This window comes from Stenotrophomonas sp., from assembly GCF_032099025.1.
GTDB lineage: Bacteria > Pseudomonadota > Gammaproteobacteria > Xanthomonadales > Xanthomonadaceae > Stenotrophomonas.
Genome location: NZ_DAMCID010000023.1, coordinates 1 through 57,453, shown reverse-complemented (window position 1 = coordinate 57,453; position 57,453 = coordinate 1). Strand labels below are relative to the sequence as shown.

Sequence of the window (57,453 nt, the reverse complement as noted above, 5' to 3'; positions counted from 1 at the left end):
GGACGAAGTCCTGGTCGCGAGCGCGTTCGTCGAGCAGGCTGTTGCGCGGGTGACCGACAAGCCGGTGCTGCGGGTACCGATGCCCGTTACGGTGCCTGCGGACAGTGGATTGCAGCGTGCCGATTTTGGCCTGCCGGACGATGTCTTTGTATTCCTGACGACCTTCGACTTCAGCTCCAGGATGGAGCGCAAGAATCCGGAGGCGGCCATCCGTGCGTTTCTGGCGGCCTTCCCATCGACGCGCCGTGACGTGCGCCTGGTGGTCAAGAGCAGCAATGGGCATCGATTCCCGCATTGGCTCAAGCACCTGCTGGCCCTTGCTGCGGGCGACGATCGAATTCTGATTCGGGACGACGTCATCGAACGAGAGCATCTCGCCGCTTTGCAACGGTGTTCGAACGCCTATGTATCGCTGCATCGGGCAGAGGGTTTCGGGCTGGGAATGGCCGAATGCATGGCGATGGGAAAGCCGGTCATCGCCACGGCCTGGTCAGGCAACATGGAGTTCATGGACGCAGGGTGCGCGGCGCTGGTCGATTACACCCTTGTTCCGGTTCGCGCCGGCGAATACCCCGGGGGCGAAGGCCTGCGATGGGCTGATCCAGATATTGAACAGGCCTCCGCCTGGATGCGGCGGCTGGTTGATGAACCCGGGCTGGCACCTGGCCTGGGCGAGCGGGGCAGGCAGCATGTCGACGAGGTTTTGTCCGGCAGGCATGCCGCGCGACAGATCATCATCCGTACAGGTGAAATCGAGGCTGGGCGGATGTCCACGCAGCAATGCATGAAAGAACCACTGGAAGAGGGCGAAACAAGCCGTGATTGACATGCTGCGGTCCCTTTGGGCATACCGCTACTTCATTCTCTCCTCGATCAAGAACGATCTGAGGATGCGCTTCATTCGAAGCAAGCTGGGTGCGCTGTGGATGATCATTCACCCGCTGATGCAGGTGCTCATCTTCGCCACCATCCTCTCCGAGGTGTTGTCGGCAAAAATGCCCGGCGTCGAGAACAAGTATGGATACGCCCTGTATCTGATGGCGGGAACGCTCTGCTGGAGCATGTTCTCCGAGACGGTATCCAAGTGCGTCAATCTGTTCGTGGATAGCGGAAACCTGATGAAGAAGATGGCGTTCCCGCGGATCTGCCTTCCGTTCATTGCCGCCGGGACCATGCTGGCAAACAACCTGCTGCTGCTTGCGGCGATCTTTGCCGTGTTCGCGGTGATGGGGCACTATCCCGGTGTACAGGTGCTGTGGCTGCCTGCGCTGATCCTGCTGACGCTCGGTTTCGCGATGTCGATCGGTCTCCTGCTCGGCGTATTCAATGTATTCATGCGGGACATCAGCCAGGTGGTTCCGGTTGTCCTGCAGGCGTTGTTCTGGCTGACGCCGATCGTCTACAACGTGAGCATCCTGCCGGAAGCGGCTCGCGAGGCATTCAAGCTCAACCCGTTGTACCCGCTGGTGACCAGTTATCAGCAGGTGCTCCTGTACAACCAGCCGCCCGTGTGGATGGATCTGTTGCCGATGGCGGTGGTGACGTTGATCCTGCTGCTTGCGTCGCTGGTGGTGTTCCGCAAGGCCAGTCCGGAAATGGTGGACGCGCTATGAGTGGTCTGCTGAAGCTCACCGGTGTAGGCAAGGCCTACCGGCATTGGGGCAGCGAATGGCTGCGTGCAGCCAGCTGGTTCGGCCTGCCGGTGCGCCCCAAGGAAGAACACTGGATCCTCCGCGATGTGTCCCTGACCATCTCGCCGGGCGAGGCCGTGGGTGTGGTGGGCCGCAATGGTGCAGGCAAAAGCACCCTGCTGAAGCTCATCACCGGCACCACCCAGCCCACCGAAGGCAGCATCGTGCGCGGTGGACGCATCGCCGCCATCCTCGAGTTGGGCATGGGCTTCAATCCGGACCTCACCGGCCGCCAGAATGCCTTCCACGCCGCGGGTCTGATGGGGTACACGCAGCACCAGATCGAAGCAATGATCACCTTCATTGAAGCGTTCGCCGAGGTGGGCGAGTATTTTGATGAGCCTGTCCGCACCTACTCCAGCGGCATGCAGGTGCGCGTTGCGTTCGCTGTCGCGACGGCATTCCGCCCGGACATTCTCATCGTCGATGAGGCGCTCTCGGTCGGCGATGCCTATTTCCAGGCGAAGTGTTTCAAGCGCGTGCAGGAGTTCAAGGAGCTGGGCACCACGCTCATCCTGGTGAGCCACTCCGTCGCCGATATCGTCAAGCATTGCGATCGCGTGATCTTCATCAAGGACGGCGGTGTTCACGCCGATGGACCGTCCCGCGAAGTGTCCAACCTGTATCTCGACGAATTGTTTGGCCGCAAGCCTGCGAAAGCGACCGCGTTGGCTGGCAGCGTCGCACCGGCGAGCGTGGTGCTGGACGGCGGGAGCGAGGATCTGTTCCACACCCGGCGGGGCTACAACAAGGCCGAACATCGATGGGGCCAGGGCGGAGCGAGGATCATCGACTACGCCATCGTGAGCGGAGGCGAGGAACACCCGGCGCGCATCGACAGCGGCGCACGCACCGAGTTCGTGATGAAGGTGCTGTTCGAGCAGGATGTCGAGAATGCAGTGCCCGGGATTCTGATCAAAACCCTGGAAGGCCTGTTCCTGTACGGCACCAACTCGTTCCTGGCCAGCAACGGGGCTGCAGCGATCTCCGCGAAGGCGGGCGACATCGTGGTCTGCAGCTTCCAGGTGCCGATGAACGTCAATGAAGGGCACTACATGGTGTCGCTGGGCATCTCGTCGGGAGATCCCCTTTCCGAATTGGTACCGCTGGATCGCCGGTACGACTCCATCCTGCTCGATGTGAGCCGGCCGATGCAGTTCTGGGGAATTGTGGACCTCCACGCTGACTTCAGCGTGCAGGCGGCCTGACCAGGCGCAGAAACGTATGTGGTACCGAGAATTGGATGATTATGCTTATGAATGATGCCCCCACCCGTGCCGACGGCTCGATCGAAGCGCTGGTAGCCGCGTTGCCGGAGAAGTACCAGCCCATCTTCGGTCACCCGGAGCTTTCGGATGGAAGTTCCCGCGGGTGCGAAGATCGATTGGCGCTCATTCTTGCAGCGGCCCAGCGATTGCAGGGCGCGTTGGGGCGGCCGCTGCGCGTGCTCGACCTCGGCTGTGCCCAGGGCTTCTTCTCGCTGAACCTGGCAGCAGCGGGTCATTCCGTTCATGGTGCGGATTTCCTCGATCGAAACGTCGATGTCTGCGCTGCGCTGGCCGCGGAAGCCGGCCTGGGCAAGGCGACCTTCCAGTGCGCCCGCATCGAGGACGTCGCTGCCGCATTGCAGGCCGACACCTATGACCTGGTCCTTGGTCTCAGTGTGTTCCATCATCTGGTGCACGAGCACGGTCTTCCCCCCGTCGTGGAGATCCTCGCCGGGATCGCGGACAAGATCGGCTGCGGCATCTACGAGGTCGCGGTGCGCGAAGAGCCGCTGTATTGGGGGCCGTCCCAGCCGAAGCACGCCAGTGAGCTGCTCGCACCCTACGCCTTCCAGCGGGTCATGTCCTGGCAGCCGACGCACCTCTCCGGCGTTGAGCGCCCCCTGTATTTCGCCAGCCAGAAGTACTGGTATGTCGGGGATGATTTCCGTGCATTCGATTCGTGGCGCTTCCAGTCGCATTCGATGGACATGAGCAGTCACCAGCAATCGCGACGCTATTTCTTCAGCAAGCATGTGCTGCTCAAGCAGTACTCATTGGCGAATCCGGCCCGACGTGAGTTCAATCGGGAGGAGTACGAGAACGAAGCGGGCTTCCTCGGCGCACCGCCGCCGCAGATGCGTACCCCTGCATTGATTGAAGCGGTGGTGGATCGCCAGGACTGCTGGCTTGCCAGAGAGATGTTGCCGGGCCGGCTGCTGCTGAAGCTGATGGACGAGCATGTGCCCTATGCGGCCGAGCGCGTGGTGGATGGGCTGATCCGCCAGCTGGTGCTGCTGGAGGAGCGTGGCCTTTATCACAATGACGTGCGCTGCTGGAATCTGATGATCGATAGCGATTCGGAGCCACACCTCATCGATTTCGGCGCGATCTCGAAGACCCGCAGCGACTGCGTGTGGCCGGTCGATCTGCTGGTGTCGCTGCTGATCACCGTGCGCGAAATCTTCATGGGGCACGTGGGTCCGGTGCTGCCGGTGCGGCGTGGCCTGCTGGATGTCAGCATGCTGCCCATGCGCTACCAGACTGCGTTCGCCAACGCACTTGCCAAGCCGCGTGGCGCCTGGAGCTTCCGCGAACTGTCGGACGGCATCAAAGCATGGGCCGGTGAGTCGATGGAGTTCCCCGGATACGTCGCGGCGATCGCCGCCGCCGAACGAGGGATGTTGAGCCTTGAAGGCACGCTTGCGGCTGAGATGCATGAGGGCAGGGTTGCCCGCGAGAACCTTGCACGCTCGCTGGACGAGGCCCGCGCGGAGCTGACACGCTCCCGTGAGGATGCCCATCGTTGGCACCTGCTTGCTGCGCAACGGGACGACGAGATCGCCACCTTGAATGACCGCACGATGTCCACGACGGTCAGCCACGGTGCCCTGCAGCATCGAATGGAAGGCTTGCTGGCCCAGTTGGCGGTCCAGGAGGCGGAGGCGCGCAGGGTTGGTGAGGACAATGCCGCGCTCGGAAAGTCCGTGCAGGAGTGGCAGGCGCGTGCAGACGAACTGAATCACCTGTTGCATCTCGTTCGCGGCAGCTGGTCCTGGAAGTTGACCGCCCCGCTGCGGGGCCTCAAGCTCCTGGTTCGGCAGCCGACCGCCTTCACCCGGCGGATCGTCCTGGCCGGCATGCGACGCGTGGTGCGTTATCCGGTGCTGGCGCGGCGGCTCAATTCGCTGGCCCAGTTGTTCCCGCCGCTGCACGCCAAGCTGATCTCGGTGGCCGTGAACAATCGAATCATCGCCGACGTTCCCGCTCCAATCGAGCAGGAAGGGATCGTCGGTGGCGTAAGCTCATTTACCGGCCTGACCGAGCGCGACGGCCTGGACCGCCTGTCCATCCGTGGCAAGGCGTTTTACCAAGGTATTGCAAACGGCAATCGCAAGGAGACCCGTTGATGCGAATTCTTTTGGACCTGCAGGGTGCGCAAGGCGAAAGCCGGCGCCGCGGCATCGGGCGATACTCCTTGTCGCTCGCGATCGCTGCAGCGCGGGCGAAGCGGGGGCATGATCTGCATCTCCTGTTGAATGGCGCCTTCCCGGAGACCATCGATCAGATTCGGGAGGCATTCACGGGCCTCGTGCCGAGACACAAGATTCATGTGCTGCATGTTCCGCTTCCGGTATTCGAGCGCGACGCGGGCAACGACCGGCGCAGAAGCCAGGCAGAGATCATCCGGGAAGCTGCGATCGCTTCGGTGAACCCGGATGTCGTGCACGTCTCCAGTCTCTTCGAGGGATTTGCCGACAATGCCGTCTGCAGCGTCAGCCAACACTGCCGCGTGCCTACGATCGTGACGCTTTACGATCTGATCCCGCTGATGAATGCGAAGCTGTATCTCGATCCGGATCCGACCTACAAGAGCTTCTACCTCGGAAAGCTCGGCAACCTGGGACGTGCCGATGGCCTCGTGGCCATTTCCCAGAGTTCGGCGGCGGAAGGGCACGACGTAGCCGGCTTCCCTGCTGATCGGATATTCAACATCTCCGCAGCATGTGATCGTGCGTTCCGGCCGCTGAAGCAAGCCGACCCGCTGCGCGGCGCTACACGCGCGGCGTTGGGACTGCGCGGCGGATTCTTGCTGTATACCGGTGGTGCGGATCGGCGCAAGAACCTGGGCCGGCTGATCGAGGCGTATGCCGGCTTGGACGTCCACACCCGTGCACATGTGCAGCTGGTCCTGGCGGGACACATGCCGGGCCCGCAAGTTGCCGAGTTGCAGTCCCTGGCGCACGAGAAGGGGCTGGGTGAGCGCGATCTCGTCTTTACCGGATACATCTCTGACGAACAGTTGATTGCCTTGTACAACGAATGCAGCCTGTTCGTTTTCCCGTCCTGGCACGAAGGATTCGGTCTGCCCGTGCTTGAGGCCATGGCCTGCGGCGCAGCGGTCATCGCATCGGATGCGTCCAGTATTCGGGAAATCGCGACCGAGAAGACGGCCCTGTTCGACCCGAACGACGCGGAGTCCATTCGCGAACGCATGGCGCATTTCCTGGCAAACCCGGAAGAAGTCAGCCGCCTGCGGGCGTACTCGCTGGAGCGCGCGAAGGTGTTTTCGTGGGACAGGGTCGCCGGACACTTTCTGGACGCCTGCGAGCGCGTTGCAGCACTCGGCATCGAGCGCACCTCGGTCGCGGCGGCCATCGACGACGCGATCGCCAGGCTTGGCGCTCTCAGGGGCCAACAGTCCAGCGAGATGCTGGCGGCCGCCGACGCGCTGGACCGAAGCTGTGCTGCGACCCCGCAGTTGCTGGTGGATGTGACCGAGCTGGCCGACAAGGATCTACGATCCGGCATCCAGCGTGTGACGCGCGCGGTGCTGGCCGAGTGGGGGCGCGTGCCGCCCGCCGGGTACGCCCTGCAGCTCGTGCGGATGGACCGGAGTGTGGGGACGTATGTCTGCGCAAACCGGTATGCCGCCACATTGCTGGGCGTGGAATCCCATCCGGACGTTCCTGTTGTCGCCCATCCCGGTGACGTGTTCCTTGGTCTGGACCTGGTGGGGTCCGCCGTGCAGGCGGGGAGCGCGTGGTTCGCGGCATTGCGGCGCAACGGCGTCAAGGTCAGCTTCGTCGTGTATGACATTCTTCCCGTCAGGCACCCCGAGTGGTGGCCAGGTGGGGGCGGACAACACCATGAGGCCTGGCTGCGCAATATTCTTGCCTGCGCCGACCAGCTCATCTGCATTTCCCGGGCGGTGGCCGATGATGTCAGCGCCTGGATGGATGAGAACCGGATAGACAGTGCGGCCACGATCGACTGGTTCCACCTCGGTGCGGACTTGGACGGCAGCATGCCTTCCAGGGGCCTGCCCGAAGATGCCGAGCAGGTTTTGGCGCTTCTGTCGGCGGTGCCGAGTTTCCTGATGGTGGGGACCATCGAGCCGCGCAAGGGGCACGAGGCGGTACTGGCCGCTTTCGAGGCGCTGTGGGCCGACGGCTACCAGATCAACCTGGTGATCATCGGTCGCAAGGGGTGGCTGGTCGACGCGCTGTGCAGGAAGCTGGCCGGGCACGAGGAGCTTGGGAAGCACCTGTTCTGGTTCGAAGGCGCCAGCGACGAGTACCTCGACCTGGTGTATGAGAAATCAAGCTGCCTGATGGCGGCGTCCGAGGGTGAAGGCTTCGGTCTGCCGCTGATCGAGGCGGCCCAGCGCGGCCTGCCCATCATCGCGCGTGACATTCCCGTGTTCAGGGAAGTGGCGGGCACGGGGGCGCATTACTTCCACGGTGCGGGCGCGGTGCCTATTGTGAACGCAGTCAAGGACTGGCTGACCCTGCATGCACAGCAGGCTCACCCAAGGTCTGACGGGCTTGGCTGGCTGACATGGACCCAGAGCGCGGTCCAACTGCAGCAGGCGCTACTGCGCGGCGAGGGCGGGGGCGACCTGCCTGCCCGGACACCATCCTGAGCTATGATTCGTAGCTGATACGACGCGCCGGTCCCCCCGGACCCGCGCCATCTGGCGGAATCCGCCACACCAGACTTTTTGAGAGAGATCGGAATGAGCAAGAAGAAGGCGATTATCACCGGCATCACCGGCCAGGACGGCGCGTATCTTACCGAGCTGCTGCTGAGCAAGGGATATGAGGTCTACGGGACGTATCGCCGCACCAGCTCGGTCAATTTCTGGCGCCTGGACGAGCTTGGCGTGACCAAGCATCCGAACCTGCACCTGGTCGAATATGACCTGACCGATCTGGGGACCACCATCTCCATGGTCCAGAAGATCCAGCCGGAAGAAATCTACAACCTGGCCGCGCAGAGTTTCGTGGGTGTGAGTTTCGAGCAGCCCACTACCACTGCCCAGATCACCGGCGTAGGCGCGTTGCATCTGCTGGAGGCCATCCGCCTGATCAACCCGAAGATCCGCTTCTACCAGGCGTCTACCTCGGAGATGTTCGGCAAGGTGCAGGCCATTCCGCAGGTCGAGGACACGCCGTTCTATCCGCGCAGCCCGTACGGCGTCGCCAAGCTCTACGCACATTGGATCACGGTCAACTACCGCGAAAGCTACGACATCTTTGGTTCCAGCGGCATTCTGTTCAACCACGAAAGCCCGCTGCGCGGTCGCGAGTTCGTGACCCGCAAGATCACCGACTCGGTGGCCAAGATCAAGCTGGGTCAGCTGGACTGCCTGGAGCTTGGCAATCTCGATGCCAAGCGCGACTGGGGGTTTGCCAAGGAATATGTGGAAGGCATGTGGCGCATGCTGCAGGTGGACCAGCCGGATACCTTTGTGCTTGCCACCAACCGAACCGAAACCGTCCGCGACTTCGTGCAGATGGCGTTCAAGGGCGCCGGCATTGACGTGGAGTTCCGCGGCAAGGACCAGGACGAAACCGCCATCGATACGGCCACCGGCAAGGTGGTGATGCGCATCAATGCCAAGTTCCACCGTCCGGCCGAGGTCGATCTGTTGATCGGCAACCCTGAAAAGGCAGAGCGCGTATTGGGTTGGAAGCCGCAGACCACGCTGGAGCAGCTGTGCCAGATGATGGTCGAGGCCGATCTGAAGAGGAACGAAAGTGGGTTCTCCTTCTGAGATGGCGGGAAAGCGTGTTCTGGTGACGGGAGCGTCCGGTTTCACTGGGCGCTACATGGTGCGCGAGCTTGAGAGACGGGGTCATACGGTCGTCTCTCTAGTGAGCGCCGCCCAGTCGACTGCGGACACCGAAGATGATCCTCAGGTCAGGCGTGCGGACTTGAGGGACCTACGTACGTTGACGCAGGTCATGGATGAGGTTCGCCCCGACCACGTGATCCACCTTGCCGCTCTTGCGTTCGTCGCACACGGGAAGGTGGACGACTTCTATCAGATCAATCTGGTCGGTACCAGGAATCTGTTTCAAGCACTTCAGGACGCCGGCCACATTCCAGTAAGTGTCCTTTTGGCAAGCAGCGCCAACGTTTATGGGAACACGACCGAAGGCGCAATCTCAGAAGCTGTGCCGCCCAATCCCGCGAACGACTATGCGGTCAGTAAGCTGGCAATGGAGTACGTGGCGCGGCTGTGGAGCGACAGATACCCACTGGTGGTCGCGCGGCCATTCAATTACACCGGTGTTGGTCAGGATGAGAAGTATCTAATTCCGAAGGTGGTTTCTCATTTTGTGAAGGGCGCGAACGAGATTGAACTGGGCAACATCGATGTGTGGCGGGACTTCGGCGACGTCAGGGCCGTGGTCGATGCATATGCGCGCTTGATGGTGGAGCCGAAAGCGGCTTCCATGATCGTCAATGTGTGTTCGGGTGAAGCGCATTCGTTGCGTGGCATCATCGATACCTGCCAGCGCATCACCGGGCATGAGATCGCCATACGGGTGAATCCTGCGTTCGTCAGGGCGAATGAGGTTCGCGTCTTGCGCGGAAACAACGAATTGCTGAAAAGTGTGATCGGCGACTGGAATTGCCCGGATATCAGCCAAACGCTTGAATGGATGTTGACGTCGCATTTGGGGTAGCGCTACTCGCGAGAGCTTCTGTTTGGTCCGAGCGGCGCATTGGCGCCATTCGGCGCCGAATCAGTGTTGAGTGGGTAAGCGGATCTCTCCGCCTGCAGCGCTCGGTGCCCCGCCTGCTGTGATGAAGTTTATTTGGGCCGATTCGGCGTGCTGTCGGACGGCCTTTGATTACAGGTGCCTTTTACATATGTATCCATACCTGATGACGGTCTTCAGCGTCGCGGCGTGCTCCTTGGTGCTGCTTGGCTGCGGTTCGCTTTTCGTGCGATCAGATTCAGGCCACCTCCTGCCTGATGATGTCAGGGGGGCGGTGGGGGCGGCTGCAAGCCTGGCACTCGGCGTGGTCGCATTCGCGCTCTTGGTAATCAATTTCAACTTGTGGTTGCCAGGGAAGTGGGTCTATTACGGACTTGTCGCCGTGGCTGGATTCGGACTTCTCAGATTGTTGGTATTGCGCCGGACGGGCGGCATGGAACTAATAGTATGGTTGGTCGTGCTGTGTGTAGTCGTCGGGACAGTCGCATGGATTGTCGGGATACGCGTGGATGCGGCGAACTACTGGCTCATCGAGACTTCCAATCACGACACGCTCTTTTATTTTGAAGGTTCGCGTTGGGCGCTCAATCACCCGATCTTCGTTGGCCCCGAGGTTGTTTCCGAAGCGCTCAATCTGGGCGGCTGTCGTCTCGGTGCTGTCTACATAGGAAATGACTGCCCGGTATATCGAGGCGGAAGCTTCTCGATGCTCGGGATGGCGCTTGCGTACGGCGGTGGTGCTACTGCCAATGAGATGCTGATCTCGTCGGCTCTTGGCTCCCTGTTCATCGGCATTGGACTGCTCCCTATCGCCGTCATGAGCCGCTCAGGTGGCCGCTCGCTGCGTGTGGCGTGGTTGCCTGCCTTGGCCATTCTGACGGTGCTGGTCTACTTCTCGCCGAGCATGCTAGCGGCAGCGATCAACAGCAATGTCGCCACAACCGTTGGCGCGTCCGCCGCAGCCATGGTGCTGGCACTCGCTGCATCGATTGATCGATGCTGGTGGCGTCGAGCGCTGCTGCTGGGCCTTGGGGCGTCGTTGGCGGCACATTGCTACGGCGAGGCTGCGGCCGCCGCGGTAATCCTGGCTGCGTTTGGGGTGGCATGGGGTGCCCTGCTCAATCGGTCCTGGGCGGAGTTCTTCAAGGGCGCGGCGCTCTGCGCTGGCGCGTTCTTCCTTGCCTCCAACGTCCTTGTCATGGAACTGTTGCAATCCGCAAGTGATGTCGAGGGTATCGCCAGCGGCGGGACGTGGGAAGGCATGTACCTGCATGCCAGTCCTTGGACTTGGGTAGCTGCGCCATTTGCTGGAATGGTGGTGAATGGGAGCCCCTACGTCAGCCACAGCATGCTTGTAATCGGTTGGGCTCTGGCCGCGCTTGTAGCACTGGGCAGTGCGTGGGTTCCTGCTGCGCGTTCAGCGGCTGCCTCGCTCTTGCTAGTCTCGCTGTTGCTGATTGGTTTCGTCGAAGTGCGGGACTACGCCTATGGAGAGCATAAAGTTGTCCAGATGATCGGGCCAGCGGCCTGTGTTCTGGCCGCCGTCTTGATCTTGAACGGTCTCAGGGAGTTGGGAAATGCAGCGCGTAGCAGATCAGTCAAGTGGGGCATTCTGGCTTATGTGGCGCTCGTCTTCCTGTTGATGCTGGCCGCGATCCATAATCATGCCCGTCCTTCCATGGGCATCGTAGAGGGATGGAAGGGAGTGCATGGCCTATCGCTGGATTTTGCTCGTGACCTGCCGTCAGGTGCAGGAGAGGCCTGGGTCATAGATGATGCCGGCGTCGAAGGTGTTGAGAGATTCCAGAAGTCCCACTATGTTTCCTACCTCGCCCATGAGCAGGCCTCACTCGCGTACCTGCCGAAGCTCGATCAGGAGGGCATGAGAGGTGGCTACGCCAGAAGGGCGCGCGGCGACACATTCCATACTGCAGTACACCCGCGATGGGTGGTGCAACTGAAGTCCTTTACCGGCGTCCAGTCTCCGTTCGTTTATCCATCCGGTGGAGTGAAGGAATCCACCGAGTACAATCTAGTGGATCTCGAAAAAGCGGGTGAGGTGGTCGCGGTTTCCGGGTGGGGCTGGTTGCCATGTGTGGCCGGGGGCTGTCCGGTGGCATCCGGATTTGAAATCGAGGCATTGGTGTCGGTGCCTTCGCAACAGACATGCCGCTTAACCGTGTACGCAGACCACACGCCCGACTTCGCTTCACTCGACGTGCTGGTGGATGGTGGAGATGGTTCGCCCGCGGTCGGTCAGTTGGCGCCAACTGGGATGGAGATCCCATTGAAGAGCGGCTGGCAACGCCTAACCTTCGTTGACCCGAAGGCCACCCCAGGCGCGCTTTGGGTGATTCAAAAAGTGACCAGCACCTGCGGAGCGTCGGCCGTCACTCGTTAGCCTAGTCGCTGCCGTGCGCTTACGCGTTGGGACGCCATGGAAGCGCGGGAGCGCAAGCCCGCTGAAGGGCTTGCTCGGCCCGCTTCCTTGCGGTTCATGCTTGTGAAAGCCTGGCCATTCGGAGGGTGTTCTGTGGTTGCCTACGGATGGGTTGCCGATGCCCGCGGAAAGGAGGCTCAATCCGCGGATCCTGTGCCCGGAAGCCTCGCGAAACGAACACGCTCGCCCGGGTGGGCCGGGATCCCGCCAAACGAGTCCGGCTCCAAAGCATGGATAATAGGTAGTTGTTCGCGCTGCCTCGACGCGCACTTTTCTGGATGGTTCTGTATGCAACTTCTCATCGTGTTTGGCCTGGTCATCCTGGGGGCCTTCGGCACCCTTCTACTCAAGATCGGCGCCGGCAAGGTCCACTACTCGCAGGGAGTGGTTCCGCTGCTTGATTCTGCATTTCGCAATCCGCCCCTGATCGCGGGCATGATCATGCAGATGATTCCGCTGGTGGCTTGGGTGGTACTTTTGAAGTACATGCCATTGACCAAGTTGCAACCCATGATTGCTCTGACCTACGTGGTAACCCCGATCCTGGCGATCGTTTTCCTGGGCGAGCAGCTGGGCCCGCTTCGGGCCACTGGAATCGGATTGATCGTGCTAGGCGTACTGCTGGTGAGTGCGAGCTGACTCATGAAGATATTGATCGTATTGACCTATTACACGCCCTACATGAGTGGGGTGACCGAGTTCGCGCGTATGCTCGCCGAGGATCTCGCCGAGCGTCACGAGGTCACCGTGCTGACCACCCAGCATGATGCCAGCCTGCCCGTTGAGGAGACGATGAGGGGCGTGAAGGTTATCCGGGCTCCGGTATTTGCGCGCCTGCACAAAGGTGTAATCAGCTGGCGCTTCATCACTTGGTTCCGACGTTTGGCGCGCGCACATGACGTGGTCAACCTGCATATGCCGATGCTGGAATCTGGCCTGCTCTCACTGCTCGTACCATCACGTAAGCTGGTAGTGAACTATCAATGTGACATGGCCGTTGTGGGCGGGCTGATGGATCGTGTTGCGGTGAACGTGACGCGACTGTCGTGCTGGCTGGCAACGCGCCGCGCACGGGATGTGGGTGTGCTCACCCACGACTATGCCGCTTCCTCATCGTGGCTGGTCGGGAGCAAGCACAAGCAGCACGAAGTGTTGGCGCCGATGAAACTGATGCCCTGGCTGGATGCGCCGACCGCTGGCGATGGCGTTTTTCGCTTCGGTTTCGTTGGTCGTTTCGTCGCTGAGAAGGGACTGCCGGTCCTGCTTGAGGCCTTCTCCGAGATCCACCGACGGTATGGTGCCGGCGTCCGGCTGGTGCTGGTAGGCGATACCCACAACGTGGCCGGCGGAAGCATCATGGACTCCATCCATGGGCAGATTGGGTCATTGGGCGATGCGGTCGAAGTACGGGGGCGAGTCAGCGAGGAAGAATTACGTGCGTTCTACGCGCAGCTTGATGTACTGGTGCTCCCCAGTGTCAACCGTTATGAGGCTTTCGGCATGGTCCAGCTGGAGGCCATGCAGAGCGGTGCTCGCGTTCTGGCGTCCAACCTGCCTGGTGTGCGGACAATCGTGCAGAACACCGGAAATGGCGAGGTGGTAGGCATTGGCGACGCACCAGCGCTGGTTGACGCGATGCAGCGCATGATCGAAAGCGGTGATGACGTGAGCCGTCGGGAGATTCGTGAGCGGGCACTGCAGGCCTATCCGCTGCGGCGCTTCCATGACCTGCAGGAAACGATGCTGATTAAGCGTACTGTGCGGAGTTGAACCTGCCATAGAGGCTGGCCCCAGTCCACGCATGGCCTGCCTGACTGCTTGCGCGCGGGAACGTATTGAGCGACTCTTGGTACCGGTCGTAGTACCCCCCCACAACGGTTCACGGAGCGGCACCTTGCCGTCCTGATTGCGGTTGCGTGATTTGAAGGAGGGCACGGTGAGAGAGAACACGGAGCATTACGGCGAGGAGTATTACAGTGGCAATGGGCAAGGCGGTGACCGTCCTGCGCTGAAGCTGTTCACCCGGCTCGCCCAACGCTACTTGGCCGCCGGCAAGATTCTCGATTTTGGTTGCGGACCGGGCTTCTTCCTGATGCACCTCAAGCGTCATTTTCAGGCGTCGGGGGTGGAGCAGAGCGCTTGGGCCAGTAGGGCCGCGCGCGAGCGAACCGGGGTGCCTATCCACGAGTCACTTGATCAGGTGAGTGACGCCAGTCTGGACGGGCTGGTCTCTGTGCATGTGGTCGAGCATATTCCGGACCCCGCATTGACCCTTGTGCTGGCCGATTGGCGGCGAGTATTGAAGCCCAACGCGCGCGCGCTGGTGATCACGCCAGACGCGGACGGCTTTGCCCACCGCAGGAAGGGGACTGCCTGGATCGCCTTCACCGACCCCACTCACATCAACCTAAAGTCTCACGCCGAGTGGGAAAGCATGTTCCGTAAGGCTGGCTTCAAGGTTGTACGTAGGTTCGCCGACGGTCTATGGGACTTCCCATACGTGTTCGGCTGGCTGGGCAAGCTGGAAGTGCTGCTGCTGGGCTGGCCGACTCTGCTCCAGTTCGTTCTCGCGCGACCCCTGCTACCGGCCGGTAGCGGGGAGTCGATCATCCTGATCTTGGAGCGAAGCGCCGGCGACGGCGAAATCTGAGGCGCATCCGGATAGTAAGGTGCCACCCGGAGTTTCAGATTGCAGCGAGAACCGACAACCCTCCAACCAGAACCGTAATCAAACTTCCGGGGTCCTTGACTGCGAACACTACCGGGTCGTCGTGCATCTGCCCGCGATGCGCCAACAACCACGCACGACAGATCCAGTACAGCAGCACGGGACTCAGGAACCAAAGGAACACGGGATGCTTGTACAAGGCTTGGCTCTCGGGCGCATTGATGTAGAGGCATAGCACCAGTACCGAAACCAGGCCCGCGGCGGTGCCCAGCGTCTGCACCAACGCCAAGTCTTCCACATGATATCCGCGCCCACTCGGCTTCAGCTTTCCGCTGGCCAAGGTCATTTGTAGCTCGGTATAACGCTTGAGCATTGCCAAGCTCAAGAAAATGAACATCGAGAAGGTCAGCAGCCAGAATGACAGCGTCACATCGATAGCTGCCGCACCGCCCACTATGCGGATCGTATACAACGCGGCCAGCATCACCACGTCGATCATGACCACCTGCTTCAAGCGCAGCGAATATGCAAGGGTGAGGCAGAAGTAGAGTGCCAGAACCAGCAGAAACGCGGGAGCCACCCACCAGGCGAGGAGGAACCCGGCGAGCGTCAGGACTGGTGTAACCAGCAGGCCGGAACGCAGCTCCAAGCTACCACAGGCAAACGGTCGCTTGCGCTTCCGGGGATGCTCGCGGTCCGACTCCAGGTCGAGGAGATCGTTGAGCAGATACACGCCGGACGCACACAGGCCGAATGCGGCAAAAGCGAGCGCCGCCGATAGCACCATGTCCGGTTCCATGAAGCGATGGCTGGCCAGCAAGGGCACGAAAACCAGGAGGTTCTTCAGCCACTGGTGCACCCGCATTGCCTTTAGCCATGCACGTGGACCACCGCCTTCGCTTGGCCAGTGGGCGGCAAGCTGGGAGCACGCCGCCGCAGCACGGGCGACGCGCTTGCTGCCATTGACCACCCAGGCTGAATGGGCATGGCGCCAGATGGCGACATCCACCCCTGCGTTCGCGACATAGTCGAATCCTCGCTCGCCAAACTGCGCAACCAGCAGATCGGCCTTGCGATGGCCGGCAAGATTGGTCTCTCCGTCGCTGCAGTACACCGCGTCGAACATGCCCAGATGGCGTGCGATCGGTTCCACCAGTGCCCTGTCGGACGCAGTGCACAGGACGCGCATGCGGCCGCTATTGGCCTGAAGCAGTTCCAGCACCCGAGGATCGAATGGAAGCAGGGCGGGGTCGCCTACGCCATGCACCGCCAACCGTCGCTTCAGGTAAGCCTTGCCACGCAGCAGCCACCATGGAAGCAGCAACAACATCCAAGGCTGTCGTGCGAGCATCCTCAGGAAAGTCTCGTAGAGCAGATCCGTACGCAGCAAGGTACCGTCCAGATCAACGCACAACGGCCTGGGCTGGCCGGTCCCTTCATCTGCCATGGATCAACCCGCCACCCGGCCATATTGGTCTTCGAAACGAACAATGTCGTCTTCGCCCAGATAGCTGCCCGACTGCACCTCAATAAGCTCCAGCGGCAACTTGCCCGGGTTCTTCAGGCGATGGGTGACGCCCAGTGGAATGTACGTGCTCTGGTTCTCGGTGAGTAGGATGACCTCCTCTCCGCGTGTAACCTCGGCGGTACCGCTGACAACGATCCAATGCTCGGCACGGTGATGGTGCATCTGCAGGCTTAGCGTTGCGCCTGGCTTAACGGTGATGCGCTTGACCTGGAAGCGGGCGCCGTTGTCGATGGAGTCATAGGCACCCCATGGACGATAGACCTTCCGGTGCGCGGCCGCTTCGCTCCGGCCGTCACGCTTGATCCGGGCGACGATTTCCTTGACGTCCTGAACGCGGTCCTTGTGACCAACGAAAACGGCGTCGTCTGTTTCTACCACGACAACATCGTCCAGCCCGACCATGGCGATTAGACGGCTGCCGTACGCATAGCTGTTGCGACAGTCCACGGCAATCACATCGCCGTGGCAGGCATTGCCCGATGCGTCCTTGTCGGACACTTCCCACAGTGCCGACCAGGACCCAACGTCATTCCAGCCGGCATCGAGCGGCACTACGGCCGCATCGGCAGTCTTCTCCATCACTGCGTAATCGATTGAATCGTTCGGGCTGGTGGCGAAGCTTTCGGCGTCCAAGCGAATGAAGTCGCTGTCGCGTGATGCCTTTTCCAGTGCCGCGCGGCTGGCGGCCAGGATTGCCGGCTGCAGGGCTTCCAGCTCGGCCAGGTACCGCGAGGCCTTGAACAGAAACATGCCGCTATTCCAGAAATACTCGCCGGAGCGAACGTACTGCTCGGCGGTTTCAAGATTGGGCTTCTCAACGAAGCGCTCCACCCCGCGCACGCCTTGGCCTGGGGCGGCCTTGATGTAGCCGTAGCCAGTCTCCGGTGAGGTCGGCACGATACCGAAGGTCACCAGCTTGCCGCTCTCAGCGGCAACCGCTGCGTTCATGACGGCCTCGTGGAATGCCTTTTCATCGCGCACCACGTGGTCTGATGGCAACACCAGCAGCAGTGCGTCCTCGCCGGTCGCCAGCGCCTGCAACGCCGCGATGGCAATTGCCGGTGCAGTATTGCGGCCAATCGGTTCGAGTATCAGCGCCTGCGGAGCTACGTTGCACTCGCGCAGCTGTTCTGCGGCCATGAAACGATGTTCCTGGTTGGCTACCACGATCGGCGCCGCTCCTGCAACTTGCGCAACGCGCTTCCACGTTGCTTGCAGCATGGTGTCCTGCCCGACCAGCGGCAGGAATTGTTTCGGGTAGGCCTCACGCGAAACGGGCCACAGGCGGGTGCCGGAACCACCGGAAAGAATGACGGGAACGATGGGCAACATGGATGCGTCCTGGATCAGTGTTGGGCCGGACTGCCGCCGATCAGGGCGGTCAGCTCGTCTGTGCGGGTACGCAGCAGAGCTGCATCGCCACGGGTTTCCACATTGAGACGCAGCAATGGTTCAGTGTTGGAGCTGCGCAGGTTGAAGCGCCAGTCCTTGAACTCGGCGCTGACGCCATCCGTGTGGTCGAGAGTCGGCTCCTGGCTGGCGTAATGTGCCATTACGCGGGCTACGGTGGCCTTGGCGTCTTCGACGCGGAAATTGATTTCACCGCTGCATGGGAATGCCTGCATACGGTCTGCGACCAGATCACCCAGAGAGGTGCCCGTCTCTGAGACCAGCTCCGCAATAAGCAGCCAGGGAATCATCCCTGAATCACAGTACGCAAAATCGCGGAAGTAATGGTGCGCGCTCATTTCGCCGCCATAAATGGCATCCTCAGCGCGCATGCGCTCTTTGATGAACGCATGCCCGGTCTTGCTCATGATCGGAATGCCGCCGGCTTGTTCGACCATCTCCACCGTGTTCCAGGTCAGTCGAGGGTCGTGGATGATCTTGCCACATGGCGAGCTTCCAAGAAGGGCCTTGGCGAGCAGGCCAACCAAGTAATAACCTTCGATGAAGTTGCCATCTGCGTCGAAGAAGAAGCAGCGATCGAAATCGCCGTCCCACGCAATGCCGAAGTCTGCACCGTGCTCACGTACCGCATCACGGGTTGCCGCCCGGTTCTCCGGCAACAGTGGGTTGGGAATCCCGTTTGGGAAGTTGCCGTCCGCCTCATGCTGGATACGGATGAATTCGAATGGTAGATGGGGCGCCAGCTGATCGATTACTACACCAGCGCCGCCATTGCCCGGATTGGTCACGATCTTCAGCGGCTTCAACTTGGCTACGTCGATGTAGCTGAGCAAGTGCTGGATATAGGAGGACTTGTCTTCGTCGCGGACTACCGTCGCGCTGCCTGTTCCCAGCGGAGCGTCCGAAGCTGCGAAATCGCGGATGTCGAAAAGTCCGGTATCCCCGCTGATCGGTTTGGCACCGTCGCGTACCAGCTTCATGCCGTTGTAATCCATCGGATTGTGGCTGGCGGTGACCATGATCCCACCGGCAGCGTTCCGGTGGAAGGTCTGGAAGTAAACTTCTTCCGTGCCGCAAAGGCCGATGTTGATGACATCGCGGCCACTGGTCGTCAGACCGTCAATGGCGGCTTGAAGCAGTTCAGGGCTGCTCAGGCGAATATCATGGCCGACGATGACGGGTCCCGGGCCGAGCAGCGATGCTGTGCCGGCGCCAATGCGCTTGGCCAGCGCAGCGTCCAATTCGTCAGGCACGCGACCACGGATATCGTAGGCCTTGAAACTCGGAAGCGTCATCAATGCAGTCCTTTCAGGGTTGACCGCTAATTATAACGGCAGTGACCGCAAAGGGCGGGTGATCCCGTGCAGCGTTCGAGCCCGTCCGGTTAACCGGGTGGAGGCTGCGCAACTGGCAAATTGCGCATCCTCGCTCATACCGCTCAGCCGATCGCCGCTTCCAGCTCAGGCAACAACGTGAACAGATCCCCCACCAACCCAATATCGGCGATCTCAAAGATCGGCGAGTCCGGGTCCTTGTTGATCGCCACGATGGTGCCGGCGTCCTTGATCCCGGTCAGGTGCTGGATGGCGCCGCTGATGCCGACGGCCACGTACAGCTCCGGCGAGATGATCTTGCCGGTCTGGCCGACCTGCAGGTCGCTGGGCACGTAGCCGGCGTCCACGGCGGCGCGCGAGGCACCCACGGCGGCCCCGAGCTTGTCGGCCAGCTGGAAGATCACCTTGAAGTTCTCCTCCGACCCCACGCCGCGGCCGCCGGAGACCACGCGCTTGGCGCTCTGCAGGTCCGGTCGGTCGGTGGCACCGGCGGCCAGCCCGATGAAGCGGGTGTGGGTGGGCAGGGCCGCGTCGACGCTGGCGGCTTCCACCGCGGCGCTGCCGCCCTTGGCCGCTTCCGGCCAGGAGGCCGCGCGTACGGTAGCGACCACGATCTGGTCGGCCGGCACGTCCACGGTGATGATGGCGTTGCCCGCGTAGATGGGGCGTTTGAAGCTATGGCTGCCTTCGACGGTCATCAGGTCCGAGACCTGGTTGACGCCCAACAGGGCGGCCACGCACGGCATCAGGTCCTTGCCGAAGGTGGTCGACGGGCCGAACACGTGGGTGTAGCCGGCGGCCAGCTGCGCGATCTGCGGGGCCAGCACCTGGGCCAACGCCTGGGCGTTGGCGGCATTGGCCACGGTCAGCACCTTGGCCACGCCGGCCAGCTCGGCGGCCTGCGCGGCCACGGCGGCCGGGTCGGCGGCCAGCACCAGCACGTCGATGCTGGCGCCGCTGATGGCGGCGGCCGCGCTCACGGTCTTGGCGGTGGCGGCGTTGAGCTTGCTGTCATGGTGTTCGGCAACAACGAGGATCTTGGTCATTACAGCAACCCCTTCTGCTTGAGTGCGGCGACCAGTTCGGCCGCGTCCTTGACCATCACGCCCTTGCTGCGCTTGACCGGCGCGGCGTACTGGGTGGTCTTGAAGGTGTCGGCGGCTTCAACGCCGAGGTCGGCCAGCTGCAGGGTCTCCAGCGGCTTGGCCTTGGCCTTCATGATGTCGGGCAGCTTGATGAAGCGCGGCTCGTTCAGGCGCAGGTCGGTGGTGACCACGGCCGGCAGGTCCACTTCCAGCGTTTCCAGGCCGGCGTCGACTTCACGGGTGACCGTGGCCTTGCCGTCGGCGATGTCCAGCTTGCTGGCGAAGGTCGCCTGCGGGCGGCCCCACAGCGTGGCCAGCATCTGGCCGGTCTGGTTGGCGTCATCGTCGATGGCCTGCTTGCCCAGGATGACCAGGTCCGGCTGTTCCTTCTCGACCAGCTTGAGCAGGGTGCGGGCGGCGGTCAGCGGCTGGATGGCCTGGTCGGTGACCACGTGAATGGCACGGTTGGCGCCCATGGCCAGGCCGTTGCGCAGGTGCGCCTGGGCGTCGGCCGGGGCGATGGTGACGACCACGACTTCGGTGGCGATGCCCTTGTCGCGCAGGCGCAGGGCTTCTTCCAGGGCGATTTCGTCGAAGGGATTGGGGGACAGCTTGACGCCGTCGGTGACCACGCCGGAACCGTCCGGCTTGACCTGAATGCGGACGTTGTAGTCCACCACGCGCTTGTACGCGACGAGGATTTTCATCTGGTGCTCGATCCTTCAATTACAGGGGAACGTCCGGTGTCGGAAACGACAGCCGGTTCGGGGGTGGGATATGGATTCTAACTGTCCGCGCACTACCATGCGAATGCGTATGGTTATGTTGCGGTGCGTCATTGCCTGGAGGGTCGACCGCATCGTTCACCCCGCGCTGGCAGTCGTGAAGACTGCTGGCATGTATTCTGTTGCGCTGTGTCATGCGGGCCCGAGACGGCCCCCGGACGACCCTTGCAGATCAGGAGAACAGGTAGTGCCCACATGGCTGGTCACCGGCGGCGCCGGGTTCATCGGCGGTAACTTCGTTCTCGACGCGGTCTCCAGCGGCGTCCGCGTCATCAATCTGGACGCACTGACCTATGCCGGCAACCTGAAAACGCTTGCATCGCTGGAGGACAATCCTGACCACGTGTTCGTCCAAGGGGACATCGCCGACCATTGTCTCGTCTCGCACCTGCTGCAGAAATTCCAGCCGGATGCCGTGCTGAACTTTGCCGCAGAAAGCCACGTGGACCGCTCCATCGACGGCCCCGGCGCGTTCATCCAGACCAACGTGGTGGGCACGCTTGCCCTGCTGGAAGCGGTGCGCGACTACTGGAAGGCTCTGCCGGCCGACAAGGGCGCTGCCTTCCGTTTCCTGCATGTGTCCACCGACGAGGTGTACGGCTCCTTGGGCGAGACTGGCAAGTTCAGCGAAACCACGCCGTATGCGCCCAACTCGCCGTACTCGGCGTCCAAGGCCGCATCGGACCATCTGGTGCGCGCGTTCCACCACACCTACGGGCTGCCGGTGCTGACCACGAACTGCTCCAACAACTATGGTCCGTACCACTTCCCGGAGAAGCTCATTCCGCTGGTGATCGCCAAGGCCCTGGCCGGCGAACCGCTGCCGGTCTATGGCGACGGCAAGCAGGTGCGCGACTGGCTGTTCGTGTCCGACCACTGCGAGGCGATCCGCACCGTACTGGCCAAGGGCCAGGTGGGCGAGACCTACAACGTGGGTGGCAATTCCGAGAAGGAAAACATCGAGGTGGTGCATGCGATCTGCGCGCTGCTCGACGCCCGCCGCCCGCGTGAGGATGGTCAGCCGCGCAGCAGCCAGATCACCTATGTCGCCGACCGGCCGGGCCACGACCGTCGATACGCCATCGACGCGAGCAAGCTCAAGGACCAGCTGGGCTGGGAACCGAAGTACACCTTCGAGCAGGGTATCGCCTTTACCGTCAACTGGTACCTGGAAAACCAGCCTTGGGTCGACGGCGTGCTGGACGGCAGTTACCGTCTGCAGCGAATCGGTACCCGGGCTTGAGGAATAACATCATGACGCAACGCAAGGGCATCATTCTGGCCGGAGGGTCGGGCACGCGCCTTTACCCCATCACCAAGGGCATCAGCAAGCAGCTGCTGCCGGTGTACGACAAGCCAATGATCTACTATCCGCTGAGCGTTCTCATGCTCGCCGGAATCCGGGACGTCCTGGTCATCAATACTCCCCATGAGCAGTTCTTGTTCCAGCAACTGCTGGGTGATGGATCGCAGTGGGGCATGAATATCGAGTACGCCGTTCAGCCACGCCCGGATGGACTGGCGCAGGCCTATGTGATTGGGCGCGACTTCATCGGTGACAATCCGAGCTGCCTGGTGCTGGGTGACAACATCTTCCACGGGCATGGCTTGAGCCAGGTATTGCGCAGCGCTGACCAGCGGCAGAGTGGTGCCACCGTTTTCGGTTATTGGGTCAACGATCCAGAGCGCTACGGCGTAGCAGAATTCGATGGTGAGGGCCGGGTCATCGATCTGGTCGAGAAGCCCGCTGTGCCACGTTCCAACTATGCCGTGACCGGTCTGTACTTTTATGACGGCAAGGCATGTGAGTACGCTGCCGAGCTTCAGCCTTCCGCCCGGGGTGAGTTGGAAATCACCGACCTCAACCGCCGCTACCTGCGCGATGGTCAGTTGCACCTTGAGGCGCTCGGCCGCGGCTACGCATGGCTGGATACAGGCACGCACCAGTCCCTGCTGGAGGCGTCCAATTTCATTGAGACCATCCAGACGCGGCAGGGGCTCCAGGTCTGCTGTCCGGAAGAGGTGGCCTTTGGAAGAGGCTGGATCAGCGCGGAACAAGTCAGGGATCTAGCGGCCCCGCTGAACAAAAATGGCTACGGCCAGTACTTGCTGAAACTGGCAGAACGGGGTGTAGTGCCGTGAAAGTGATTGAGACCTCATTGACCGGCTGCTACGTCATTGACCCCAAAGTGTTCGGTGACGACCGAGGCTTCTTCTTCGAAACCTGGAATGCCGGGCGTTTTGGTGAGGTGGGATTGCCGACCGCGTTTTCCCAGAGCAACGTGTCCTCGTCAACTAGAGGCGTCCTGCGTGGGCTGCATTATCAGTGGCCTCATCCACAGGGCAAGCTCGTCAGCGTACTCGAAGGTGAGGTGTATGACGTGGCAGTCGATATCCGTCGGGGCTCGCCCACGTTCGGTCGATGGGAAGCTGTGGTATTGAGCGCTGCCAACAAGCGGCAGTTCTGGATCCCGCCGGGCTTCGCGCACGGCTTCGCTGTGCTGTCGGACACCGCGCTGTTTCACTACCTGTGCACCGACGTGTACGTCAAGGAAGCCGACGCAGGCATCCGCTGGAACGATGCGGATATCGCTGTCGATTGGCCGATCGGCCAGCCGCTGCTGTCGGCCAAGGATGAGCAGGCCCCCTTCCTGAAGGACCTTCCTGAAGATCGCCTTCCGGTAGTTGCCGTATGACGCTGCTGGTCCTGGGGGCCGCCGGGCAGCTGGGCACCGAGTTGCTGCGGGCCTTGGCGCCGCTGGGGCAGGTAATCGCGGCCACGCGTAGCGGTGTGCTGCCCGACGGGCGCGCCTGTGAACAGGCCGACCTCGACCAGCCCGACGGCCTGCCGGCGCTGCTGGACCGTCTGAACCCGACGGCGGTGATCAACGCCGCCGCCTACACCGCCGTGGACCAGGCTGAGCAGGATGCCGACGCCGCCTTTCGGGTCAACGCCCAGGCACCTGGCGAGATCGCGCGCTGGTGCGCCGCACACGCAGTGCCGTTTGTGCATTACTCCACCGACTACGTCTTCGACGGCCAGGGCAGCACGCCTTACAACGAAGATGCGCCCACAGCGCCGCTGGGCGTGTACGGGCGCAGCAAGCGCGACGGCGAAGACGTGGTGCGTGCGGCTGGCGGCCGCCATCTGATCTTCCGCACGGCGTGGGTGTATGCCTCGCACGGCAAGAACTTTCTACGCACCATGCTTCGGCTGGGTGCGCAGCGCGATCACGTGCGCGTCGTCGCCGACCAGATCGGGACACCCACGCCCGCCGGGTTGATCGCCGACATCACTGCGCAGGTACTCCGCAACCCGACCCCCCTTTCCGGAACCTGGCATCTCACCGCGTCCGGCCAGACCAGCTGGCACGGCTTCGCGCAGGCCATCTTCGAGGAAGCGGTGAAGCAGGGCGTTCTGGTCAAGGTCCCGGCGGTGGAGCCGATCACCACGGCGCAGTACCCCACGCCTGCGCAGCGCCCGGCATGGTCGGTGCTGGACAGCCGCAGACTCCAGCAGGATTTTGGCGTCACGCTCCCGTCCTGGAAGGAAGGGCTTGCGCAGGTGATGGCGGAAGTGGCGCGCCACTGATTCCCGGCGCGGCCTGCAGCCCGGGCCCGCTTGGTGGCGCTGCAGTCACATCGCATACAATCGCGGGTGTCCGAGGACGGACCCGGCAGCCACGGGTCCTTCCCAATTGCGCCGCTCCGAACGCCGAGGAATGCTTTGAAATTCACCCCCGACCAGAATCGCGTGCTAGTCACCGGCGGCGCCGGCTTCCTGGGTTCGCACCTGTGCGACCGCTTGGTCGCAGCCGGCCATGACGTACTGTGCGTGGACAATTTCTATACCGGCAGCAAGGCCAACGTTGAAGGACTGCTGGCACATCCGCGTTTCGAGCTGATGCGCCACGACGTCACCTTCCCGCTGTACGTGGAGGTGGACCGCATCTTCAATCTGGCGTGCCCGGCCTCCCCGATCCACTACCAGCAGGATCCTGTCCAGACCACCAAGACCAGCGTGCACGGTGCGATCAACATGCTTGGGCTGGCCAAGCGGGTCCACGCGCGCATCCTGCAGGCCAGCACCAGCGAGGTGTATGGCGATCCGGAAATCCACCCGCAGGTGGAAGGATATTGGGGCCGGGTCAATCCGATCGGTATCCGCAGCTGCTACGACGAAGGCAAGCGCTGCGCAGAGACGCTGTTCTTCGACTACTGGCGGCAGCATCAGCTCGAAGTAAAAGTCATGAGGATCTTCAACACCTACGGCCCTCGCATGCATCCCAACGACGGCCGGGTGGTCAGCAACTTCATCGTGCAGGCGCTGAAGGGTGAGCCGATCACCATCTATGGCGACGGCAATCAGACGCGCAGTTTCTGCTATGTGGACGATCTCATCGAAGGCATGCTGCGCCTGATGGAAACGCCGGCGGAATTCACCGGTCCGGTGAATATTGGCAATCCGTCCGAGTACACCATGCTGCAACTGGCCGAGACCGTGCTCCGCCTGGTTGGCGGAGCTTCGAAGATCGAGTTCCGCCCGCTGCCCTCCGACGACCCGCGCCAGCGCCAGCCCGACATCAGCCTGGCCAAGGCCACGTTCGACTGGGAGCCCAAGGTGGCCCTGGAAGATGGCCTGAAAGAAACGATCGCCTACTTCCGTTACCGGCTCCAGGCCTGAGGAAAACCGCATGCGCAAGGTTGTGGTGATGCCGGTCTACGAAGATCTGGAAGCATCTTCCAAGCTGTTCGTGGAGCTGGCGCGCACCCAGGGCGGTGACACCTTCATCGTCGCCGTGGACGACGGATCGGTGCGCCAACCTTTGGATGCGACGGCCATCGAGGCCTCCGGTCTGGAAGGCGTGGTGATCAAACTGCGCCGCAACGTGGGTCACCAGCGCGCCATCGCCATCGGGCTGAGCTACGTGGCCGAGCAGTTCGGTGACGATGTCATCGTGGTGACCATGGATTCGGACGGCGAGGACACCCCGGAAAGCATCAGTGCGCTGGTGCAGGATCTGGCGCGCGACGACGTGGATGTGGTGGTCGCGACCCGCCGCAGCCGGGTGGAGTCGTTGAAGTTCAAAGCGTTCTACGTTGTCTACAAACTGTTGTTCTCTCTGCTGAGCGGCCGCAGGATCAGTTTCGGCAACTTCATGGCAGCGAAGATGCCGGCGGTGCGCCGCCTGGCGTCGATGCAGGAACTGTGGACCCACGTCGCCGCATGTGTGCTCGGTTCAAAGCTGCGCGTGCACAGCTGCGCATTGGACCGTGGCCCGCGTTACGCAGGCCGCAGCAAGATGAATTTCGTCGGGCTGGCCCTGCATGGCTTCCGCGCGCTGATGGTGTTCGCCGAGGATGTGTTGGTGCGGGTGGGAATCGCCTGCACGATCGTGGCAGCCCTTTCCATCACTGGTGGCATCATCGCAACCGCGCTGAAGATGTTCGGCTTCGCCACGCCCGGCTGGTTTTCGCTGGCCTTCGGCATCCTGCTGCTGGTGTTCCTGCAGACCGCAGCGCTCACCCTGATCATCCTGATGCTGTCGGGCATGATCCGCAGCGGCGGTGTGCTCGGGATTGGCAGCTACCGCGAGTTCGTCGAAGACGTGCAGCATGCCCGCCGCAAGGTTGCTTAAGCCCCTCGATGGCCAGCTGGTCCGTTTCCTGGTCAATGGCCTGGTAGCGACAGCGGTGCACTATACGGTGCTGCACGTCTGTGTCGAAGTGCTGCATGTGCCGTTGGCTGCGGTGGCAAATGCCATTGCCGCCGTGTTCGGCATCATCACCTCGTTTCTTGGCAATCGCTACTTCGTGTTCCCGGGGCGGCAGGGAAGTGCGGCGAGGCAGGGCGCGCTGTTCGTGCTGGTGTATGCCACCGTCGCCGTGCTGCACGGGCTGTTGATGTTCGCCTGGGCGGACTGGCTCGGCCTGGACTACCGCATTGGGTTCCTGCTCATTACCGGCATGCAGATGGTCTTCAGCTTCGTCATCAACAAATTCGTGGTGTTCAAATGAACAAATACCTGCGCGCGCTGCTGGCGACTGTGCTTTTCATCGCCGGCCTGCTGCTGGTCTACTACCTGCACATGCGCCACTTCCGGGTGGACGTTGTGCTGTACGCCAGCATCGTGGATGCGGTCATCGCCCTGGTTGTGGTGTTTGGTGCCCTGTACCTGCTGAAGTGGTTTCGCGATTTCAGCCGGCTGGAGCTCATCCAACTGGTCCTGATCTGGCTGCTGGGCGGTTACGTGTTCGCCATCTCCATTCCCACCGTCATTGACCGCTCGCTGTCGTTCTACATTCTGGAAAAGCTGCAGCAGCGCGGCGGCGGCATCCGCGAAGACGCCTTCCACCAGGTATTCACCGACGAATATGTGCGCGAGCACCATCTGGTGGAAGTGCGCTTGACCGAGCAACTGCAGTCGGGCACGGTTGAGATTCACGATGGCTGCGTGACGTTGACCGCCCGCGGCAAGCGCCTTGCTTCGTTCAGCCGCTTCTACCGGCAGAATCTGCTGCCCACCCATCGGCTGCTGATGGGCCAGTACACCGATGCCCTGACCGATCCCTTCCGCGATAGCCGGATGGCGACGGACTACCGTTGCAGATAGTGGCGGGTCATCGCCTGTGAACCCGCCATCTGCGTCCGCCATGGTCCGGAGGGGCTGCGCTTGGCTGCTGCCGTTGCTGGTGTTGGCAGTAGGCATCTGGATGGTGCCGCTCGCGCATACCTGCCAGCTGAGCTGTGTTCCGGGAGACCTGGGCGACGCCCGGTTCAATGGGGTCATGCTGGAGCATTTCCACCGTTGGTTGACTGGCCTGGAGCCCAGCCTCACAAGCCCACCATTCTTCTATCCGATGCCGGGTGCATCTGCGTTCTCGGACAATCATTGGGGCACGGCGTGGATCTATTCCCTCATCCGTCAGTGTGGGGCTGACCGGTACCTGGCATTCGATCTGTGGTACCTGGTTGGTTTCGTCGCAACCTTCGTGGTCAGCCATGTGGTCTTCCGCCGCATGCACTTCTCGCCGCTGGCCAGTGCGCTGGCAGCATTCGCGTTCACGTTTGCCATGCCGGTGATCAGCCGACATGGGCACGCGCAGCTGACATACCGTTTTCTGATACCGGTGGGTCTGCTGCTGTGGCAGCGTTGTATTGACGATGGCCGTTGGCGCTGGTTTGCCTTGCTGTCGGTGGTGGTGGGTTCGCAGTTCTACATGTCGATCTACCTGGGTTACTTCCTTTTGCTCCTGCTTTCGGCGTGGTGGCTTGCAGGATGCGGGGTGGATCGCTTGTGGCCAACTCAATGGCTTCTACGCTGGTGGCAGGGGCGAAAGCGCAGCACGTGGCGGGAGCTGCTGGTGTCGCTGCTTGTGGCGGCCGCGACCATGACCGCGCTGATCGTGCTGATGTATCCGTATGTTCACTATTCAGACGTTTATGGCTTTGGCCGAGGTCTTGGAGAGGTCGCGTCGTTGACCCCACGTCCCCAGAGCTATCTGCTTGCCGATCAGTCGTTGATCTGGGGCGGCATCAGTTCCCATGTTGGTCAGAGCGTGCCGATGCGCCATGAGCAGCAGCTGTTCTTCGGATTGGGAATCATTGGATTGGCGGTACTGGGTGTCCGGTACTCGCGCGCTCGCATGCGCTGGGTGGCTCTGGTCTCGTTGGGCCTGCTCGTAGCCCTGACGCTCACCTTTGGAAGGTACTCGTTGTACCTGGCCATTGCCACGCTGCCCGGTGCCGAGTCTGTACGGGCAGTGGCGCGCATCGGGCTGGTGATGGCGCTGCCGCTGGCGCTGCTGGTAGGCATGGCGGTAGACGCCATGCCCCGGCTACAGGTCGGCATGCGCGTGCTGATCGGCCTGCTGGTGGTGGCCATGATGGCGGAGTCCGCACTGCACCAGACCACCCATTTCAGCTTCGAAGAAGCGCGTGCACGCACTGTCGCGGCGCGTGGTCAATTGCCTGCCTCCTTGCCGGCGGGAGCCGTGCTCTTCATTCCGGCCAGCCCGGATGTACCATTCTATGTGTCGGAGTTGGACGCCATGGTGCTGGCGCAGGAGCTGGGTCATCCGACGCTGAATGGCTACTCCGGGAACGTCCCGCCGGGCTATCTTAGTGAACCGGAACGTCCGCCGTGTGCACAGGCAGTGACACGGCTGAGGGCGGCCAGACGATTCGCAAGGCGGCAACCCGACGTATTGCTGCAGCAGCCAGTGCCATCCGCTGCAGTGGTGAGCGGCCAGGCACGGTGCTCAGTGGCCAGGCTAAGTGGCGATGTTGCGCCGCATCCCAGCGAACGGCGCCATGCCCGCTAGAATGCGTCCATATCAATCGGGGCAGCAGAGCAAGGGATAGGTCCAACACCGTCGTCAAGCGCAGCAAGCGCTACGCCTGCGCGGCCGAGGCACTGCAGGGCGTGGTCGCCGATGGGAAAACGACCTTCCAGCTGCCTGCGCCCATCATGGTTTACTCGCAGTGCGGCGCCTGCCCTTGCCTTGCTTTGCCGCCACGCCCGGCAACGGTGCCAGCAGTGCCTCCAGATCCGCGTCGTTGAAGCGTGGTCCGCTGCTTCCGCCACCCTCCAGGATGGCGTCGGCCAGCGCCGCCTTGCGTTGCTGCAGCTCGGCAATCCGCTCCTCGATGCTGCCGGCGGCAATCAGCTTGTAGACGAACACGGGTTGCTCCTGGCCGATGCGGTGCGCCCGGTCGGTGGCCTGGTTTTCCGCCGCCGGGTTCCACCACGGGTCGAAGTGGATGACCGTATCGGCGGCGGTCAGGTTCAGGCCGACGCCACCGGCCTTGAGGCTGATCAGGAAGATGGGTACCTCGCCCTGCATGAACCGCTGGACCGGGGTGGCCCGGTCCCTGGTATCGCCGGTCAGCTGGACATAGGCGAGCCCAAGTTCATCCAGGGTCTCCGCGATCAGTTCGAGCATGCTGGTGAACTGGGAGAACAGCAGTATCCGACGGCCCTCTTCAACCAGCTCCGGCAGCATGACGCGCAGCAGGTCCAGCTTGGCCGAGCCTGCGTTGCGTGCGGTCCGGTCGCCCGGCAGCAGGCGCGGGTCGCAGCATACCTGGCGAAGTTTCAGCAGGGCGTCGAGAACCACGATGTGACTCTTGGCCAGGCCGTTGCTGGCAATGGCATCGCGCACCTTCTTTTCCATCGAGGCGCGCACGGTTTCATAGAGGTCGCGCTGGCCTCCTTCCAGGGCCACCGTGCGGGTGATGAGCGTCTTGGGGGGCAGTTCGGTCGCCACCTGGTCCTTGCGCCGGCGCAGCATGAACGGCCGAAGGCGCTGCGCGAGCAGTTGCGCGCGCTGGCGGTCGGTGCCGCGCTCGATCGGATGACGCCAGTGCTGGTTGAACTGTTTTTCACTACCGAGCAGGCCGGGCAGCAGGAAGTCGAACTGTGCCCACAGCTCGCCCAGGTGGTTCTCCAGCGGCGTTCCGGTCAGGCACAGGCGATGGCGCGCATTCAAGGTGCGCAGGGTCTGGGCGGCCCGTGATTTCGCGTTCTTGACCTGCTGTGCTTCGTCCAGGATCAGCAGATGGTAGGGGTGCGCCTGCAGTGCTTCCTCGTCGCGCCATACCAGCGGGTAGGTGGTCAGCACCAGGTCATGCTGTGGGATCTGCGCGAACAAGGCCTCGCGCCCGCTGCCATGCAGCGCGAGCACGCGCAGGTCGGGGGTGAAGCGCGCGGCTTCGCGTTGCCAGTTGTGCAGCAGCGAGGTGGGCAGGACAACCAGCGCGGGCCGGTCCAGACGACCGCCTTCCTTCTCCAGCAGCACGTGGGCCAGGGTCTGCAGCGTCTTGCCCAGGCCCATGTCATCGGCCAGCACGCCGCCCAGATTCTGCTGCCGCAGGTACTGCAGCCACGCCAGTCCTTCCTGCTGGTATGGACGCAGCGTGGCGGCCAATCCGGTGGGCGGATTCACCGGCGTCATTGCCGGGCCTTCCAGCAGGCGCTGAACCAACGCCCGGGTGTCCTTCCGGTCCTTGAACTGCAGTCGGGCGTCGTCCTGCAGCGCACGCAGGCGGCCACGGTCGCGCGCGGACACCCGCAGCGGCGCATCGCGCCCACCGAACAGGTCGGCCAGCAACGCGATCACGGGCTTCAACCGCCCGGCGCGGAACACCAGCCGGGTGTTGTCGGTGGCAGACAACAGGATGCGTTCGTCGTCATCGATGGCATCAAGCTGCCCGCGCACCCAGCGCGGATCGGTCTGCAGCATCTGCTGCAGCAGCGGGGCCAGCGGCACGCTGCGGTCGTCGACCTGGATGTCCAGTGCCAGTTCGAACCAGTCCGCCTGCTTGGGGTCGGGGCGGATATCCAGCGCAATGTCCTCCACCGGGGTGATGCGGTGGCGGAAGTCGTCGTCCGGCTCGATCCTCCAGCCCAACGCCTCCAGTCGCGGCGCGTCCTCCAGCATGAAGCGCGTCCAGTCGAAGCTGCGCAGCTCGAAGGGCGGTCCGGCCCCTTCCAGCACCGCTCGTGGCTGATGGTCGCGGTGCAGTTTGGCCGTGTGCAGTTCTGCTTCGCGTCGCGCTTCTTCAGCAAGGTTGCGCGGGAGCAGGCACAGCTGGCCATCGGCGTCGTGGGCAAACATCGAGGGGTCGTCGAGCAGGCGGACGTGGTCGTCGTACTCGAACGCGACGGTTGCCATGTCGATCCACTGCGATGCGTCGCGGCGGCCCAGCCAGCTCGGGCGATATTCGAGGCTGTGCAGGTGCAGTATCGGGGTCATGCCAGCGATCTGCAGGGTGGGGAGGCTGCCGCCGTCGTCGGGACGAGGCAATGCAGGGTCGATCTGCTGCAGCATCGGGGCGACCACCGCTTCCTCGCCGGGCAGCAGCGGCGGCAGACCCAGGAAGGTATCCGCATCCTGCAGCATCACGTCCAGCATCAACGGACCAACCTCGCCCGTCTCTGGGTCCAGGTAGCACGCGGAATTACCCAGGACGATGCCCTCGGCACCCCCCTCCACCTGCAGTGTAGGTGTCGGCAGCAGCGTGCCGTAATGGTCGCGGGGCATCCATGCGAGCGTCCCGTGGCGCGGCGGACCGCTGCGCGCCGCTACCCGATCACCGGGGCCGTGGCGGTTCATCCAGGCGCGGCCACTGGAGACGATGAGTTCCATCAGCGCGGCAATATCGGTCTGTGACGTATCCAGCCGGCCGTGCTGCAGCAGCCACACCTGCGCCAGGATTCCCGTATCGATCTGGGACAGGTAGCCGGCTGGCTCCAGGAACGTGTCGGGGGTTACGTCCAGCAGGGTATCGAAGCTCTTCGAGCCCTCGGCGGCTGGCCCGTTTCGATGCACGAGCACGATGGGTCGATAGCGGTTCGTCGAGAGGATGAAGCCGATGCCGTGGCGTTGTTTTTTTTCCGGGACGACATGGCTTGCCTGCCAGCGCGACAGCGCCGCGAGCAGCTGGGGGCGTGGTGACAGCGGCGAACCCGACGTTGCCAGCGCGGCCGTTGGCATGTCGGGGGACGAGGTCAGCGTCGCCAGCAGCACCGCAGCTACATGCTTGCAGTTGTAGCCCACCGGGCAGCTGCAATCACCCTGCAGGCGACTGACACGGGTGCGGGTACTGGCGCGCAGATCGATCGAAACCGTGTAGGGTTGCCTGGCCGAGCCCTGCACGTCCGCGGTCAGCAGCGCTCCCTGCTGCTGCAGGTGGTGCACGCCTGACAGGCAACGCTCGCCCTTCTCGAGGGTCCATCCGTCCAACCAGCGGAGAAGATCGTCTTCGTTGAATGTCAGTGTCATTGGCCCTGCCATGCCTTGCCCTGCGTCAGGTCGCGCGACGCCGCTGCGGCGCCGTACCGGTAAGTGTGTGGACGGGCCATTCTAAGGTGGCGGCCGGTCGGTTTCCCGTGCAGGTCCGGCGGTCATGCTGCGCCGCATCCCAGACCATCGAGGGCATCCGGCTAGAATGCCCTCATCCATACCGCGCAGGGCCGAACAGCGATGCAACCATCAATTCCCAAGGGCAATCGCAGCAAGCGCTTTGCCTCCGCAGCGGACGCCCTGCACGGCGTGGTCGCCGATGGCCAGACCCTGGCGGTCGGCGGGTTCGGCCTGTGCGGCATTCCCGAGGCACTGATCGCCGCGCTGCGCGACACCGGGGTGAAAGGCCTCACGGTGATCTCCAACAACGCCGGCGTGGACGGCTTCGGCCTGGGCCAGCTGCTGGAGACGCGCCAGATCCAGAAGATGATTTCGTCCTACGTGGGCGAGAACAAGGAATTCGAACGCCAGTATCTGGCCGGTGAGCTGGAACTGGAGTTCAATCCGCAGGGCACCCTGGCCGAGCGCCTGCGTGCCGGCGGTGCAGGCATCCCGGCGTTCTTCACCGCCACCGGCTACGGCACCGTGGTGGCCGAGGGCAAGGAAACCCGTGAATTCGATGGCAAGCACTACGTGATGGAAACCGCGCTGCGCGCCGACGTGGCGCTGGTCAAGGCGTGGAAGGCCGACGAGGCCGGCAACCTGGTATTCCGCAAGACCGCACGCAACTTCAATCCGGCCTGCGCGATGGCCGGCAAGCTGTGCATTGTGGAGGTGGAGGAAGTAGTGCAGGTGGGCAGCATCGACCCCGACCAGGTGCACCTGCCGGGCATCTACGTGCACCGCATCGTGCACAACCCGACACCCGAGAAACGCATCGAACAGCGCACCGTGCGCAGCGAGGGGAACTGAGATGGCCTGGACCCGTGACGAGATGGCGCAGCGCGCCGCGCGCGAACTGACCGATGGCGCGTATGTGAACCTGGGCATCGGCCTGCCGACGCTGGTGGCCAACCACATTCCGGACGGCGTGGATGTCTGGCTGCAGTCCGAGAACGGCCTGCTCGGCATCGGCCCGTTCCCGACCGAGGCCGAGGTGGACGCCGATCTGATCAACGCCGGCAAGCAGACCGTCACCGCCCGCGCAGGCGCCAGCTACTTCGGCAGCCACGACAGCTTCGCCATGATCCGCGGCGGCCACGTCAACCTGGCCATCCTCGGCGCCATGCAGGTCACCGACAAGGGTGACCTGGCCAACTGGATGGTGCCCGGCAAGATGGTCAAGGGCATGGGCGGCGCGATGGATCTGGTGGCCGGCGTGCAGCGCGTGGTGGTGCTGATGGAGCACACCGCCAAGAACGGTGAACACAAGATCCTGCCCGAGTGCACGCTGCCGCTGACCGGCGTGGGCGTGGTGGACCGCATCATTACGGACCTGGCTGTGTTCGACGTCGCCGATGGCGGCCTCGTGCTGGTGGAAGCCGCGCCGGGCGTTGGCATCGATGAGCTGAAAGAAAAGACCGGCGTCGCCTTCGCTTCGCCATGACTGAGTCCAGGCACGTCCTTGTGCCTGGACATTCATACATCCGTCAGAGCCAAATGTAGCCTCGAATCCCTTCGTTTGTGGGATTGCTTTGGTTCTCGCAATTGGCGCTGATGGTGTCGAAATGGTCAGCCCACGGACGTGGCTTGAAGCCGCCTCGAATACACCGGTACAAGGGAACCGTCCCGGGAAGCTGAGTGGTGGCGATGTACCCGAGGATGGGCATATGCGTCATTTTTCTCTGACCTTCGCAGTTTTCATACTCGGAGGTGAAAAAGTCCTGTCCATCATTGGTAATGCAGCTGTACAACGTGCGTGCCCCGGGGAATGGGGTATATGAGATGAAGCCCACTGTTCCGACCTTGCGGCCAGGATGCTGGACGTAAGAATCCTTTGGGAATGGTCTCGCGGAGAACGTCGTGCGGCCATATATCCAGCGTTCAATCTCGACCGGCTGTGCCTCGGGAGGGTATTGGGCCGGAAACGCAAGCGCCTCGGCGGCAAGGCTACGAGTCAGGCCCAGAGTCACCGTCGTTTCGTGTTTATTGGTCTCGGCATAGGTAGTGCCATGAACTCCAAGTAGTCCCAGTGCAAGAAGGCAACTGAAGTGCTTCATTGATTCGTTCCTTGTGATGTGTTTTCCGTTCAGTGATTTCTCCAAGTGGAGCTCTCCGCTTGGAGAATCGGATCCTACGGACGCCGTTCGCGTGAGAATTTGAAGTTGCTTCCATCTCGCGTCACTGCGTGCAGTACGGTCAGAAGATGGCGCTTCAAAGTAGTTATTTCTGGCTGTTTACGACGTTGCGGTTTGATCTGGCCAACTGTTAAAGTGAATGATATGGCGGCTGTTTGGACCCACTGATTCGTCCACGGGCGCCTTGCCTTTCTTCTGCAACATCGGGATGCTGCCGTGAACAAAGCTTGGATGGAGATTGACCCGTCCATCCTGCGATGGGTTGCTGCGCTGGCCATCGGTATCGGCATTGCGGCAGCCTTGCGGGGTATCGCCGATGATGTCGACTTCGACACTTCGCTGCTGCAGAGGGCTTTCAGCTCCGACGCGGGTGTGGAAGTCTCGCTTCCTGCCGAGGTGCTCGATGCGCGGTCGCTGCTGAGTCGCGCGGATATTGGAAACGCCGCCGTCGCGCTGGACCCGCGCCTGAAGGACGACCCCTTGCTGCAGCAGCGAATGTGGGAAGGGCTTTACCCCGTCAAGCTGCATGATGCCGACACCGGCCTGATGCTCTGGATGGTGCCTGGTCCCGCTCGTGATGAATGCATCATTCTGGAAAGAAGCGAACGCCTTGTTCTCGTCGACTGCCCCTGACGCGCTGCGTCGACCAGCCACGGCCATGCTCGGCTGCGTGATGGCGGCCTATGTTCTCGCTGCGGCCGGCGGCGTGGGCTTGCCCACGGTGCTGGCCTTCCTTGCGTTGCTGGCCTGCACGGGCTGGGCGCTCACCAGCGTGCGTGACCCGCGCGCGGCCTGGATGCTGGTGACGGTTGCAGTGCTGATGGTGATCGCGCTGGGCAGCCCGTCGGACGAGTGGGACCCGCGTTCGATCTGGCTGTTCCACGCCAAGCGCATTTTCGTGGACGGTTCGCTGTACGCCATGCTGGATGGCTACGCGGTCTTCAGCCACAACGACTATCCCGCACTGTTGCCGCTGTTGTCTGCCACGGCGGCGAAGCTGGTGGGGCACTGGAACGAGCTGTTCCCCAAGGCGGTGGGCACTTTGCTGCTGCTGCCGGCGCTGCTGCTCATCGCGCGCAGCCTGCGGGCGTGGTGGGTGGCCGCTCTGTTTGCACTCGTCACCCTGCAGATTGGCGGCACGTACCTGGTGGATGGCTACATGGACGCGCTGCTGGCGGTGTATGCGGTGGCCTCGCTGGCTACAGCAGCGCGCTGCCTGTCCCGTTGGAATGCGCTGTCATGGCCCGACCTGGTGCCCTATGTACTGGCGACCGCGGTGCTGTCGCTCATCAAGAACGAAGGCATGGTGCTGGCTGGGGTAATTGCCGTGGCGATGATCGCTGCCGTACTCCTGCGCGAGCGGCGCGCGCCGTGGGGGTTGCTGGTGGCCTTCGCCGTTGCGCTGCTGCCGTTGCTGGCGTGGAAGCTCGCCGTGGCCGGCGCGCACCTGACCAATGATCTGGCGGCCAGCGATCTGAAAGGACAGCTGCTGGCGCGGTTGCCGGAATTCTCCAACAGCGTGCTGATCCTGAAGAAGCTCCTGCGTGGCTGGGCACTGGTGCCGTTGCTGATCTTGCTGGTGCTGTGGAAGCGCAGCTGGCGTACGCCGGTGGTGCTGGGCGGCATGCTGGCGGGACTGGCCTATGCGGGTGTGCTGTACGCGGTGTACCTGGGTACGCCGCACGACCTGGACTGGCATCTGGCCACCAGCGTGAAGCGCACGGTGCTGCCGGTGTTCCTGTTGCTGACGTATGCGCTGTTGGTGCTGGTGGACCGGTGGAAGGAAGGCGAAGCCGCGTAGAGCGACGCGCTGCGTCGCTCTTCCTCGATCGGCTTCACGGCTGCCCGATGTTGACCCGCTTGCTGCGGTCGTTTGACGGCGTTGGACGTGACCGGATCACCCCGCGTGCAAGCCTGTAATGCCGGCGCCGGATGGGCCGCAGCTCCACGGAAACCGCCGGATCCGGCACGCGCAACAGGATGGCGCCGTCGTACACCTCCACCGAGAGTCGGGTTCCTGCCGTGATACCGGCCTCGCAGAGCCACATGCCACGCAGTTTCAGGCAGGGAATGAGCAGGTCGCCGGGCTCTGGTTGTTCCCGGCCGAGCCGCCCGACCAGCACGGACCTGGGCGTATGCCAGTGGAAGGTGACGCGAGGGGCGGGGGTGGGGGATGCATCTTCGTCATGGGATTGCATGGTGGCGCTCTCCTGAGGATCTCCCTCGCCGGGATGGCGAGGGATGTCGGGAGGTTGAAAGCCGCTCACAAGCGCACGGTGCGACGTATTTCCGCGAGGGTGTTGTATTCCGCCACCCTCCCGACGCAGGACGTGAAAACTACTTGCGAGGAGCTTTCAAACTCCGAGAGTTCACCATGCTGACGCGGCAACGGTAGCGGAAGTTGGTTGTGTCTGTTGATGCGCGGGGCTTCGTTGGCCGTATCAATTGCAGTGGCGCGATCGGGCCGTGCGCGGCTCGAACACGTTGTGAGGCAACGGTTTTCCAGAGTGAGATGTGGTTGGCGGTTGGCGCCTTCCCCGTCGTGTTGCGTCCGCAACGACCGAATCTTTGATGGCGTTTATGGCGTCAACTGCGCCACATCGCGCGCGACATGCGCTGTGTCGATGGTGGTCATGCGCTACAGGGCGCAGCACCGTTACAGCTCCCGCGTGCGGTAGTGGCATGACCATCGGCGGCGAAGGCGTTTCCGCGCATGCGGGCTGTCAACCACCATGCTAGCGTTCCGCCATGGACCTCCACCTTCCCGACGCCTCGGTGCACTGGCACCGCCACTGGCTGGCCGCCCCGGCCGCAGACGCACTGCAGCGCCAGCTGCGCGGCGAGGTGCCGTGGGAGGTGCACAAGATCCAGATGTTCGGCAGGCAGGTGGACTCGCCCCGGCTGAGCTGCTGGATGGGCGATCCCGCCGCGCGCTACCGCTATTCCGGTACCGACTTCGTGCCGCATGCCTGGCACCCCGCGCTGCTGCCTGTGCGGGACGCCTTGGCCGCATTCTGCGGGCAGGCCTTCAACAGCGTGCTGCTCAACTGCTACCGCGACAACGACGATGGCATGGGCTGGCACAGCGACAACGAGCTGGAGCTTGGGCCTGCGCCGGTGATTGCATCGCTGAGTCTCGGCGAGGCGCGGCGGTTCCTGCTGCGTCGGCGTGATGACCACGCCCGGAAGGCCGAAGTCACTCTCGGCCATGGCGATCTGCTGGTGATGGCCGGGCGTACCCAGACCTTCTACCAGCACGCCCTGCCGAAAAGCGCGCGGCCGCTGGCGGAGCGCATCAACCTCACGTTCCGCCGAATCGAGGCGTAGGGCCACGCCCTGCGTGGCTGCGCTTCGTTCCAGCACCTCCAAGCCACGCAGGGCGTGGCTCTACCTCATGGGTTCAGCGTATGTCCGCCAAAGCGGACATTTATCAAAGATTGTCAGGATATGAGCGATATAACGGACATGAATTTCTTAGCCAGTCAGAACCCGGCCATGTTCGGCCGCGCGTACCGGGCCGAGCGCCGGGCCTTGGGCAAGACCCAGCAGCAGATCGCCGACACGGCCCGTTGCCGCCGTCAGACTATCGTGGATCTGGAGGCCGGCCGGAATGTCTCGCTGCGTACCGTATTCGTCGCGTTGGCGGCGTTGGGTAAGGGCATCATGATCACGAACTCGCGCCCGGACCTGGATCGCCTCTATCTGCTAGCGGACCCGGAGGATGACTGAGATTCTCCGAGCCACGCATGGCGTGGCTCTACCGCCATCACCGAAGCCCGCCGCCATCACCGCAGCCGCGCGCCCATCAGCGCAGCCGCGCCGCAATTACCGCAGCCGCGTGCCCATCACCGCAACCGCGTCGGCGTGACCTTGGCCTGCCCGTAATCGGCCTGGCCCGTTGTCAGTGTCCAACCCACCAGCTCGGTGGTGACCGCCTGCAGGCCCTTCTCGAACGCCTGTGCCACATCGGCGGTACTGGTGCTGCCCACCGGCTGCTCCTGGCGGAAAGTGCGGTCGGCCACCACGCGCTGGTCCACCACATGGATCAGCTTGGCATTGATCTCGATATAGGCCGTGGGCGTGGCCTGGCCGCGGTAATCGGATTCAAAGCGGCGCACGTCCAGGGCCAGCTTGTAGTCGGCCCTGATGCCGGTGGTGGCACGTGCCACGCCGGCAATGCGGCCGGAATCCTCGAAGCCGCGGACCAGCGCGTCATCCACCATGTCGGTGGCCGGCTGCGCCCAGCTCACGCCTTTGTAGACTTCCAGCTCGCCGGGGTTGGGACGCACGTTGATGCGTGGGCTGTCCACGACGCGCGCCGCGGTGGGCTTGACCAGCACCAGCTGCCAGTCGACCTTCGGCCAGTTCTGGTCCGGCTGGATGCGCACCACCGGCGAATAGATCGTGACCTGGCTGCGCTCGCCGCCACCCAGCAACGAGGAGCAGGCGCCCAGCGCGACCATCAGCACGGCCGGCAGCAGCAGCCGGGGCAGGGAGGCGGGCAGGAGAGGGATCTGGCTCATTTGGGTTCGAACTCCTTCGGCGCGTCACGGCCCAGCAGATAGCGGGCCGGGTTGTTGTCCAGTTTGTCGCTGACCCGGCGCAGGTCGCGGATCAGCCCGCGCAGCTCGGTCAGCGTCGGGCCCAGCTGGGCCAGGCCATCGTTGGCGAAGCTGTTGATGGCCGCGCGGTTCTCGCCGAGGATCGAGTCGGCATTGCCGGCGGCCGAGTCGAGCTTGGTCAGGGTGGTTTCCAGCTTGTCCAGGATCGGCGGCAGCTGCTGCACCAGATTCTTGTCCAGGCGCTCGATGGTGCCGTTGGTGGTCTTGAGGGTCACGTCCAGGCTGCGCGCGGCGTCGCGCGCGCTGAGCAGCAGCGCCTGGGTGCCCTGGTCACGGTCGGCCAGGCCGCCGCTGATGGTTTCCAGGTTGGCCAGGGTGGCGTTGATGCTGGCCACGTTGCGGTCACTCAGCACCTGGTCCATGCGCTCGACGATGCGGTTGGCCACGTCGGTGATGTTCTGCAGCGCCGACGGCGTGGTGGGAATGATCGGCGCCGGGTCCCGGTTGACCGCGGTCAGGGCCTGCGCCTGCGGCGTGCCGCCGCTGAGCTGGATGATCGACGGCCCGGTCAGGCTGGTGATGGCCAGCTTGGCGCGGGTGTCGGTCTTGACCGGGGTATTGGAGTTCAGGCGGATGCGCGCCACCACCTGGCGGGGATCGTCCGGCACCAGGTTGAGTTCGGTGATCGAACCGACCGCGATGCCGTTGTACTGCACCGGGCTGCCAACCGACAGGCCGGTGACGGCCTCGCGGAAGACCACGCGGTACTCGGTCCAGGTGCGGTCGGACGAGTACTTGGCGGCCCACAGGCCGAAGGCCAGCAGTGCCAGCCCCACGATCAGGGTGAACGCGCCGATCAGTACGTAATTGGCTTTGGTTTCCATGGCTTACTCGCTCTCAGGCTTTGCGGCGCGTGCAGCACGCGCGCGCGGTCCGTGGAAATACTCCTGGATCCACGGGTGCTCCAGTTGTTCGATCTCGTGCAGCGGTGCATTGGCGATCACCTTGTGGTCGGCCAGCACCGCCACCCGGTCGCAGATCGCGTACAGGGTGTCCAGGTCGTGGGTGATCAGCAGCACGGTCAGGCCCAGCGCTTCCTGCAGGGTCTTGATCAGGCGGTCGAACGCGGCCGCGCCGATCGGGTCCAGGCCGGCGGTGGGCTCGTCCAGGAACAGCAGCGGCGGGTCCAGCGCCAACGCGCGGGCCAGGCCGGCGCGCTTGCGCATGCCGCCGGACAACTGCGAGGGCAGCTTGTTGATCGCATCGGCCGGCAGCCCCGCCAGCTTCACCTTGAGCAGGGCCAGTTCGTAGTGCCAGCGCTCGGGCAGTTCGCCGTGGTGTTCCTTCAGCGGGACCTGCACGTTCTCGCCCACGGTCATGGAGGAGAACAGCGCGCCGTCCTGGAACAGCACGCCGGTATTGCGTTCGATGTGCAGGCGGTCGGCGCGGTTGTCGGAGCGCGCATCCACGCCCAGCACCTCGATCTGGCCGGCATCGGGCGTACGCAGGCCGAGGATGCTGCGCATCAGCACGGACTTGCCGGTGCCCGAGCCGCCCACCACGCCGAGGATCTCGCCACGTCGTACGTCCAGGTCCAGGTCATCGTGCACGGTCTGGCTGCCGAAGCGGTTGGTCAGCCCGCGCACGCGGATGGCCAGCCCGGCGTCGTCGGCCAGGGCGGTGCGGGTGTCCTCGGCAGGGGCGGTCACAGTCGTCATCACCAATCCATGTGCATGAACCACAACGCGGCGAACGCGTCGATGATGATCACCAGCGAGATTGTCTGCACCACGCTGGACGTGGTGCGCTCGCCCACCGACTGCGCGGTGCCTTCCACCTTCAGGCCTTCCAGGCACCCGATCAGGCCGATCACCGCGGCGAACACCGGTGCCTTGGACAGTCCCACCAGCATGTGCCGCACCTCGATGGTGTCGTGCAGGCGTGCCAGGTACATCTGCGGCGGAATATCCAGGTCGAACGCACCGACGGTCACGCCGCCGGCCAGGCCGGCGATCATCGCCACGAAGGTCAGCAGCGGCAGGGTGATGAGCAGGGCGATGATGCGCGGCAGCACCAGCAGGTCGACCGGGTCCAGGCCCAGGGTCCGGATCGCGTCGATTTCCTCGCGCGCCTTCATCGAGCCGATCTGCGCCGTGAACGCGCTGGCGGTGCGGCCGGCCAGCACGATGGCGGTGAGCAGTACCGCGAATTCGCGCAGGAAGGCGATGCTGACCAGTTCGACCACATAGATCTCGGCGCCGAAGTCGCGCAGGATCGTCGAGCCGAGGAAGGCGATGACCGCGCCGACCAGGTAGGACAGCAGGGCGACCAGCGGCACCGCATCCAGGCCCACCTGTTCCATGTGGTGCACAGTGGCGGTCAGGCGGAAACGGCGCGGTTCGCGCAGCAGGCGGCCGCCCTTGACCAGGTTCTCGCCGAGGAAGCTGGCCAGCGCCACGATGTTGTGGCCCGTGCTGTGTACGCTGACGCCCAGCCGTTCCAGTGCCGCCAGCACGCCGAAGTCACGCTTCGGCTTGGGCCGGTCGTCGGCCACCTCTTCGATGGTGCAGACCAGCGCACGGTGTTCCTCGCGGAAGGTCAGCGCGTCCTCGGGCAGGTCGGCGCGATGGGCCACGCGCAGCACCTGCAGCACGCCGGCCGAATCGAGCTGGGTGATGCCGCTGGCATCGATCCCGGTCACTTTCTCCGGCGCCGCGCGCAGCACTTCGGCCGCGTCGAGCGCGGTACGCAACGTCCACTGTCCGGACAACCGGATCACGCCGGGGTCCTGTGGATCCTGTTCGAGTTGGGGGGCTTGGTCTGGCGTCATGGGGCGTCCTCCACGCAGCATAACCTGTCTGCGTGGAGGCCAAGTGTGTGCGCCGAACGACATCGTTGTTCAGCCCGGGCAGGCTTCGGGTAATACTACGTCGCATGTCTGCCGACGCACCCGCCATTGCCACCCCCCCGGCCACCTACGCACAGCGCGTGGCCTTCGTCTGTGAGATCGCCGGGCGCCTGCACAGTTACGGCACCACCGCGCAGCGCCTGGAGGCGGCCGTGGTGGCGCTGGCGCAGCGCCTGGACCTGGATTGCGAGCCGTGGTCCAACCCGACCGGGCTGATCCTGAGCTTCAGCGACCCGACCAAGGCGATCGGCTCGTCGGACATCACCCGCGTGATCCGCCTCGCCCCCGGCGAGAACGACCTGCATAAACTCAGCATCGCCGACCAGATCACCGACGCGGTCGCCAACGGCACCATGAGCATCGCCCAGGGGCATACCGCGCTGCGCCAGCTGGACAAGGATCCGGGCCGGCGCGGCAAGATCCGCATGATCCTGTCCTACAGCCTGGGCGCGGCCGGCGTGGCCGGGCTGTGGAAGCTGCCCTGGCTGGACATCGCCACGGCCGGCGTGATCGGCCTGCTGATCGGCATGATGACCCTGCTCACCGATCGGCGCCCGGCCAGCCGCGAGGCCAGCGAGGCGCTGGCGGCGCTGCTGGCCGGCACGGTGGCGGCCTTGGTGGCCTCGTTCGTGGGGCCGCTCAACCTCAACACGGTGATCATCGCCTCGCTGGTGGTGATGCTGCCGGGTATGTCGCTCACCAACGCGGTCAACGAACTGGCCAGCCAGCACTGGGTATCGGGCACGGCGCGCTTCGCCGGTGCGATCACCACCATTCTGAAGCTCACGGTGGGCGCGGTGATCGCGGTGACGCTGTCGGGCATTCTCGGGCTGGACCCGCTGGTGCGCGCGTCGCGGCCGCAGGCGGACTGGGTGGAATGGAGCGCGCTGCTGCTTGCCGCCTTTGCCTTCGCGATGCTGTTCAAGGCCAATCGCCGCGATTATCCGTGGGTGATGGCCGCATCCGTCGCCGGCTACGCCATTTCCAAATTCGCAGGGCAGGCGTGGGGGCTGCCGGCCGGCATCTTCATGTCGGCCATGGTGATGACAGCGGCCGGCAACCTGTTCGGACGCATCGTGCAGCGCCCGGGCGCGATCATCCGCCTGCCCGGCATCATCATGCTGGTGCCCGGCAGTACCAGCCTGCGCGGGGTGCTCACGCTGGTGCAGCAGCAGGACATGAGCGCCGGCCAGACCGTGCTGATGACGGTGCTCAACGTGGTAATGGCGCTGGTGGCGGGATTATTGTTCGGCAACCTGCTGGTGCCGGCGCGAAAGAATCTGTGAGTTATTGAGAGATTATGAGAGTTTCCGAGGGACACGCATGGCGTGTCTCTACGCGACGGCTGCACGAACCATCAACGCCCGGCCCCATCCCAAGCGACCAAGGGTCGTAGTGACACGCCATGCGTGTCAACGCCATGTCCCTGCGCACGTAAACGAGCCATGCGTCCCAACGCCATGATCCTGCGCAAGCAAAAAAAAACGCCGGCATCCCAGCCGGCGTTTTGAAACGAGCGCGTACCGCGCGTCGCTTACTTCTTGATCAGGAAATCTTCCAGCTTCTTGCCCTTGCCGGTGTGGGCGGCCAGCCAGCGCGGCTGCTTGCCGCGGCCGGTCCAGGTTTCCTTCGGATTGGCCGGGTTGCGGTACTTCGGGGCCACCTTGCCGAGCTTGCGCACGGCCTTCTTGGCCGGTGCGGCCTTGCTGGCCTTGGTGGCGCGACCACGGGTCGGCGCGGCGACGCCGGCGACTTCCTCAAGGGTATAACCGTTGGCCTTGGCCAGCTTGCTCAGCTGCGCACGTACCTTGCTGACGGCGGGGCGCTTGGCAACGATGGTCTGCTGCTTTTTGGCGTTCTTGATCAGGGCGCCCAGTTCTTTGGCGGACAACCCGCTCAGGTCAATACTCATCAACTGCTCCGGAATCTAATGAAGGACGGGGGTCAGCCAGTCCTTGGCGTCATCCACAGCATACATTTTCATCCGAAGCCTGCACAGCAAGCAGGAATAATCAATGAAAACGGGATAATGAAAAGCCGGGATATTTCACCCGGCCTGTCATCATTTCGTCAGCGTTGCCATCAGCGCGTCGCGGTCGAGACTCTCCGCCTCGCTCGCCCGGCGCGAGCGGTACTCGTACGTGCCGGCGGCGACGCCGCGTTCGGACACCACCACGCGGTGCGGTATGCCGATCAGTTCCATGTCGGCGAACATCGCCCCCGGACGCAGGCCGCGATCATCCAGTGCCGCATCCAGGCCGGCGGTCTGCAGCTGCGCCAGCAGTTCGGCGGCGGCGGCGTTGACGGCCTCATCCTTCTTCGGGTTGATCACGCACACCACCACCTGCCACGGCGACATCGCGTCGGGCCAGATAATGCCGGCTTCGTCGTGATTCTGTTCGATGGCGGCCGCGACGATGCGTGAAATGCCGATGCCGTAGCAGCCCATCGCCAACACCGCCGCCTTGCCGTTTTCATCCAGCACGGTGGCATTCAATGCCTGCGCATACTGGCGGCCCAGCTGGAACACGTGACCCACTTCGATACCGCGCGCGATCTTCAACTCGCCACCATCGGCGGCGCGATCGCCTTCCTTCGCGTTGCGGATATCGGCCACGTCCGGTTCGGCCAGGTCACGGCCCCAGTTGACGCCGGCAATATGGAATCCGGCTTCGTTGGCACCGATGACGAAATCGGCCATCGCCGCGACGTCGCGATCGGCCACGATGCGGATCGGCTGTGCCGGGTTGAGCGGACCCAGGAAGCCCGGTTCGCTGCCCAGGTGGGTGGCAATCTCGGCTTCGCTGGCCATGCGGTAGCCCTGCAGGCCCTGCACCTTGCCCAGCTTGATCTCGTTGACCTCGTGGTCGCCACGCACCAGCGCCAGCACGAAACCGGCCTCGCTCATGACCGCGATGGACTTGACGGTGCGCTCCAGGCCCAGGCCGAGCAGTGCGGCCACCGCTTCGCAGGTCTTCTGCGTGGGCGTGTCGACCTTGCGCAGCGCTTCACTGGCAGCGGGGCGCGGGCCCGGTGCGGCAGACACGGCCGCTTCCAGGTTGGCGGCGTAATCCGAGCCGGTGGAGAACACCAGCGCGTCTTCGCCCGAATCGGCAATCACGTGGAATTCCTGCGACGCATCGCCGCCAATGGCGCCGGAATCGGCCTGCACCATGCGGAAGTCCAGGCCCAGGCGGGTGAACACGCGGGCGTAGGCGGCCTTCATGTTCTCGTATTCGCGGACCAGGCAGGCGTCGTCCAGGTGGAAGGAGTAGGCGTCCTTCATCAGGAACTCGCGCGCGCGCATCACACCGAAGCGCGGGCGGATCTCGTCGCGGAACTTGGTCTGGATCTGGAAGAAGTTGATCGGCAGCTGCTTGTAGCTGGACAGCTCCTGGCGTGCGAAATCGGCCGCGGCTTCTTCAGCGGTCGGGCTGTAGCAGAACACCTGCTCCTTGCGGTCCTTGATCTTCAGCAGCTGCGGGCCGAACTTCTCCCAGCGCCCGGTGGCTTCCCACAGTTCCTTGGGCTGCAGCGTCGGCACCTGGAATTCCACCGCGCCGGCGCGTTCCATTTCCTCGCGCACGATGCGCTCGACCTTGCGCAGCACCCGCAGGCCCAGCGGCGACCAGATATACAGCCCCGAGGCCAGCTTGCGGATCATGCCCGCGCGGAGCATCAGGCGGTGGCTGGTGAGCTCCGCGTCGCTGGGGGTTTCCTTGGTGGTATGCAGGTGGAACTGGGAGAGGCGCATCGTCGGCTTCGCTGAACGGCGGAAAGCCTACATTCTGCCAGCCCAACCCCAATCGACCAACGGTCGAGTGGGGTTGGGCTGGCAGAATGTAGGCTGTAGCACACGACTGATAGTCGTGTGGCATTCAGGCTGCCAGCTGGACCGGCAGAATGTAGGCGGTAGCACACGCAGAGAACGGCAGGAGCCGTTCTCAACGTCGCGAAGCGACGGCCCGGAGGGTGCCAGCCAGGACGGCGGGCATAACTGTTGGTCGTGTAACCGTCGCGGTCTTCGCGTATCCGTCAGGCCGCCGGCTTGCAGTACGCCTTGACGCCGGCCTCGGCCAGGCCCTTCTGGCTCTGGCGCTGGCCGTCATCCAGCGGGGTATCGGGCTTGCCGTCGCCGTTGGTGTCCTGCAGCACCGCGCCCTTGCCATTGAGCAGGGCCAGGTTGTTGCGGGCGGTGGTGCAGTCGGCCGATTCGGCCGGTGCCGCGGCGGCGGCCGCGGGGCGGCCGGCCGGATCCCGGCTCTGGATCTGGCGTTCTTCGGCCTTCTGGCCGGTGGGCGGCTTCTCCGAATACTGTGTCACGCCGTTGGCGTCTTTCCACTTGTAGACGGTTCCGGCGCTGGCCGACGCGCTGGCGAGCAGCAGCAGGCAGCACACGAGGGGCAGGGCACGCATGGCAACTCCGGGCAACGGGGGACAGGAGCGCGATTGCAGCATTACCGCCCCCTGCTGGCAAGCCTCCCCCCAAAACGGGGCCGCAGCCACTAAACTGACCCCATGGATGAGATGAAACCCCCGCCGCGCTCGCGCAGCATCTACCTGCTGCCCAACCTGTTCACCACCGCCGGCCTGTTCGCCGGGTTCTACGCGATCATCGCGGCGGCCAACGGCGATTTCGTCAATGCCGCCATCGCCGTGTTCGTCGCGGCGGTCATGGACGGCCTGGACGGCCGGGTGGCCCGGCTGACCGGGACCAGCAGCGAATTCGGCGTGCAGTACGACTCGCTGGCCGACCTGGTCAGCTTCGGTATGGCCCCGGCGCTGGTGATGTACCACTGGTCGCTGTCCTGGCTGAAGTTCGATGACCCCGTGCTGGGCCGCGTGGGCTGGGCCGTGGCGTTCCTGTATGCCGCGTGCGCCGCGCTGCGCCTGGCGCGCTTCAATACCCAGGTCAGCGTGGTCGACAAACGCTGGTTCATCGGCCTGGCCAGCCCGGCCGCCGCTGGCCTGATGATGTCCTTCGTCTGGGCCTTCGCCGACGGCACGCTGGGCTGGGATGGCAACGAGCTGCGCTACGTGGCGCTGGGCGTGACCCTGGTGGCCGCCCTGCTGATGGTCAGCCGGATCCGCTTCTGGAGCTTCAAGGGCAGCGGCGTGAAAGGCCCGCGCGCCGACCGCGTGCCGTTCCTGGCCCTGGCGCTGGTGCCGATCGCCATCGCCATCATGGTCATCGACCTGCCGCGCGTGCTGTTTGCGGTGGGCGTGATCTATGCGCTGTCCGGCCCGCTGTACTGGCTGTGGCAGCGCACCCGCAAGACGGCCGAGCCCAACGCGTGAGCATCCCGGCCGACCCGCCGCTGTGGTCCGCTGCCCAGCAGTCCTGGCTGCAGGCGATGGGCTACACGGTGTTCGTGGACGGCAACGTGGACGCGGCCGTGCCCGATACGGGGATCGAGCTGGGGCTCGCCGCAGCAGCGCAGGCGACGCAGCCGGCGCCCGCAGCGGAACGCACGGCACCGGCACCGCGCGCGGTCGACCCCGATGCGCCGCCCCGGCGTGAACCCGCGCCCGCGCCCGTGCGCCGCGCCGCCCCGGCCAGCACCGACGATCCGACGGCCGGCGCGCCGCGCGAACGTGCCACGGGGGGCCGCCGACCGGCAGTCCGCATGCCCGATCGGCTGCAGATCGCACTGCTGCGCGCCTCCGGGCGCAACCCGGCCGAGGCGGAGACCCAGGCGTTGATGGCCGGCTGGAACCTGGACGAACTGCGCGCCAACCCGGCCGCCAAGCGCGCGCTGTGGCCGCAGCTGAGGGCACTGCGCAAGCGGGGCCAAGGGTGAGCGCGGTCAGCTCGCCACGCCCGCTGTCGCTGCGCGCGTTGCGCGAGGCCGACCTGGACGCGGTGATGGAGATCGAGCTGCGGGGCTATCCGTTCCCGTGGACGCGCGGCATTTTCGTCGATTGCCTGCGGGCCGGGTATCCGGCGCTGGTGCTGGAGGACGATGCGGTGCTGGTGGGCTACGGGGTGCTGAGCATCGCCGCCGACGAGGCCCATGTGTTGAACGTCTGCGTCGACCCGGCCTGCCAGACCCGCGGCCTGGGCCGGATGCTGTTCCGCGCGCTGGTGAAGCTGGCGCGCGACCATGGCGCGCTGCGGGTGTTCCTGGAGGTGCGTCCGTCCAACACGCCGGCGGTGGCGCTGTACCACAGCGAAGGCTTCAACGAGATCGGCCGCCGCCCGCGGTATTACCCGGCCCGCGAGGGACGCGAGGATGCGCTGGTGATGGCGATCGAGCTGATCGACGACGACATCCAGACGATGCCGCCGTTGTAAGGGCAGCCACGCAGGGCGTGGCTCTACCCTTGGCAGGTTCCCGGTTTCGGCGTAGAGCCACGCCCTGCGTGGCTGCTTGGCAGGTTCCCGGTTTCGGTGTAGAGCCACGCCCTGCGTGGCTGCGTACACCTTTCACCACCTTCAGAGCTTCGCGCGCTGCGCGACCAGCCCGTCCAGCTGCGCGGTCCATTCGACCAGGCGCACGCGCTCCTGTTCGATCACCGCCGGCGGCACCTTGTCGGTGAACTTGGCGAGCTTGACCTCGCTCTTCTCCTTCTCCGATTCCACGCGCTTGATTTCCTTGTCCAGGCGGGCGCGCTCGGCATCCAGGTCGACCAGGCCTTCCAGCGGCACCAGCAGTTTCAGGTCGCCCACGATCGCGGTGGCCGCCGGCGGGGTGTCCGCGTCGGCGCCCAGCCATTCGATGCGCTCCAGCTTGAGCAGGAACGACAGCGAGCTGTTGAAGCGCGCCAGCCGGTTGCGGTCCTCTTCGGTGCCACCCTGCAGCAGCAGGGTGACCTGCTTGGCCGGCGGCACGGCCAGCTCGCTGCGCACGCGGCGCAGTGCGCTGACCATCGACTTCAGCCATTCCACGTCGGCCTCGGCACGCACGTAATCGCCGGCGAACTCGTCGGCGGTGGGGTAGGCGCGCAGCGAAATGGTGTCGCCGTCGATGCCCAGGCGCGGTGCCACTTGGCGCCACAGCTGCTCGGTGACGAACGGGGTGAGCGGGTGCAGCAGGCGCAGCAGCGCTTCCAGCACGTACAGCAGGGTGTGGCGGGTGCTGGCCGCATCTTCGGCGTTGTCGCCGTTGAGCGCCGGCTTGGTCAGTTCCAGGAACCAGTCGCAGAACGCGTTCCAGGCGAACTCGTACAGTGCCTGCGCGAGCAGGTCGAAGCGGTAGTTGGCGTAGTGCGTCTGCGCTTCGGCCGACACCGCCGCCAGCCGCGCCAGGATCCAGCGCTCGGCATCGGTGCGCGGCTGCGGCACGCCAGTGAACTGCGCCCCCTCGGTGTTCATCAGGGTGAAGCGGCTGGCGTTCCACAGCTTGTTGCAGAAGTTCTTGTAGCCCTCGGCGCGGCTCATGTCGAACTTGATGTCGCGGCCGTGGGTGGCCAGCGCGGCGATGGTGAAGCGCAGCGCGTCCGCCCCGTGGGCGATGATGCCGTCGGGGAACTCCTTGCGGGTGGCCTTCTCGATCTTCGGCGCATCCTTGGGCTTCATCAGGCCGGTGGTGCGCTTGGCGACCAGGTCGTCGATGGAGATGCCGTCGATGATGTCCAGCGGGTCCAGCACGTTGCCCTTGGACTTGGACATCTTCTGGCCCTGCGCATCGCGGATCAGGCCGGTGATGTAGACGTCCTTGAACGGAATCTTCCCGGTGAAGCTGTCGGTGGCCATGATCATGCGGGCCACCCAGAAGAAGATGATGTCGAAGCCGGTGATCAGCACCGACGACGGCAGGTAGCGCTCGAAACCGCGCTCGGCCATGGCGGCCTCGTTCGGCCAGCCCAGGGTGGAGAACGGCCACAGCTGCGAGGAGAACCAGGTCTCCAGCACGTCGCTGTCCTGGCGCAGGACGACGTCGGCGGCGAGGTTGTTCTTCGCGCGCGCATCGGCCTCGTCGCGGCCGACATGGCAGTTGCCTGCCTCGTCGAACCATGCCGGAATGCGGTGGCCCCACCACAGCTGGCGGCTGATGCACCAGTCCTGGATGTTCTCCATCCAGTGGCGGTAGGTGTTGATCCAGTTGGCCGGGACGAACTGGATGCTGCCCGGCTTTCCATCGGTACCTTCGACGAGCTCCAAACCGCGTTTGGCCAGCACGTCCATCTTCACGAACCACTGGTCGGTCAGGTACGGCTCGATCACCTGCTGGGTACGGTCGCCGCGCGGCACCTGCAGCTTGTGCGCCTTGGTCTCGACCAGGATGCCGAGCTCCTCGAGCTCGGCCAGGATCACCCTGCGTGCTTCGTAGCGGTCCAGCCCGCGGTACTTCTCCGGCGCGTTGTCGTTGATCGCCGCCACCGGGGTGAACAGGTTGATCATCGGCAGGTTGTGGCGCAGGCCCACCTGGTAATCGTTGAAGTCGTGCGCCGGGGTGACCTTGACCACGCCGGTACCGAAGGCGCGGTCGACGTAGTCGTCGGCAATCACCGGCACGCTGCGCCCGGTCAGCGGCAGGGTGACGCTGCGGCCGATCAGGTGCGCGTAGCGCTCGTCTTCCGGGTGGACCATCACTGCCGTATCGCCCAGCAGGGTTTCCGGTCGAGTGGTCGCCACGACAAGATACGGGCGGGTTTCGCGCAGCGTCTCGTTGCCGTCGGCGTCGCGCTCCACGTGCTCGTAGCTGGCGCCGTCTTCCAGCGCGTAGGCGATCGACCACAGGAAGCCGTCTTCTTCCACGCTCTCCACTTCCAGGTCGGAAATGGCGGTCTTGAGCACCGGGTCCCAGTTGACCAGGCGCTGGCCACGGTAGATCAGCCCCTGCTCATGCCAGCGCAGGAACGCCTCGACCACCGCCTCGGAAGGCTGCGGGTCCATGGTGAAGGTGCTGCGCGACCAGTCGGCCGAGGTGCCGATGCGGCGCATCTGGCGTTCGATGATGTCGCCCGACTGTGCCTTCCACTCCCACACCTTCTCGATGAACCCGTCGCGGCCCAGCGAATCGCGGCTCTCGCCGTTGCCGGCCAGCGCCAGGTTGCGCGACACCACCATCTCGGTGGCGATGCCGGCGTGGTCGGTACCCACCTGCCACAACGTGTCGTACCCGCGCATGCGGTGGTAGCGCACCAGCGCGTCCATCAGGGTCTGCTGGAACGCATGGCCCATGTGCAGCGTGCCGGTCACGTTCGGCGGCGGCAGCAGGATGGTGTACGGCTCGCCCTTGCCGGACGGCTTGAAGTGCCCAGCCTTCTCCCAGGAGTCGTACAGCTCCGTTTCAAAGGTCTTGGGGTCGTAGCTGGAGGCAAGTTGGGTCATGCGGGGGAACCAGGAGGCAATCAGTAAAGGATCAGGGCGCTGGCGGCACCGATCAAGGGCGCCAGGCTTGCGGTTACATGTCGTATTTGTTCAGGTCGAAGCCCAGCGCCTTGTACTGGCGCCAGCGCTCGCGCAACGGCTCGCGCGCCTCCGGGTCGGCGGGGACCACCTCCAGCACGCGGTCGCAGCTGGCCAGGTACGGGTCGTCGCGCAGGTTGATCACCAGCGGGCGGGCGGGGGCCTCGGTGCCGGGCACCGCGATCAGCACCAGTGCCTCTTCTTCGTCCATGTCCTCACCGGCGATCTGGTGCGGAATGTAGGCATCGGCGTCGAACGACCACAGCAGCTCGTCCAGTTCCTCGGCCTGGGCCTGGTCGCGCGCCAGCACCAGGGTGAACAGCCCGGCGTCGTTGGCCTTGCGGGCCAGTTCGCAGACCAGGCGCAGCGGTTCCGTCAGGAACCGCGGCTTGGCGATCAGGTAGAAATCAGCCCGCGACATGGGCGCGGCCGACCTGGTCCAGCAGCCACTGGCTCAGCAGGCCGACCGGACGGCCGGTGGCCATGCCGCGCTTGCCCTCGTCGCTGGCCACGCCGGCGATGTCCAGGTGGGCCCAGCGCTGGCCTTCGGTGAAGCGCGACAGGAAGCAGCCGGCGGTGATCGCACCGGCCCAGCGGCCGCCGATGTTGTAGACGTCGGCGAAGCTGGAATCCAGCATCGGCTGGTACTCGTCCCACAGCGGCAGGCGCCAGGCGCGGTCGAACACGTGTTCACCGGCGGCCAGCAGCTCGTTGGCCAGGTCGTCATGCTTGGTCATCAGGCCGGCGGTCTGGTGGCCCAGCGCGACCACGCAGGCACCGGTCAGGGTGGCCACATCGACCAGCGCGGCGGGCTCGAAGCGCTGCGCGTAGGTCAGCGCGTCGCACAGGATCAGGCGGCCTTCGGCGTCGGTATTGCCCACTTCGATGGTCTTGCCCGACATGGCGGTGATCACGTCCGAGGGACGATACGCGTTGCCGTCGATGGCGTTTTCGACTGCCGGGACCACCACCACCAGGTTCAGCGGCAGCTTCGCGGTGACCGCGGCGACGAAGGTGCCGATGACGTTGGCGCCACCGCACATGTCGTACTTCATCTCCTCGATGCCGCCTTGGGTCTTCAGGTTGACGCCGCCGGTATCGAAGGTGATGCCCTTGCCGACCAGCACGTAGGGCTTGGCGTCGCCGCCGTTGTTCCACTTCAGCACCACCAGGCGCGGGCGGTTGGCCGAGCCACGTGCCACGGCCAGCAGCGAGCCCATGCCGAGCGCCTCCATCTGCGCCTCCTCCAGGATCTCGGCTTCGGCACCGGCGTGGGCCTGGGCGAAGGCGACCGAGGATTCGGCCAGGTAGGCCGGGGTGCACAGGTTGGGCGGCAGGTTGCCCAGCTCGCGGGCGTGCTGCACGCCCGCGGCGATGGCCTGGCCCTGGGTCAGCGCCTGGGTGTCCGTGCCGGCAATGGCCAGCGTGGCCAGGCCCTGGGCCTCGGGCTTCTTCTTGCCCAGCGTGGCGGTGTAACGGTAGGCGGCGTGGTCGGCGGTGATCACGGCCTGGCGGATGTTCCAGGCGGCGTCGCGGCCCTTGACCTCGATCTCGGACAGGGTGAACAGCGCATGGCGGTTGACCCCGCTCTTCAGCGCGCGGCTGGAGTCGCCGACGGCCTTGAGGTACTGCGGGACCCCGAACTTGGCCGGCTCGCCGAGCCCGACCACCAGCACGCGCGGTGCGGTCACGCCGGGTACGTCATGCAGCAGGGTGGTGGCGCCGGTCTTGCCGCCGACGTCGCCGCGGCTGACCAGGGCGCTCAGGCGGCCGCCGGAAGCGGCGTCCAGGGCCTGTGCCGCCGGGCTCAGGGTCTGGTCGGCGTAGGCGCCGACGATGACGCAGTCGCACTCGGCCGAGGCCGGCGCTGCGTGGTTCAGGGTGAATTCCAGGGCCATTGATCAGATTCCGTTGGCAAATCCGTACAATCGCGAGCTGTTTACGTCCCGTCAGTAGACTGGGCAGCACCGCGAACGAATCCGAGAGTTTAAACCACCACCCCATGTCGAAGCTCGATCGCTATCTCCTGCGTGATTTCGTCCAGAGTTTCCTGGCCACCCTCATCGTTCTGCTGGTGGTGAGCGTCGGTGGTGTGCTGGTGGACATCCTCGGCAACATCGCCGATGGCCGCCTGCCCGCCCGCCTGCTCTTTTCCCAGCTGGGCCTGCAGTTCATCGTCTACATGCCGCTGATCCTGCCGCTGGCGCTGATGCTGGGCCTGCTGCTGGCCACGGCCCGGCTGTACCGCGACTCGGAAATGGCGGTGCTGACCGCCATCGGGGTCGGGCCCAAGCGGCTGCTGCGGCCGGTGCTGATGCTGGTGCTGCCGGTGGTGGCGCTGATCGCCCTGTGCTCGCTGTGGCTGGGCCCCTGGGCCGACCGCACCAGCGAACGGCTCATCCAGGAGGCCAACCGCAGCCTGGTGATGGCCGGCCTGGAGTCGGGCAAATTCACCATGCTTCCCAATGGCGGCGTGGTCTACCTGTCGTCCGTCACCGCCGACGGCAGTGGATTGGGCCGCATTTTCCTGCAGCGCGCGCGGGGCGACCGGGTCGAAGTGGCGTCGGCCGCACGCGGAAAGATGTTCTTCGAGGGCGACCGCCAGCGCTACCTGCAGCTGGAAGACGGCCACCAGGTCGAAGGTCCGCTGGCCGGGGGGCTGGACTACCGGCTGATGACCTTTGCCCGCAATGACGTGGCCCTCCCCGACGGCGCCGACACCCGCGACGAGAACGACCCGGAGCTGATGCCCACGGGCCAGCTGTTCGGCGACGAGCGCCCGGCGGCGCAGGCACAGCTGCATTCGCGCATCACCCCGCCGCTGATCGCGCTCGCGTTCGCCCTGATGACGCTGCCGCTGGCGCGCAGTTCGCCGCGCCAGCAGCGCTACGGCCGGATGATGCTGGCGTTCCTGGCCTACATGGTGGGCATGAACCTGATGTTCATCGGTACCCGCTGGATTGCCGACGGAAAGCTGTCCGGCACGGTGGGTTTGTGGTGGTTGAGCTTGCCGTTGCTGGCATTGGCCATCTGGATGTACCTGCGTGACGGCAAGCTGTCGCGCCCGCGGAGGACCGCATGAAGCTTCGCCCGATGCGGTTTGACCTGTACCTGGGCCGGGCGGTGTTCAGCACCGTCCTGCTGACCTGGGCCGTGCTGGTGGGCCTGGACGTGGTGATGGCGTTCTCCGGCGAGTTCAAGGACGTCGGCAAGGGCGGCTACACCCTGGGGCATGCCGCGGCGGCGGTGCTCTACACGGTGCCGCGCCGCGCCTACACGTTCTTCCCGACCGCCGCGGTGATCGGGTCGCTGATGGGGCTGGGCCAACTGGCGGCCACCTCCGAACTGACCGCGCTTCGCGCGCTGGGCCTGTCGCGCAAGCGGCTGAGCGTTTCGGTGGCAATCGCGCTGTCGCTGCTGACCGCGGTGATGGTGGTGAGCGGCGAAACGCTCGCGCCGTGGGCGCAGGAGCGTTCGGACACCATCAAGGCCAGCGCCAAGTCGGGGCAAAGCCTGGCGTCGTCGCGGTACTCGGGCATCTGGGTGCGCGAGGGCGATACCTTCCTCAATGCGGTCAGTGGCGACGAACAGCTGCTGCCGGGCGGCGGTACCCGGCTGGTGCTCAGTGACGTGCGTCTGTACCAGATCGCCGACGACGGGCACCTGGCCTCGCTGACACACGCTGGCACCGTCGAGCACGGTCCGGACGGGTGGACGCTGCGCAAGGTGCGCCGGGATACCTTCGGCGAGCGCTCGGCAACGCGTACCACGGCGGAATCGGAGAAGTGGGATTCGCAGCTGGACGCGGCCGCACTGGCCACCGGCATGTCCAAGCCGCGCAACCTGCCGGCGCGCGACCTGCGCACCAGCATCGAGTACCGCAAGCGCAACGGCCTGGATGCCCGCGATTATGAGGACATCTACTGGAGCCGCTGGTTCTATCCCATCAACGTGCTGGCGCTGTGCCTGGCGGCGGTGCCGTTCGCCTTCGGTTCGCTGCGCAGCGGCGGCATGGGCAAGCGGCTGTTCCTGGGCATCCTGTTCGCGCTGGGCTTCTGGCTGCTGCAGCTGTTCTTCGGGCGCATGGCGGGCGCGCTGAAGTTCGATTACCGCATTGCCTATGCGTTGCCGCCGATAGTGATGCTGGTGGTGTCGGGCATGCTGTTCCGGCGCAAATCGGGGTGACGGGTCACCCCGACTAGCGCGGGATCCGCCGAAGGCGGGTGCCGCTCGCCCGGTCGTACCACGTCAGGCGCTGCCGGTCGATCAACGCCCACCACAGCCCCAGCCCACCCAGCAGCACCGACAGCGTGCCCACCGCGTAGCGCAGCCACAGCTGGCGTCGTGTGGGTGCGGTGCCATCGGGGCCGACCACCTGCAGCCGCCACGGCCGCATGCCCAGCGTTTGGCCGCCGCGCCGCCAGCTTTCGACGGCGTACAGGCCGGTCACCGCCCAGCAGCACGCCCACAGCACCCATTGCAGGGCGCTGAACGGCGCGATGTTGTCCCGCGCGGCGTGGCCGAACGCGTAACCAGCGGTAAACAACGCGCCAAGCAGCATCCACAGTGCCAAGGCCGGGAAGAAGTCGTACACCAGCGCCAGCAACCGCCACAGCAGCAGCGAGGCGGGGCGGGCGGTGTCGATGACGGCGGCGGTGGCGGTGGGCGTGTGCATGCGCCGAGCATACCTGCGCCTGCGCGCGTGTTGGAATGGCCGCTGCCGCCCCGGCTCCGTATCCTGTGGACATGTCCGACACCCCCACTCCCGCCGCCCGCCGGCAACTGGTGCAGCACCTGCCCGAGCTGCGCGATGCCGACAACGCACTGATCCAGCGCTTCCTCGACGCCATCTGGGCCGAGCAGGGCCTGGCCCGGGCCAGCCTGGACAGCTACCGGCGGGACCTGGAAGGGCTGGCGCGCTGGCGCGACGGGGCCGCGGGTGGGTTGGGGGGCATCGACCGCACCGGGCTGTTCGACTACCTGGCGTGGCGCACCCGGCATGGCTGGTCGCAGCGCAGCAACGCGCGGCTGTTGTCGGCACTGCGCGCCTTCTTTGCCGATGCGGTGCGGCGCGGCCAGCGCAGCGAAGACCCGAGCGCGCTGCTGGACCCGCCGCGCCTGCCGCGGCTGCTGCCCAAGGCCCTGGCCGAAAGCCAGATCGACGCCCTTCTGGCCGCGCCGGATGTCGACCAGCCATTGGGCCTGCGCGACCGCGCGATGCTGGAGCTGATGTACGCCGCCGGGCTGCGCGTGAGCGAACTGGTGGACCTGCCGGCCAACGCCGTCAATCTGCGCCAGGGCGTGCTGCGTGTAACCGGCAAGGGCAGCAAGGAGCGGTTGGTGCCGCTGGGCGAGGAATCCCAGCACTGGCTGGAACGCTACCTGGCCGAGGCGCGCCCGCAGCTGGCGGGCAAACGCGCCGTCCCGGCCGCCCGCGACGGCAGCGTGCCGCTCTTCCTCGACCCGTCATTGCATGCGCTGAACCGCCAGCAGTTCTGGGTGCTGGTGAAGAAGTACGCAGCGCTGGCCGGGATCGACCCGGTGCGGATCAGCCCGCACGGGCTGCGCCACAGCTTCGCCACCCACCTGCTCAACCGCGGCGCGGACCTGCGCGCGCTGCAGATGCTGCTCGGCCACAGCTCG

The 57,453-nt window shown here is 64.5% G+C and carries 51 protein-coding genes and 1 pseudogene (1 of these 52 only partly in view); 33 read left to right on the top strand and 19 right to left on the bottom strand.

Going from position 1 to position 57,453, the window contains the following annotated elements:
• The 11 genes from RT456_RS15300 to RT456_RS15250 all read left to right on the top strand — a co-directional run.
• Positions 1–826, top strand: partial view of a glycosyltransferase family 4 protein gene (locus RT456_RS15300; protein WP_313347894.1) — the 3' portion only. It extends 584 nt beyond the left edge of the window; the window shows 826 of its 1,410 coding nt (coding positions 585–1,410); its start codon lies beyond the left edge, outside the window; its stop codon occupies positions 824–826.
• Positions 819–1,613 carry an ABC transporter permease gene (locus RT456_RS15295; protein WP_259261752.1) on the top strand — a complete coding sequence of 265 codons (795 nt, stop codon included), beginning with the start codon at positions 819–821 and terminating at the stop codon, positions 1,611–1,613. Before RT456_RS15300 ends, RT456_RS15295 begins: the two co-directional genes overlap by 8 nt.
• Positions 1,610–2,899 (top strand): ABC transporter ATP-binding protein, encoded by a 1,290-nt coding sequence (locus tag RT456_RS15290; RefSeq protein WP_313347902.1) that lies wholly within the window; start codon positions 1,610–1,612, stop codon positions 2,897–2,899. Before RT456_RS15295 ends, RT456_RS15290 begins: the two co-directional genes overlap by 4 nt.
• A 47-nt stretch (positions 2,900–2,946) precedes the next feature.
• Positions 2,947–5,085 (top strand): methyltransferase domain-containing protein, encoded by a 2,139-nt coding sequence (locus RT456_RS15285; protein WP_313347893.1) that lies wholly within the window; start codon positions 2,947–2,949, stop codon positions 5,083–5,085.
• A complete protein-coding gene (locus RT456_RS15280; RefSeq protein WP_313347892.1) occupies positions 5,085–7,601 on the top strand; it encodes a glycosyltransferase family 1 protein in 2,517 nt (838 codons plus the stop codon). Before RT456_RS15285 ends, RT456_RS15280 begins: the two co-directional genes overlap by 1 nt.
• A gap of 93 nt (positions 7,602–7,694) precedes the next feature.
• Positions 7,695–8,735 (top strand): GDP-mannose 4,6-dehydratase, encoded by a 1,041-nt coding sequence (gmd, locus tag RT456_RS15275; RefSeq protein WP_313347891.1) that lies wholly within the window; start codon positions 7,695–7,697, stop codon positions 8,733–8,735.
• Between the two features lies 1 nt (position 8,736).
• Entirely contained in the window at positions 8,737–9,654 is a 918-nt protein-coding gene (locus RT456_RS15270; protein WP_313347901.1) for an NAD-dependent epimerase/dehydratase family protein, read from the top strand.
• Between the two features lie 121 nt (positions 9,655–9,775).
• On the top strand, positions 9,776–12,091 hold the full coding sequence (locus tag RT456_RS15265) for a hypothetical protein (protein WP_313347890.1): 2,316 nt from the start codon (positions 9,776–9,778) through the stop codon (positions 12,089–12,091).
• Between the two features lie 327 nt (positions 12,092–12,418).
• Positions 12,419–12,769 carry an EamA family transporter gene (locus tag RT456_RS15260; RefSeq protein WP_313347889.1) on the top strand — a complete coding sequence of 117 codons (351 nt, stop codon included), beginning with the start codon at positions 12,419–12,421 and terminating at the stop codon, positions 12,767–12,769.
• 3 nt (positions 12,770–12,772) lie between these two features.
• Complete coding sequence (locus RT456_RS15255; RefSeq protein WP_313347888.1) at positions 12,773–13,900, top strand: glycosyltransferase family 4 protein; 1,128 nt, start codon at positions 12,773–12,775, stop codon at positions 13,898–13,900.
• Positions 13,901–14,066: 166 nt separating this feature from the next.
• Positions 14,067–14,780 (top strand): class I SAM-dependent methyltransferase, encoded by a 714-nt coding sequence (locus RT456_RS15250; protein ID WP_313347887.1) that lies wholly within the window; start codon positions 14,067–14,069, stop codon positions 14,778–14,780.
• A gap of 34 nt (positions 14,781–14,814) precedes the next feature.
• Here the strand turns inward: RT456_RS15250 and RT456_RS15245 are convergent, their stop codons facing one another.
• From RT456_RS15245 to RT456_RS15225, 5 genes are all read right to left on the bottom strand, one after another.
• Entirely contained in the window at positions 14,815–16,245 is a 1,431-nt protein-coding gene (locus RT456_RS15245; RefSeq protein ID WP_313347886.1) for a UbiA family prenyltransferase, read from the bottom strand.
• 3 nt (positions 16,246–16,248) lie between these two features.
• Positions 16,249–17,658 carry a mannose-1-phosphate guanylyltransferase/mannose-6-phosphate isomerase gene (locus RT456_RS15240; protein ID WP_313347885.1) on the bottom strand — a complete coding sequence of 470 codons (1,410 nt, stop codon included), beginning with the start codon at positions 17,656–17,658 and terminating at the stop codon, positions 16,249–16,251.
• 14 nt (positions 17,659–17,672) lie between these two features.
• A complete protein-coding gene (locus tag RT456_RS15235) occupies positions 17,673–19,031 on the bottom strand; it encodes a phosphomannomutase (protein WP_313347884.1) in 1,359 nt (452 codons plus the stop codon).
• A 143-nt stretch (positions 19,032–19,174) separates the two neighbouring features.
• The gene (locus RT456_RS15230) at positions 19,175–20,116 is read right to left on the bottom strand and encodes an electron transfer flavoprotein subunit alpha/FixB family protein (RefSeq protein WP_313347883.1); all 942 of its coding nucleotides are present in this window, start codon (positions 20,114–20,116) and stop codon (positions 19,175–19,177) included.
• Positions 20,116–20,862, bottom strand: a complete 747-nt coding sequence (locus tag RT456_RS15225) for an electron transfer flavoprotein subunit beta/FixA family protein (protein ID WP_313347882.1) — start codon at positions 20,860–20,862, stop codon at positions 20,116–20,118. Before RT456_RS15225 ends, RT456_RS15230 begins: the two co-directional genes overlap by 1 nt.
• A 265-nt stretch (positions 20,863–21,127) precedes the next feature.
• Here RT456_RS15225 and rfbB point away from each other — a divergent pair, with 265 nt between their 5' ends.
• From rfbB to RT456_RS15180, 9 genes are all read left to right on the top strand, one after another.
• Positions 21,128–22,183: a dTDP-glucose 4,6-dehydratase gene (rfbB, locus tag RT456_RS15220; protein ID WP_313347881.1), complete on the top strand. Its 1,056-nt coding sequence runs from the start codon at positions 21,128–21,130 to the stop codon at positions 22,181–22,183.
• A gap of 11 nt (positions 22,184–22,194) precedes the next feature.
• Positions 22,195–23,082 (top strand): glucose-1-phosphate thymidylyltransferase RfbA, encoded by an 888-nt coding sequence (rfbA, locus tag RT456_RS15215; RefSeq protein ID WP_313347880.1) that lies wholly within the window; start codon positions 22,195–22,197, stop codon positions 23,080–23,082.
• Entirely contained in the window at positions 23,079–23,636 is a 558-nt protein-coding gene (gene rfbC, locus RT456_RS15210; RefSeq protein WP_313347879.1) for a dTDP-4-dehydrorhamnose 3,5-epimerase, read from the top strand. The genes rfbA and rfbC overlap by 4 nt, the downstream gene beginning before the upstream one ends.
• Positions 23,633–24,532, top strand: coding sequence for a dTDP-4-dehydrorhamnose reductase (rfbD, locus tag RT456_RS15205; RefSeq protein ID WP_313347878.1), 900 nt, complete (start codon positions 23,633–23,635; stop codon positions 24,530–24,532). Before rfbC ends, rfbD begins: the two co-directional genes overlap by 4 nt.
• Positions 24,533–24,667: 135 nt before the next feature.
• Positions 24,668–25,624: a UDP-glucuronic acid decarboxylase family protein gene (locus RT456_RS15200; RefSeq protein WP_313347877.1), complete on the top strand. Its 957-nt coding sequence runs from the start codon at positions 24,668–24,670 to the stop codon at positions 25,622–25,624.
• Between the two features lie 10 nt (positions 25,625–25,634).
• Positions 25,635–26,579, top strand: coding sequence for a glycosyltransferase (locus RT456_RS15195; RefSeq protein WP_313347876.1), 945 nt, complete (start codon positions 25,635–25,637; stop codon positions 26,577–26,579).
• Positions 26,572–26,958: a GtrA family protein gene (locus tag RT456_RS15190; protein ID WP_313347875.1), complete on the top strand. Its 387-nt coding sequence runs from the start codon at positions 26,572–26,574 to the stop codon at positions 26,956–26,958. The genes RT456_RS15195 and RT456_RS15190 overlap by 8 nt, the downstream gene beginning before the upstream one ends.
• Positions 26,955–27,554 (top strand): hypothetical protein, encoded by a 600-nt coding sequence (locus RT456_RS15185; protein WP_313347874.1) that lies wholly within the window; start codon positions 26,955–26,957, stop codon positions 27,552–27,554. Before RT456_RS15190 ends, RT456_RS15185 begins: the two co-directional genes overlap by 4 nt.
• 100 nt (positions 27,555–27,654) lie before the next feature.
• The gene (locus RT456_RS15180) at positions 27,655–29,265 is read left to right on the top strand and encodes a hypothetical protein (protein ID WP_313347873.1); all 1,611 of its coding nucleotides are present in this window, start codon (positions 27,655–27,657) and stop codon (positions 29,263–29,265) included.
• Between the two features lie 144 nt (positions 29,266–29,409).
• On the opposite strand, the gene RT456_RS15175 is transcribed toward RT456_RS15180, so the two are convergent.
• Complete coding sequence (locus tag RT456_RS15175) at positions 29,410–32,727, bottom strand: DEAD/DEAH box helicase (protein WP_313347872.1); 3,318 nt, start codon at positions 32,725–32,727, stop codon at positions 29,410–29,412.
• A gap of 201 nt (positions 32,728–32,928) precedes the next feature.
• On the opposite strand from RT456_RS15175, the gene RT456_RS15170 reads away from it, so the two are divergent.
• Complete coding sequence (locus tag RT456_RS15170) at positions 32,929–33,660, top strand: CoA transferase subunit A (RefSeq protein WP_313347871.1); 732 nt, start codon at positions 32,929–32,931, stop codon at positions 33,658–33,660.
• Position 33,661: 1 nt separating this feature from the next.
• A complete protein-coding gene (locus tag RT456_RS15165; RefSeq protein ID WP_313347870.1) occupies positions 33,662–34,294 on the top strand; it encodes a CoA transferase subunit B in 633 nt (210 codons plus the stop codon).
• Between the two features lie 43 nt (positions 34,295–34,337).
• Here the strand turns inward: RT456_RS15165 and RT456_RS15160 are convergent, their stop codons facing one another.
• Entirely contained in the window at positions 34,338–34,907 is a 570-nt protein-coding gene (locus tag RT456_RS15160) for a hypothetical protein (protein WP_313347869.1), read from the bottom strand.
• 294 nt (positions 34,908–35,201) lie between these two features.
• On the opposite strand from RT456_RS15160, the gene RT456_RS15155 reads away from it, so the two are divergent.
• Both RT456_RS15155 and RT456_RS15150 read left to right on the top strand, forming a co-directional pair.
• Complete coding sequence (locus tag RT456_RS15155; protein ID WP_313347868.1) at positions 35,202–35,618, top strand: hypothetical protein; 417 nt, start codon at positions 35,202–35,204, stop codon at positions 35,616–35,618.
• Positions 35,596–36,786, top strand: coding sequence for a hypothetical protein (locus RT456_RS15150; RefSeq protein WP_313347867.1), 1,191 nt, complete (start codon positions 35,596–35,598; stop codon positions 36,784–36,786). Before RT456_RS15155 ends, RT456_RS15150 begins: the two co-directional genes overlap by 23 nt.
• A 34-nt stretch (positions 36,787–36,820) precedes the next feature.
• On the opposite strand, the gene RT456_RS15145 is transcribed toward RT456_RS15150, so the two are convergent.
• Positions 36,821–37,183 (bottom strand): hypothetical protein, encoded by a 363-nt coding sequence (locus tag RT456_RS15145; RefSeq protein WP_313347866.1) that lies wholly within the window; start codon positions 37,181–37,183, stop codon positions 36,821–36,823.
• Positions 37,184–37,733: 550 nt separating this feature from the next.
• Between RT456_RS15145 and RT456_RS15140 the strand changes: the two genes are divergently transcribed.
• Entirely contained in the window at positions 37,734–38,312 is a 579-nt protein-coding gene (locus RT456_RS15140; RefSeq protein ID WP_313347865.1) for an alpha-ketoglutarate-dependent dioxygenase AlkB, read from the top strand.
• A 120-nt stretch (positions 38,313–38,432) separates the two neighbouring features.
• A complete protein-coding gene (locus RT456_RS15135) occupies positions 38,433–38,714 on the top strand; it encodes a helix-turn-helix domain-containing protein (protein WP_313347864.1) in 282 nt (93 codons plus the stop codon).
• A 116-nt stretch (positions 38,715–38,830) separates the two neighbouring features.
• Here the strand turns inward: RT456_RS15135 and RT456_RS15130 are convergent, their stop codons facing one another.
• The 4 genes from RT456_RS15130 to RT456_RS15115 are packed head-to-tail and all read right to left on the bottom strand — an operon-like array spanning position 38,831 to position 42,377.
• Entirely contained in the window at positions 38,831–39,508 is a 678-nt protein-coding gene (locus RT456_RS15130) for an ABC-type transport auxiliary lipoprotein family protein (protein ID WP_313347863.1), read from the bottom strand.
• A complete protein-coding gene (locus tag RT456_RS15125) occupies positions 39,505–40,431 on the bottom strand; it encodes an MlaD family protein (RefSeq protein WP_313347862.1) in 927 nt (308 codons plus the stop codon). Before RT456_RS15125 ends, RT456_RS15130 begins: the two co-directional genes overlap by 4 nt.
• Before the next feature lie 3 nt (positions 40,432–40,434).
• Positions 40,435–41,265 (bottom strand): ABC transporter ATP-binding protein, encoded by an 831-nt coding sequence (locus RT456_RS15120; RefSeq protein ID WP_313347861.1) that lies wholly within the window; start codon positions 41,263–41,265, stop codon positions 40,435–40,437.
• Positions 41,265–42,377 carry an ABC transporter permease gene (locus tag RT456_RS15115; protein ID WP_313347860.1) on the bottom strand — a complete coding sequence of 371 codons (1,113 nt, stop codon included), beginning with the start codon at positions 42,375–42,377 and terminating at the stop codon, positions 41,265–41,267. The genes RT456_RS15120 and RT456_RS15115 overlap by 1 nt, the downstream gene beginning before the upstream one ends.
• A 104-nt stretch (positions 42,378–42,481) precedes the next feature.
• On the opposite strand from RT456_RS15115, the gene RT456_RS15110 reads away from it, so the two are divergent.
• Positions 42,482–43,741: a threonine/serine exporter family protein gene (locus RT456_RS15110; protein ID WP_313347859.1), complete on the top strand. Its 1,260-nt coding sequence runs from the start codon at positions 42,482–42,484 to the stop codon at positions 43,739–43,741.
• Positions 43,742–43,992: 251 nt separating this feature from the next.
• Here the strand turns inward: RT456_RS15110 and RT456_RS15105 are convergent.
• The 3 genes and pseudogenes from RT456_RS15105 to RT456_RS15095 all read right to left on the bottom strand — a co-directional run.
• A pseudogene (locus RT456_RS15105) lies at positions 43,993–44,367 on the bottom strand (H-NS histone family protein); the annotation flags it as partial.
• A 150-nt stretch (positions 44,368–44,517) separates the two neighbouring features.
• Positions 44,518–46,209, bottom strand: a complete 1,692-nt coding sequence (locus tag RT456_RS15100; RefSeq protein ID WP_313347858.1) for a proline--tRNA ligase — start codon at positions 46,207–46,209, stop codon at positions 44,518–44,520.
• Between the two features lie 281 nt (positions 46,210–46,490).
• Positions 46,491–46,871: a DUF4124 domain-containing protein gene (locus RT456_RS15095; protein WP_313347857.1), complete on the bottom strand. Its 381-nt coding sequence runs from the start codon at positions 46,869–46,871 to the stop codon at positions 46,491–46,493.
• A 102-nt stretch (positions 46,872–46,973) separates the two neighbouring features.
• Between RT456_RS15095 and pssA the strand changes: the two genes are divergently transcribed.
• From pssA to rimI, 3 genes are read left to right on the top strand one after another with little or no spacing between them, the layout of a single operon-like run.
• Positions 46,974–47,753 (top strand): CDP-diacylglycerol--serine O-phosphatidyltransferase, encoded by a 780-nt coding sequence (gene pssA, locus RT456_RS15090; RefSeq protein WP_313347856.1) that lies wholly within the window; start codon positions 46,974–46,976, stop codon positions 47,751–47,753.
• Positions 47,754–47,755: 2 nt separating this feature from the next.
• Positions 47,756–48,256 carry a hypothetical protein gene (locus tag RT456_RS15085; RefSeq protein WP_313347900.1) on the top strand — a complete coding sequence of 167 codons (501 nt, stop codon included), beginning with the start codon at positions 47,756–47,758 and terminating at the stop codon, positions 48,254–48,256.
• Entirely contained in the window at positions 48,253–48,750 is a 498-nt protein-coding gene (gene rimI, locus RT456_RS15080; protein ID WP_313347855.1) for a ribosomal protein S18-alanine N-acetyltransferase, read from the top strand. Before RT456_RS15085 ends, rimI begins: the two co-directional genes overlap by 4 nt.
• A 141-nt stretch (positions 48,751–48,891) precedes the next feature.
• Here the strand turns inward: rimI and RT456_RS15075 are convergent, their stop codons facing one another.
• The 3 genes from RT456_RS15075 to RT456_RS15065 all read right to left on the bottom strand — a co-directional run bounded on the left by RT456_RS15075 (position 48,892) and on the right by RT456_RS15065 (position 53,708).
• Complete coding sequence (locus tag RT456_RS15075; protein WP_313347854.1) at positions 48,892–51,732, bottom strand: valine--tRNA ligase; 2,841 nt, start codon at positions 51,730–51,732, stop codon at positions 48,892–48,894.
• A gap of 73 nt (positions 51,733–51,805) precedes the next feature.
• Complete coding sequence (locus RT456_RS15070; protein WP_313347853.1) at positions 51,806–52,231, bottom strand: DNA polymerase III subunit chi; 426 nt, start codon at positions 52,229–52,231, stop codon at positions 51,806–51,808.
• Positions 52,218–53,708, bottom strand: a complete 1,491-nt coding sequence (locus tag RT456_RS15065; protein WP_313347852.1) for a leucyl aminopeptidase — start codon at positions 53,706–53,708, stop codon at positions 52,218–52,220. The genes RT456_RS15070 and RT456_RS15065 overlap by 14 nt, the downstream gene beginning before the upstream one ends.
• Before the next feature lie 104 nt (positions 53,709–53,812).
• Between RT456_RS15065 and lptF the strand changes: the two genes are divergently transcribed.
• Positions 53,813–54,892, top strand: a complete 1,080-nt coding sequence (lptF, locus tag RT456_RS15060) for an LPS export ABC transporter permease LptF (protein WP_313347851.1) — start codon at positions 53,813–53,815, stop codon at positions 54,890–54,892.
• Positions 54,889–55,995 (top strand): LPS export ABC transporter permease LptG, encoded by a 1,107-nt coding sequence (lptG, locus tag RT456_RS15055; RefSeq protein ID WP_313347850.1) that lies wholly within the window; start codon positions 54,889–54,891, stop codon positions 55,993–55,995. Before lptF ends, lptG begins: the two co-directional genes overlap by 4 nt.
• A 13-nt stretch (positions 55,996–56,008) precedes the next feature.
• Here lptG and RT456_RS15050 read toward each other — a convergent pair whose 3' ends face one another.
• The gene (locus RT456_RS15050) at positions 56,009–56,485 is read right to left on the bottom strand and encodes an RDD family protein (protein WP_313347849.1); all 477 of its coding nucleotides are present in this window, start codon (positions 56,483–56,485) and stop codon (positions 56,009–56,011) included.
• 71 nt (positions 56,486–56,556) lie between these two features.
• Between RT456_RS15050 and RT456_RS15045 the strand changes: the two genes are divergently transcribed.
• On the top strand, positions 56,557–57,453 hold an 897-nt coding region (locus RT456_RS15045), incomplete at its 3' end, for a site-specific tyrosine recombinase XerD (RefSeq protein WP_313347848.1).

Coding starts and splice junctions, on each gene's coding strand:
- RT456_RS15130 (WP_313347863.1), bottom strand. CDS start 39,508: ATGAGCCAGATCCCTCTCCTGCCCGCCTCCCTGCCCCGGCTGCTGCTG.
- RT456_RS15135 (WP_313347864.1), top strand. CDS start 38,433: ATGAGCGATATAACGGACATGAATTTCTTAGCCAGTCAGAACCCGGCC.
- pssA (WP_313347856.1), top strand. CDS start 46,974: ATGGATGAGATGAAACCCCCGCCGCGCTCGCGCAGCATCTACCTGCTG.
- RT456_RS15145 (WP_313347866.1), bottom strand. CDS start 37,183: ATGCAATCCCATGACGAAGATGCATCCCCCACCCCCGCCCCTCGCGTC.
- RT456_RS15050 (WP_313347849.1), bottom strand. CDS start 56,485: ATGCACACGCCCACCGCCACCGCCGCCGTCATCGACACCGCCCGCCCC.
- RT456_RS15170 (WP_313347871.1), top strand. CDS start 32,929: ATGCAACCATCAATTCCCAAGGGCAATCGCAGCAAGCGCTTTGCCTCC.
- RT456_RS15095 (WP_313347857.1), bottom strand. CDS start 46,871: ATGCGTGCCCTGCCCCTCGTGTGCTGCCTGCTGCTGCTCGCCAGCGCG.
- RT456_RS15255 (WP_313347888.1), top strand. CDS start 12,773: ATGAAGATATTGATCGTATTGACCTATTACACGCCCTACATGAGTGGG.
- RT456_RS15270 (WP_313347901.1), top strand. CDS start 8,737: ATGGCGGGAAAGCGTGTTCTGGTGACGGGAGCGTCCGGTTTCACTGGG.
- lptF (WP_313347851.1), top strand. CDS start 53,813: ATGTCGAAGCTCGATCGCTATCTCCTGCGTGATTTCGTCCAGAGTTTC.
- RT456_RS15165 (WP_313347870.1), top strand. CDS start 33,662: ATGGCCTGGACCCGTGACGAGATGGCGCAGCGCGCCGCGCGCGAACTG.
- RT456_RS15240 (WP_313347885.1), bottom strand. CDS start 17,658: ATGTTGCCCATCGTTCCCGTCATTCTTTCCGGTGGTTCCGGCACCCGC.
- RT456_RS15185 (WP_313347874.1), top strand. CDS start 26,955: ATGAACAAATACCTGCGCGCGCTGCTGGCGACTGTGCTTTTCATCGCC.
- lptG (WP_313347850.1), top strand. CDS start 54,889: ATGAAGCTTCGCCCGATGCGGTTTGACCTGTACCTGGGCCGGGCGGTG.
- RT456_RS15115 (WP_313347860.1), bottom strand. CDS start 42,377: ATGACGCCAGACCAAGCCCCCCAACTCGAACAGGATCCACAGGACCCC.
- gmd (WP_313347891.1), top strand. CDS start 7,695: ATGAGCAAGAAGAAGGCGATTATCACCGGCATCACCGGCCAGGACGGC.
- RT456_RS15285 (WP_313347893.1), top strand. CDS start 2,947: ATGAATGATGCCCCCACCCGTGCCGACGGCTCGATCGAAGCGCTGGTA.
- RT456_RS15160 (WP_313347869.1), bottom strand. CDS start 34,907: ATGAAGCACTTCAGTTGCCTTCTTGCACTGGGACTACTTGGAGTTCAT.
- RT456_RS15235 (WP_313347884.1), bottom strand. CDS start 19,031: ATGACGCTTCCGAGTTTCAAGGCCTACGATATCCGTGGTCGCGTGCCT.
- rfbD (WP_313347878.1), top strand. CDS start 23,633: ATGACGCTGCTGGTCCTGGGGGCCGCCGGGCAGCTGGGCACCGAGTTG.
- RT456_RS15120 (WP_313347861.1), bottom strand. CDS start 41,265: ATGACGACTGTGACCGCCCCTGCCGAGGACACCCGCACCGCCCTGGCC.
- RT456_RS15245 (WP_313347886.1), bottom strand. CDS start 16,245: ATGGCAGATGAAGGGACCGGCCAGCCCAGGCCGTTGTGCGTTGATCTG.
- RT456_RS15290 (WP_313347902.1), top strand. CDS start 1,610: ATGAGTGGTCTGCTGAAGCTCACCGGTGTAGGCAAGGCCTACCGGCAT.
- RT456_RS15225 (WP_313347882.1), bottom strand. CDS start 20,862: ATGAAAATCCTCGTCGCGTACAAGCGCGTGGTGGACTACAACGTCCGC.
- RT456_RS15125 (WP_313347862.1), bottom strand. CDS start 40,431: ATGGAAACCAAAGCCAATTACGTACTGATCGGCGCGTTCACCCTGATC.
- RT456_RS15280 (WP_313347892.1), top strand. CDS start 5,085: ATGCGAATTCTTTTGGACCTGCAGGGTGCGCAAGGCGAAAGCCGGCGC.
- RT456_RS15180 (WP_313347873.1), top strand. CDS start 27,655: ATGGTGCCGCTCGCGCATACCTGCCAGCTGAGCTGTGTTCCGGGAGAC.
- RT456_RS15265 (WP_313347890.1), top strand. CDS start 9,776: ATGAAGTTTATTTGGGCCGATTCGGCGTGCTGTCGGACGGCCTTTGAT.
- RT456_RS15075 (WP_313347854.1), bottom strand. CDS start 51,732: ATGACCCAACTTGCCTCCAGCTACGACCCCAAGACCTTTGAAACGGAG.
- rfbA (WP_313347880.1), top strand. CDS start 22,195: ATGACGCAACGCAAGGGCATCATTCTGGCCGGAGGGTCGGGCACGCGC.
- RT456_RS15110 (WP_313347859.1), top strand. CDS start 42,482: ATGTCTGCCGACGCACCCGCCATTGCCACCCCCCCGGCCACCTACGCA.
- RT456_RS15070 (WP_313347853.1), bottom strand. CDS start 52,231: ATGTCGCGGGCTGATTTCTACCTGATCGCCAAGCCGCGGTTCCTGACG.
- RT456_RS15195 (WP_313347876.1), top strand. CDS start 25,635: ATGCGCAAGGTTGTGGTGATGCCGGTCTACGAAGATCTGGAAGCATCT.
- RT456_RS15230 (WP_313347883.1), bottom strand. CDS start 20,116: ATGACCAAGATCCTCGTTGTTGCCGAACACCATGACAGCAAGCTCAAC.
- RT456_RS15175 (WP_313347872.1), bottom strand. CDS start 32,727: ATGACACTGACATTCAACGAAGACGATCTTCTCCGCTGGTTGGACGGA.
- RT456_RS15065 (WP_313347852.1), bottom strand. CDS start 53,708: ATGGCCCTGGAATTCACCCTGAACCACGCAGCGCCGGCCTCGGCCGAG.
- RT456_RS15100 (WP_313347858.1), bottom strand. CDS start 46,209: ATGCGCCTCTCCCAGTTCCACCTGCATACCACCAAGGAAACCCCCAGC.
- RT456_RS15260 (WP_313347889.1), top strand. CDS start 12,419: ATGCAACTTCTCATCGTGTTTGGCCTGGTCATCCTGGGGGCCTTCGGC.
- RT456_RS15140 (WP_313347865.1), top strand. CDS start 37,734: ATGGACCTCCACCTTCCCGACGCCTCGGTGCACTGGCACCGCCACTGG.